A 57671-nucleotide genomic window follows, 5' to 3' on the forward strand; every position below is an offset into this window, starting at 1 on the left:
AGGCATGACCGAAAAACCGGACATTTCTAATTTGCTGCGACCGGACATTTCTAATTTGCCTTTACAGGGTGGGCGCCCCGAGCCCACGCGGTACCTGTCCCATGACCGCGTTCGCCAGAAAACCGTTCTTGAGCATTTAATGATAATGGCTTATCATTACCAAAAGCGCGGAGAGACGACGTCTTCACGCGCAGCCAATTATCGACAAGGACCCTGAACATGCCGCTCCCGACCTGCAAACCGACCCCGCTCGCGCTGGCCCTCCTGTGTGCTTTCGGCGCACCGCTCGCCCATGCCCAATCGGAGGGCGGCCGCCCGCACACCGATCCCGACAGCATCCCGACGGTGGTGATTTCGGCCAGCGCGCTCGGCCTCTTGGGCGACGACATGATCACGCCGGTGACCTCACTCGGCGGCGGCGAACTGGTGCGCGCACGCGAGTCGACGCTGGGCGAGACCCTGAACAACCAGCCCGGCATCACCTCCAGCCATTTCGGCGCCGGCGCCAGCCGCCCGGTAATCCGCGGCATGGATGGCCCGCGCGTGAAAATCCTGTCCGACGGCGCCGAGATCCAGGATGCGTCGACGATCAGCCCCGACCACGCGGTCGCGTTCGAACCCGTGCTGGCCGAGCGCATCGAAGTGCTGCGCGGCCCGTCGGCGCTGGCCTATGGTGGCGGCGCGGTGGGCGGCGTGGTGAATGTCATCGACCGCAAGATCCCGACCGAGATGCCAGGCAAGCCGTTCGAGGGCAGCATGGAACTGCGCGCTAATTCGGCCGCGCGCGAAAAGACCGGCGCCTTCGAAGCGACCGGCGCGCTGGGGAACAACCTCGCGCTTCACGCCGAGGGCGTCAAGCGCGATGCCGACGCCTACCGCGTCGGCGACGGTTGGGATGAGGGTCGCCGCGTCGGCGGCAGTTTTAAAGAATCCGAAACGGGCAGCGTCGGCCTGTCATGGGTGGGTGAGCGCGGCTTCCTCGGCGCTGCCTACACCAAGGAGCGCACCGAATACGGCATCCCTGGGCACAACCACGAATTCGGCAGCTGCCATCCGCATGGCGACCACCTGCATTGCGGCGGCCACGAAGGCCATAATCACGAAGGTGATGAGCACGAAGGTGCAGAGCACGAACACGAGCATGACCACGAAGCCGGTGAAGTCCCGGTCGTGAAACTCGACAGCGACCGCTGGGACGTGCGCGGCGAAATCCGCAATCCGCTCGCCGGCATCACCGCGGCGCGCCTGCGCGCCTCGTTCACCGATTACCGCCACGACGAACTGGAAGAGGGGGCGATTGCCACCAGCTTCTTCAACAAGGGCCGCGACGCCCGCGTCGAACTCGAACACGTGCCGCTGGGCGGCTGGCGCGGCGTAGTCGGCGCCCAGACCTCCTACCGCGATTTCAACACCGCCGGCGAAGAAGCCTACGTCCCGCCAACCGTCACGAAAAAGCACGCCGTTTTCGTCACCGAGGAATACAAGCTGGGCGACTGGCGCTTCGAAGCGGGCGCGCGCCACGAATGGCAAAAGATCGCCGTCGACAGCGCGACCCAGTCCGACAGCAAGGCGCATGGCACCTCGGTCGCGCTGGGCGCAGTGTGGAAATTCCGCCCCGATTATTCGCTGCGCGCGTCGGTCGCGCGCACCCACCGCCTGGCCACCGCCGAAGAGCTGTACGCCGACGGCGCCCACCTGGCCACCAGCACCTGGGAGCTCGGCAACCCGAACCTGGACAAGGAAACCTCGAACAACCTGGATCTCACGCTGCGCAAGTTCGCCGGCGCCACCACCTTCTCGCTGAGCGCCTTCCGCAACAAGATGGGCAACTACATCTACGCCAACACGCTCGACAACCACGAAGGCTTTCAGCTGGTCGAATACGCCCAGCGCGACGCCACCTTCACGGGCCTGGAAGGGGAGCTGCGCCACAAGTTCTCGCCCAGCCTGGATGCGACGCTGTTCGGCGACTACGTCCGCGCCAAGTTTGATGACGGCGGCGCCGGCAGCCGCAACATCCCGCGCATCGCTCCGCACCGCATCGGCGCGCGCGTGAACGCGCACTGGCAGGCCTGGCATGGCATGGTCGAATTGATCCGCACCGGCACCCAGGACTACGTCGCCGCGTTCGAGACGCCGACCGCCGGCTACAACATGCTCAACGTCGGCACCCACTACACCACCCGCATCGGCGGCCTGCCGGCGCAGCTCTACGCGCGCCTCAACAACCTGACCGACGAACTGGCGTTCAGCCACACCTCGTTCATCAAGCGCGCGGCGCCGCTGACCGGGCGTAACCTGACGGCCGGCGTGCGCCTGCTGTTCTGACGATGGCAGTTCCGATGAAAGGGTTGATCAGGTTCGCCGACTACGCCGGCATGGCGGCATCGAGCCTGTGCCTGGTGCACTGCCTGGCGATGCCGCTGCTGCTGGCGGCTTTTCCCCTGCTCGGGCTGGGCGAGGAGCACCACCACCTGCACGACCTGCTGCTGGCCGGCGTGACCGTGCCCGTGCTGCTGGCGCTGGTGCCGGGTTTTATCGCGCACCGCGACCGGCGCCCGCTGCTGCTGGGCGGCGCCGGGCTGGCGCTGTTCCTGCTGGCGGTGCTGGTGGCCGGTCCGCGGCTGGGGCAGGGTGCCGAGACCGCGCTGGCCGTGACCAGCAGCGTGCTGCTGTTGATGGCGCACCGGCGCAACCATGCGTTTTGCCGGCGCTGCCCGACGGGGCATTGAAACCGGTACCGGCAATTCCCGTAGGGTGGGCACTTGTGCCCACGCGGTACGCCGGTTGATCATCGATTGGCATCGTCGGACACGTCTCGATGATCACGCGTGGTACCGCGTGGGCACGAGTGCCCACCCTACGAACCCTTGCACGCGCTGCACAAGCCATACAAGGTCAGCTCGTGCGATTCGAGCACGAAGCCCTCCGGCGTCAGCTTCTGCATGTCGCCGGGACAGGCATGCACTTCATACACGCGGTCGCAGGAGCGGCAGTGGAAATGATGATGGTGGTGGTGGCCTGCGATCTCGTAGCGGTCGCCGCTGCCGGGCAGCGAGACCGTGATGATTTCGCCCGCCTCCAGCATCGACTTGATGTTGCGGTAGACGGTGGCCAGGCCGATGCCCGGCACCACGCCCTGCGCGTGTTCGAGGATTTCCTGCGGGGCCAGCGGCCGTCCGGCATCGAGGATGCATTGGTGGATGGCCGTGCGTTGTTTGGTCGTTCGTTCCATATTGTCTTACTCAATCAGCCCCGGTCGCCACTGGCCGCGCCGGGTCGGCACTCCATTCGCTCCACGAGCCCGGATACAGGGCCGCGCCCGGCATGCCGGCCACTTCCAGCGCCAGCAGGTTGTGGCAGGCCGTCACGCCGGAGCCGCACTGCATGATCGCCTGCTTCGGATCGCCGACGATGGCCCCGAACTCTTCGCGCAGCTGTTCCGGCGCTTTAAAACGTCCGTCGTTGTGCAGGTTGTCCTTGAAGAAGCGGTTCTTCGCGCCCGGGATATGCCCGCCCACCGGATCGATGGTTTCGTTCTCGCCGCGGAAGCGGTCGGCCGCGCGCGCGTCGACCACGGTGCGTCCTGCGCTCTCGATATTGTCCAGTACCTCGGCCACCGTCACCGTCGGCACGAAGGGCGCGCGCACGGCGATGGTGCCGGCGCTGCGCGGGTCGGGCGGATCGGACGACAGCGGCTGGCCCAGCGCCTGCCAGGCCGGCAAGCCGCCGTCGAGCACCGCCGCCGCCTCGTGCCCGAGCCAGCGCAGCAGCCACCACAGGCGCGCCGCGTACATGCCGCCGTGGGCGTCGTAGGCAAGCACTTGCGTGCCGCCGTTCACGCCCCAGCGGCGCAATACCTCGACCAGGGCGTCTTTCGACGGCAGCGGATGGCGGCCACGAAACGTGCCGTCCGCGCCGTGCTTGGCGCCCGACAGCTCGGTCTCCATGTCCGCGAAGACCGCATGCGGCAGGTGGCCGGCCGCATAGGCTTCGCGCCCGTAAGCGAGATTCATCAGGTCGTGGCGGCAGTCGACGATCAGCCAGTTCGGATCGTCGATATGGGCGGCGAGATCATCGGCCGAAATCAGGGTCGTGTACATGGGGCTCCTCACAGTTCGCTTGCGATCGGGTCGGTCTTTTCCAGCGCGGCGCCTTTGGCCGTCTTCCGCGTATTGTAGAACGTCGCCGCGATGCCGGAGGCAAGGATCACGCCGATGCCCAGCCACACGTGCCAGCCGAAGCGGTCGCCCCACAGCGCCAGGCCCCACAGGCTGGAGAAGACGATGCCGGTGTACTGCAGGTTCGCCACCACCAGCACCTTGCCGACGCGGTAGGCGCGCGTCATCGCCATCTGCGCCATCAGGGCGGCCGCGCCGATGCCTACCAGGAGCAGGGCGCCGCCCGGGGTGTGGCCGTGGAAGGGCAAGCCGCTCGACGCACCGTCGCCGGCGAGCACGCCGACCAGGCCGGCCACCGCCGTCGTCAGCGAAAAATAGAACACGACGCGGTATTCGGGTTCGCCCATTTGCCCCAGTTTGCGCACCTGCATGTAGGCAACCGCCGAGATCACCGACGAGGCGATGCCGGCCAGGCCGCCCAGCCACTGGTTGGTCTCGACCGCCGGCTGCAGCACCAGGGTCACGCCGAAGAAGCTGGCGCCCACCGCCAGCACCAGCGGCCACTCGACGGTACTCGTCTTCGACCACCAGCCGGCCAGGAACAGCCCGGCCGCCATCCAGATCGGCGCCATGTAGTTCAAGGTCATGGCGGTGGCCAGCGGCAGTTTGCCGATGGCGAAGAACCACAGCCAGAGCGAGGTCACGCCGACGGCGCTGCGCACCAGGTGTTCCTTCTTGAAAGGGGTGGTGAAGGTGCCGCCCTGGAAGCGCACGATGGCAAACAGGGCCACGAAGCCGAACAGGCCGCGGTAGAACAGGAGTTCGGAGGTGGTGTAGAACTCGGAGGCGAGCTTGACGCCGGCGCCCATGGCGGCAAACGCGAAGCTGGCGAACAGCATCCAAAGTGAAGGCATTACGTTCCTGGGGTATTGAAACTAGGTAGACGATACAACAGACGCCGAAGCCGCGCTTGGCGCAGCTTGCGAGGATGACATTGAAAAGCGGCGCCGGCTTCACCCGATGGCGGGGAAGCCGGCAAGGCGCAGGCCTACAGCTCGATCTTGCTGCGGTACCACTCGTGGAAGTGCTGCATCCCGTCTTCCATCGGCGACTGGTAGGGGCCGACCTCGTTGACGCCGCGCTCGAACAGGATCTTGCGGCCGGCATCCATGCGCTGGGCGATCTCGTCGTCCTCGACGCAAGTCTCCATGTAGGCCGCGCGTTCGGCTTCGACCAGCTCGCGCTCGAACAGGGCGATCTCTTCCGGATAGTAGAACTCGACCACGTTGCGCGTCTTTTGCGGCCCGAGCGGCCACAGGGTCGACACCACCAGCACGTTCGGATACCACTCGACCATGACGTTCGGGTACAGCGTCAGCCAGATCGCGCCTTGTTTCGGGGCCTGGCCGCCGTTGAACTTCAATACCTGCTCCTGCCACTTTTTATAGGTGGCCGAGCCGGCCTTTTGCAGGCCGCGGTTCACGCCCACGGTCTGCACGCTGAAGTCGCGCCCGAATTCCCAGGTCAGGTCTTCGCAGCTGACGAAGTTGCCCAGGCCCGGATGGAAGGGCTCGACGTGGTAATCCTCGAGGTAGACCTCGATGAACGTCTTCCAGTTGTAGTCGATCTCGTGGATCTCGACATGGTCGAACAGGTAGCCGGAGAAGTCGAGGTCCTTCGACACCGACATCGCTTTCAGCTTGTCCATCACGTCGTAGCCGTTCTGCTCGAACAGCAGGCCGTTCCAGCTTTGCAGCGGCGACTTGGCCAGGTTCAGGCAGGGCGTCTCCGCGAAATGCGGGGCGCCGATCAGCTCTCCCTTGAGGTCGTAGGTCCAGCGGTGCAGCGGGCAGACGATGGTATTGGCGTTGCCGCGGCCATTGAACATCAGCGCCTGGCGGTGGCGGCAGACGTTGGACAGCACCTCGATGCCGTTGGCGTTGCGCACGAGCATACGGCCTTCGTTTTCGGAAGGCAGGGTCGCGAAATCGCCAGTTTCCGGCACCATCAGTTCATGGCCGACGTAGCGTGGGCCTTTCTGGAACAGTTGCTGGATCTCGCGCTGCAACAGCGCATTGTCAAAATAAACATTTACCGGAAGCTGAGCGCACGAGCGCGCCAGCTTGGCGTGGGTAGCCAGATCGGACATCCCAACCCCCCTTTATAAAAACAGCACCTCAAAGAAGAGAAAGAATCCAAAGACCAGTATTTTTTAGCAGGAAATACGGTATTTCGGACAGAACCGGAGATTATAGCAAGCAACAAGCTCTACCGTCGCGGTCCGTCGCGTGATTGTGGCGAGGAATGGCACAGAAAGTGCCGGAAAGGCATGGTTTTCATGAAAATGGCGACGGCCGCGCTTTAGACGAAGTTACCTATTCGGTAACCCGGCAATCGCGCAGACCACCCCAAGGGTTAGGATTGTTTTAAAATACGCGATTAGATTCCCGTGCGGCGCACCCAAGGCGCATGACGGGGTCGCCAGCCCAACAGAACAAGACACTATGGCAGAGATTACTAACGCGGGAACGACGGCTGCCCCAGCCTCCTTTGAAGAGGCGATGGCCGAGCTGGCCCAGCTCGTCACCCAGATGGAAGGCGGCCAATTGCCGCTGGAAGCCTCGGTCGCGGCCTATGCGCGCGGCTCGGAGCTGGTCAAGTATTGCGCGGCCCAGCTCGAGAAGGTCGAATCCCAGGTCAAGGTACTGGAGGGCGACATGCTCAAGCCCTTCAGCGCCGACGGCGCCGGCGAGGGCATGCAATGACGGCGGCGCTGCCTGAAGTTTTGCCGTTCTCCGCCTGGATGAGCGGCGTGCAAGCCGAAGTCGAGGATGCCCTGTCCGACTTCCTGCCGGCGGCGCACCTGGTCCCGCTGAAGCTGCACGAAGCGATGCGCTACACGGTACTCGGCGGCGGCAAGCGCGTGCGTCCGCTGCTGGTGTATGCCAGCGGCGCGCTGTTCGGCGCCGATTCGGCCGCATTGGCGCGCGCCGCCTGTGCGATCGAGATGATCCACGCCTATTCGCTGGTGCACGACGACATGCCCTGCATGGACGACGACGACCTGCGCCGCGGCAAACCGACCGTCCACGTCGCCTACGACGAAGCCACCGCGCTGCTGGTCGGCGACGCGCTGCAGGCGCAAGCGTTCGAGGTGCTCGCGTCGAACGAATCGCTGCCGCCAGCCCGCCAGGTCGCCATGCTGCGCCTGCTGGCGCAAGCGGCCGGTTCGGGCGGCATGTGCGGCGGCCAGGCGATCGACCTCGCCAGCGTCGGCCTCGCCCTCAACCTGGAACAGCTCGAACGCATGCACCAGCTGAAAACCGGCGCGCTGCTGCGCGCATCGGTCCTGCTCGGCGCCCTGTGCGGCAAGGAGTTGACGGAGACGGAACTGGCCGCCTTGACGGCGTATTCGAGCGCGGTCGGCCTGGCCTTCCAGGTGGTCGACGACATCCTCGACGCCACCGCCGATTCGGCCACGCTGGGCAAGACCGCCGGTAAGGATGCGGCCGACAACAAGCCGACCTATGTGTCGATCCTCGGCCTGGAAGCGTCACAAGGGTTGGCGCAGCAATTGCGGCGCGACGCGCATGAAGCGCTGGCGCCATTCGGAGAACAAGCACTGCGGCTGCGCGAACTCGCGGACCTGATCGTGCAGCGGAAGGCCTAAATGAAACTGCTAGAAACCATCAACGACCCATCCGACCTGCGCCTGCTCCCACGCACGCAGCTGACGCCGCTGGCCGACGAGCTGCGCCAGTTCCTGCTGCACTCGGTGTCGAAAACCGGCGGCCACCTGTCCTCGAACCTGGGCACGGTCGAACTGACCATCGCGCTGCATTACGTGTTCGAGACGCCGCACGACCGCATCGTCTGGGACGTGGGTCATCAAACCTATTCGCACAAGATCCTCACCGGCCGGCGCGAGCGCATGACCACGCTGCGCCAGCTGAACGGCCTGTCGGGCTTCCCGAAACGCGACGAAAGCGAATACGACACCTTCGGCACCGCGCACTCGTCGACCTCGATTTCGGCGGCGCTTGGCATGGCCGCCGCCGCCAAGCTCAAAGGTGAGCAGCGCCACGCAATCGCCGTGATCGGCGACGGCTCCATGACGGCCGGCATGGCCTTCGAGGCGCTGAACAACGCCGGCGTCGAGGAAGACTGCAACCTGCTGGTGGTCTTGAACGACAACGACATGTCGATCTCGCCGCCGGTGGGCGCCCTCAATCGCTACCTCGCGCGCCTGATGAGCGGCCAGTTCTATGCCGCCGCCAAGAACGTCGGCAAGAGCGTGCTGCCGGGTCCCTTGCGCGAACTGGCCAGCCGCCTGGAAGAACACGCGAAGGGCATGGTGGTCCCGGCCACGATGTTCGAGGAATTCGGTTTCAATTACATCGGCCCGATCGACGGGCACGACCTCGACTCGCTGATCCCGACGCTGGAAAACATCAAGAAGCTCAAGGGCCCGCAATTCCTGCACGTGGTGACGAAAAAGGGGCAGGGCTACAAGCTGGCCGAAGCGGAACCGATCCTGTACCACGGCACCGGCAAATTCAATCCGACCGAGGGCATCATCCCGGCCACCAGCCCGAGCAAGATCACCTACACCGAAGTCTTCGGCAACTGGCTGTGCGACATGGCCGCCGTCGACAGCCGCCTGGTCGGCATCACGCCGGCGATGCGCGAAGGTTCCGGCATGGTGCGCTTCCACGCGCAGTACCCGGAGCGCTATTTCGACGTCGGCATCGCCGAGCAGCACTCGGTGACTTTCGCCGGCGGCCTCGCAACCGAAGGCCTCAAACCAGTCGTCGCGATCTATTCGACCTTCCTGCAGCGCGGCTACGACCAGCTGATCCACGACGTCGCACTGCAAAACCTGGACGTCACCTTCGCCCTCGACCGCGCCGGCCTGGTCGGCGCCGACGGCGCGACCCACGCCGGCAATTACGACTTGCCCTACCTGCGCTGCATCCCGAACATGGTGGTGATGGCGCCGTCGAACGAGAACGAGTGCCGGCAAATGCTCACGACCGCCTACCACTATCCCGGCCCGGCCGCGGTGCGCTATCCGCGCGGCGCCGGCGTCGGCACGCCGATCGTGGAAGAACTGACGGCGATCGAGATCGGCAAGGGCGAGATCAAACGCGAAGGCAAGGACATCGCCATCCTCGCCTTCGGTTCAATGGTCGCGCCAAGCCTGGGCGCCGCCGCCGAGCTGAACGCGACGGTCGCCAACATGCGCTTCGTAAAACCGCTCGACGTCGCGTTGCTGAAACAGCTGGCCGCCGACCATGCCTGCCTGGTGACGGTGGAAGAGGGCGCCACCATGGGCGGCGCCGGCAGCGCCGTGGCCGAAGCGATGGCGGCGGCGGGCATCGTCAAGCCATTGTTGATCCTGGGCTTGCCCGACAAATTCATCGACCAGGGCGATCCTGCGGCCTTGCTGGCTTCCGTCGGCCTGGATGCGAAAGGCATCGCCGCATCGATCCGCGCGCGCTTTGGGGCGGCGGGGGAGCCACGGCTGGTGGTGAACAACACCTGAGTTTGCGGATGTTGAAATGGAAGCGGCGCTCGATGCGCCGCTTTTTTTTTCGCGAATGATGATCAGGGGTGTAGGGTACGCGACTCCGGTTTTGTAGGCTGGGCACTTGTGCCCACGCAGTATCGGGCCAATGCGAACCACGTCATCCGTTCTCACCTGACCGATCAACCGCCCTTACGCGCTTCCTTCGTGTGCTCCAATCCAGAACCGCTACGCGTCAGGGAATAGATGTGTTTTCTCTTTTTAATCTGGTATTCTTGATAAATTGGCATCAATGAGCGCCAGTTCGCGAAAGTATTCAACCCTTTAAAGCAAGGCATCAACCGTGGAAAACAACGCCCCAAGCATGCTCGCCGCCTTTCTGCCCCTGATATTCATGTCATTGCTGATGGCAGTTTCTGCCTACCTGTTGGCGAAAGAGAAAGGGCGAAATGTAGCGCTCTGGACAATTTTGGCATTGATTCCAATCGTAAATTTCGCCTGCATCTGGTTTTTCATCGGTGCGTCGAATTTGAAAATGGAGCGTAAACTCGATGCCTTGATGGAGCAGCTAAACACTAGCGTAAAGAACTAGCGTTCCTGAAATCGATAGCGAAATAAAAGTGCAGTGATCGAAGCCGATCTGAACAGTTGCTTTGGGTCGGAAGCGCTCTTCTTATCGATGGACTGCTTTCGGCTGAAATCGGACGAAATTAACTAGGGTAGGGAAGTGGTGCTTACGTGCGACACCTTGGAAATACCAAGCATGCTTGCCAAGGGGCTGCACCGCTGCAGGATAGGATTTCACCACTTGCAATGTATAAGCTGGCAGCGCGCTGTGGCTGTAGTCAGCGTGCCTTGGAGACGCTTTGATAGCCTGTCGAATATACTTACAAGTAGGACTCGGTTTATTAATGAGAGCATGGTAACTAACTGATTTTATTGAAAGTAGGACAAGTGGCTCAATTCTTGCTATCTATAAGAAAATAAACTGGTAATGTGTTGAGAGTGCTAGAAATACAGACAAATTCATCCAATAACTAGAGAAATCATGAAAAATATTATCATTGCGCTCACTAGCGCTATATGCCTTTTGTGCACGGCAACTGCACAGGCTGGTATCATTTTGCAAGATAAAGAGAACATTTCTTTGCAAGTCAATGCCTTTGAACCACTTGGCCAGTCGTTTATAGCTGAAGATCAGAAAATAAAATTTGCCTTTTATTACAAAGATTTCAATCCAGATACTCCTCTCGAAACGCTTCGAATGCGCTTGCTCAGTGGCGACGGTCCTTCCGGGATAGTCCTAGGGAGTGTAGAGTTCAGCTTGATTGCAGCCTTCGAGGGTTTTTTTGATGTTGATTTTTCTGGTATTACTCTTACTGTTGGCAGCACGTACACTGCGCTACTAGACGTTCCAGGTAATAGCCCTCGTTGGGGAGTAAGTGCCCATAAAGGGGATGTTTACTTAAATGGTAGTAGTTACGAGCTGCTTGGAAACCTTACAGCACAAGACGACATGAGGTTCCGTGTAACCCCAGCCCTCGAAACCGTGCCGGGGGAGGTGCCAGAGCCAGCTAGCATTGCCATCTTCGCCCTTGGCTTGGCTGGCTTGCATATTGGCCGTCGGAAGACCAAATAATTTTCTACATGCTTGGAGAAGGCTTCTTGTAAGAGGTCTTAGGTTATCCTGTATCGAACAGAAGAAGCGGCCCTTCGGGCCGTTTTTCACGCCTGCAGCCTTCGATGATAATTGTTATTATCACCGTCGCTTAATGAAATCTTCTCGATTAGAGCTTTTAGGTCTGCTATTGGCAAGAGCAGTCGTGCGCACATCGGTGACTATGTGTGGCCTTTGGTGTGATAAATTTTGGTAACCTTAATAGATAATAGCCGGAAACGGGCTTTCAATTTGCCGTCTTTCGATTAAATAGATCATTACCTTACCGAGCTCGGCGAACCGCACATCAACCTTGCTGGGTGAAGCTCTGGATACATGGGTATCAGTCCCGCGACTGTAACGACTATTGGGACGGAAATTGGCTGAACGCTACGGCGATCTGTTCTGAAGGTGGCGCTACGGTGCTTGTCCAAGCGTTCTCTATTCGTAACGATGAGCTTTTCAGTTGGCAGCGCGCTGTAGAAAAGCCGTGTGTCCACCTTGCAGGGGAAGCCAACTTGGAATATATGGAACCAGAGCTTGGCGTAACGTTAAAAGCGAAGCCACTCGGCGCGGTTGAGATGGAGGTAAATATCACATCCAACAATTTGACCCAAGAGCACAGCTTTCAATTTTCGATCGACCAGAGCTATCTCAAGCCATTGTCATCGCAGTGCGCGCGCGTGCTGGATGCTTTCCCGATACGAGGTGCTTGAACGTTTGTAATAGGTCGATAGCGGCCTGTGTCATGCCTGTGTCATTACAGCATAATCGTTTGGCCGCAGTCACATTCAACGCCCAATACAGCCTTCTTCACCCGCTCACCGCGCCCGCGTACACAACCACACCGCAGCCCCGGTCGCCACGAACCCCGCCAGCGACAGCGCGTTCAAAGTCTCCCCCAGCACTGCAAACGCCAGCAGCGCCGTCACCCCCGGAATCAGGTAGAACAGGCTGGCCACCTTGCTCGCTTCTCCCTTGCGCATCAGGACGAACAGCAGGCTGGTGGCGCCGATTGAATTCACGATCGACAGCCAGCCGGAGGCGAACACCAGCGTCGGCGTCCAGTGCACGTCAAAACCTTCGAGGCCGAGCGCCAAGGGCAGCGCCACCAGCGTGGCTACGGCCAGCTGCACGAAGCCGCCGGTGCGCAGGTCCATGCCGGCGCAATACTTTTTCTGGTACAGCGTGCCGAGCGTGATGCCGGCCAGGGCCACCGCGGCGCAGGCGTAGGCGCCGATGCCCGCGCTGCTGCCGGCGCCCAGCTTGTGCCACACCACCAGCAGCACGCCCAGCACGCCGCCGGCCATGCCCAGCCACTGTTTTGCACCCGTCCGTTCGCCCAGCATCAGCGCTGCGCCGAGCGCCGTGAATACCGGCATGGTGCCGACGATCAGCGCCGATTCGCCGGCGGAAACGCCCAGCTTCAAGGCCGTGTACAGCCCGGAGAATTGCAGCGCCTGGATAAGCAGGCCGACCACGACCAGGTGCCCGAATGCTTTCCCGCTGGACGGCCAGGGCGCGCGCGTCGCCAGCGCGATCAGCAGGAGGAGCGCAGCGCCGAGGCCGAAGCGCAGCGTCAGCAAAGTAAAGGGCGGGGCGTACGGCACCGCGAGTTTGCCTACCACGTAGCCCGAACTCCACATTGCAATGAACAGCAGGGGCAGGGCCAGGCTGGTCATGTTGCTGTCTGCCGCGGCGGCAAGCCGGATCGTCGTCGTCATTGTCGTCTCCAGGTGAAATGTCAGGCCAGCTTATGCCGCATACTGTGGCGATACAATCCGTCAAAGATGCAACATATTGTTTCCAGGAGCGATACGATGGGCGAGATGCAGCCACGCGATTTTTCCGATGTCTGGGCCTTTGTCCGGGTGGTCGAGACCGGGTCCTTTTCCGAGGCGGCGCGCCAGATGGGCACGACCAAGGCGGCGATCAGCAAGGCGGTGGCGCGCCTGGAAAGGACGCTGCACGCCAAGCTGCTGAACCGCTCGACCCGCAAGCTCGGCCTGACCGAGGCCGGCGCAGCGATCTTCCAACACGCGCTGCGCATGCTGGAAGAAGCGCGCGCTCGAGGCTACCGCCGCCGGCTTGCAGGCGGGGCCGGGCGGCGTGCTGCGCGTGAGCGCTTCGCTCGCTTTTGGCAACACGTTTCTTGCCGGCCTGCTGCCCGCCTTCATGGCGCGCTATCCGGAGATTCGCGTCGTCCTTTCGATGACCGACCGCTATGTCGACCTGGTCGAGGAAAACATCGACGTCGCACTGCGCATGGCCGACCGCATCGACACCCTGAGTGCGGTGGCGCGGCCGATCGCGCCGCTCCATTATGTGCTGGCAGCGGCGCCGGCCTACCTGGAACAGCATGGCACGCCTGGTACGGTCGAGGAGCTGACAACACACCGCTGCCTGGTGTTCGGCGCCGGCGCCCCCGTGACCTGGGAATTCGAACAGGCAGGGACAAAACAGGGTGTAAAACCGAACGGCATCCTGCACGCCAACAGCAGTCCGGCGCTGCGCCTGGCGATGCTGCGCGGCGGCGGGATTGCGCTGCTGCCGGCTTATGTCGTGGGCGAGGACATCCGCTGCGGCGAGGCACGACGGGTGCTGCCGGACTGGGCGCCTGTCGGCGCCTTTGGCGACCAGTTGTATGCCGTCTATCTGCAGAACCGCTTCCTGCCGCCGAAGGTGCGGGTGTTCATCGATTACCTGGTCGAGACGATCGGTGCGCAGCCGGAATGGGATAGCTAAAAACGCATTGCATGATCACGGCTGCGTCGCGGCTCAGTAGAACCTGTATCAGCCATGCAACTTACATCGAGCAGCGTTAGGTAGCGCACACGCCGCCTCATTACACTTCATTACAATTGTCATAATCACACTGTTCACCGCACCCCCGATACGACAAGGCCAGGCCGTCAATGAAAGCGCTTTTCGCAGTCCTCACGCTTCTGAATGGCGCTGTGTTGACATCCTTGCCGGCCCTGGCTTCCGCCGTCCCGGCGCAAAACGTGCTGCAGCCGCTCGGCGTGCAGGCCCTCGCCATCCACGACCTGTGGCGCCTGACGCTGCTGGTCTGCACGCTCGTATTTTCCGCCGTGCTGGCCGCCTTCCTGTACGCGATCTGGCGCGCGCCGCACAGCACTACCCAGCTGGCGCCCGACGTCGCCCTGCTCGACCAGCCCGAGCCGCACCTGCGCCGTCCGGTGGTCATTGGCGTGGCGGTGTCAATCGTGCTGCTGCTGGTGCTGATCGTGGCCGACTTCGTCACCGAACGGCGCCTGGCGCACCTGCCCTTGCGGGACGCGGTGCGCATTGAAGTCACTGGCCACATGTGGTGGTGGGGCGCCCGCTACCTCGACGACGAACCGGGGCGCATGTTCGATACCGCCAACGAGGTGCACGTCCCGGCCGGCAAGCCGGTGATCCTGAAATTGAACAGCGCCGACGTCATTCACAGCTTCTGGGCGCCCAGCCTGCACGGCAAGAAGGATCTGATTCCGGGCCGGACCGCGCTGCTGCAGTTCCGCGCCGACAAGCCCGGCGTCTACCGCGGCCAGTGCGCCGAGTTCTGCGGCTTCGAGCACGCGCTGATGGCCTTCACCATCGTCGCCCATCCGCCGGCGCAGTACGACGCCTGGGTCGCGCGCCAGCGCGTGCCAGCGCCGGCCCCCGTGACGGCGCAGCAAAAGGAAGGCCAGGCCATCTTCATGCGCGGCAGCTGCGCCGGGTGCCACACCATCGCCGGCACCGGCGCCAGGGCTCGCCTCGGGCCCGACCTGACCCACCTGGCCAGCCGCCGCATGATCGCCTCGGGCACGCTGCCGAATACGCGGCAATACCTGGCCGCCTGGATCCTCGACCCGCAACGCTTCAAGAAAGGGGCGAAGATGCCCGCCACGCCCCTGTCCGCCCGTGAATTGAACGCACTGATGGCTTACCTGGAGACGCTCAAATGAGCGCGGGAGCCGATGTGCACGACAAGCTGCTGGACCGCACCTGGAGCGATCCACCCGGTATCCTCGGCTGGCTGTCCGCGATCAACCACAAGACCATCAGCATCCGCTTCATGCTGACCACCTTCGGCTTCTTCGTCGCCGGCGGCGTGCTGGCGCTGATCATCCGCCTGCAACTGGCGCAGCCGGACAACAAGCTGGTGGGACCGGACTTCTACAACCAGCTCTTCACCATGCACGGCACCACGATGATGTTCCTGTTCGCGGTGCCGGTGATGCAGGCGGTGGCCACTTACCTGGTGCCGCTGATGATCGGTGCGCGCGGCATCGCCTTCCCGCGCATGAATGCTTTTGCCTACTGGGTCTTCCTGTTCGGCGGCCTGATGCTGTACGGCGCCTTTATCCTCGACATCGGCCCCGACGCCGGCTGGTTCGCCTATCCGCCGCTGTCCGGTCCCGAATATTCTGTCGGCAAGCGCATGGACTTCTGGGCCCAACTGGTCACGTACACCGAGCTATCGAGCCTGCTCGAAGCGGTGATCCTGGTCACCACCATTTTCAAACTGCGCGCACCCGGCATGACCCTGAACCGCATGCCGCTGTTCGTCTGGACCATGCTGGTAACCTCGTTCATGGTGATGTTCGCCATGCCCTCGGTGATGCTGGCCAGCACCGCCCTGATCACCGACCGCCTGGTCGGCACCCATTTCTACAACCCGGCCGAAGGCGGCGACGTGGTGCTGTGGCAGCACCTGTTCTGGTTCTTCGGCCATCCCGAGGTCTACCTGATCTTCATCCCGCCGCTCGGCTTCATGTCCTCGATCATCGCCACCTTCGCGCGCCGCCCGATCTACGGCTATCCGGTGATGGTGCTCGCCATCATCGCCACCGCCTTCCTTGCCTTCAGCCTGTGGGTGCACCACATGTTCGCCACCAACGTGCCGGAACTGGGTAAAAGCTTTTTCACGGCCGCCAGCGCCATGATCGCGATTCCGACCGCGGCCCAGATGTTCTGCTGGATCGCCACCTTGTGGGCCGGGCGCCTGAACTTCCGCACGCCGATGCTGTTCGCGCTCTCCTTTTTCTTCATCCTGCTGATCGGCGGACTCACCGGCATCATGCTGGCCTCGGTCTCGCTCGACCTGCAAGTGCACGACAGCTTCTTCGTCGTCGCCCACCTGCATTACGTGCTGATCGGCGGCGCCGTGTTCCCGCTGTTCGGCGCCTTTTATTACTGGTTCCCGAAGTTCACCGGGCGGCTGATGGGCGAGCGCCTCGGCAAGTGGAATTTCTGGCTGATGTTCGTGGGCTTCAATGTCGCCTTCTTCCCGATGCACATCGCCGGCCTGCGCGGCATGCCGCGCCGCGTGTACACCTATCCGGCCGAGATGGGGTGGGGAATGCTGAACCTGGTGTCGAGCATCGGCGCCGCGATCCTGGCGGTGGGCATCGTCCTGTTCGTGGTGAACGTCGTGCTGAGCCGGCGCAGCGGGGCGTTCGCCGGCGCCGATCCGTGGGCGGCGGGCACGCTCGAGTGGGCGACGGCCTCGCCACCGAGTCCCGGCAATTTCGCGCAGCCGCCGGTGGTGGCGTCGCGCTTTCCGCTGTGGAGCCGCGGCGGCGTGGCCGGCAGCGTGCGCGGCCTGGCCGATGACCGCCGCGAAGTGCTGGTCACCAGCGTGCTCGACGCCGAGCCCGATCACCGCGCCGTAATGCCCGAGCCGAGCATCTGGCCGTTCATCTCCGCGCTGGCGGTGACGGTGCTGTTCATCGGCTCGATCTTCACGCCCTGGGCCGTGGTCTGGGGCGCGGCGCTGTGCACGCCGCCGCTGGTGCTCTGGTTCTGGCCGAAGCGCGCGGCCACGCGGATGAATATCGAACGCGAGGTCAAGCCATGAGCCAGGCCGAGGTCACCGTTCCCACGCACGACGTCGACGTCGCCCGCCTACCGACCTACGTGTATGGCGCGCGCAGCATGATGTGGTGGGGCACGATGGGACTGATGCTGATCGAAGGCACGGTGTTCGCCATCACCGTGGTCGTCTACTTCTACCTGCGCAGCCATTCCCCCACCTGGCCGGTCAGCCCCGCGCCCGACCTGTTCTGGGGCGGCCTGAATACGCTGATCATGCTGGCCAGCCTGGTGCCGAACCAGCTTGCCAAACGCGCCGCCGAGCGCGAACGCAGGCAGCACGCGCGCTGGTGGCTGCTCGCCTGCCTCGCCTTTGCGCTCGCTTTTCTCGTCGTGCGCGTGTTCGAGTTCGGTGCATTGAACACGCGCTGGGACAGCAACGCCTACGGTTCCGTCGTCTGGATGTTGCTGGCGCTGCATACCACCCACCTGGTCACCGACACCATCGACACGGCGGTGCTGGCCGCGCTGATGTTCAGCGGGCCGCTCGAGGGTAAACGCTTCGTCGACGTCAGCGAGAACGCGATGTACTGGTATTTTGTCGTCGGCAGCTGGCTGCCGATCTATGCCGTCATCTACTGGGGCGCGCGCCTGTAGGCGCGGCGTGAATGATCATGCCGAACTGGCCCGCCTTGCTGCTTGCCCCCGCGATCGCCCTCGCCAATGCGGGCATCGCCTATGCGCTGGTCGCGCCCAGCTGCGCGCGCCAGGACGTGAGCACGCTCCACACGCTGACAATCATCAGCCTGCTGGCCTGCCTGCTCGTCACCGCGGGCGCGGCGCTGAACTGGCAGCGCGAACGGGCACTGGCCACCCCAAGCGAGACGCCGCGGCAGTCGCGCCGGCGTTTCCTGAGCCAGGTGGCGACGCTGTGCGGGCTGCTGTCGACGCTGGTGGTCTTGGCCGAATGGCTGCCGATCTGGATGGTGTCGCCATGCACTTGATTGGTTTCGTGCTGTTGCTGCTGGCCGGCGCCGCCCGTGCGCACGACGTCGCCGCGCCGGTGCCGCCACCGCTCGGCTGGACCTTCGAACCCTGGGTCGTTCTTTGCCTCGGGCTCAGTGCGCTGCTGTATGGCCTCGGCCTGGCGCGCCTGTGGAAAAAATCCGGGGAAGGGCGCGCGCGGCTGCGCCTGCAGGCATGGTCGTTTGGCGCCGGCTGGCTGGCGCTGGCGGCGGCGCTGGTTTCGCCGATCGACGCGATGGGCACCCTGCTGTTCTCGGCCCACATGTTGCAGCACGAAGCGATGATGATCGTGGCCGCGCCGCTGCTGGTGCTGGGGCGTCCGTTCGCGCTGTGGATGTGGGGCTTGCCGCCGCGCTGGCGGCGCCCGGTTGGCGCGGCCGTGCGCGTACGCGCGGTGCACGCCGCCTGGACCCTGCTGACCTGGCCGCTGTTCGCCTGGCTGCTGCACGCGGCGGTGCTGTGGCTGTGGCACGCGCCGCTGTTCTTCGAGGCGGCGCTGCACAGCAACGCCATCCACACGCTGCAGCACGTCAGCTTCCTCGGCTCGGCGCTGCTGTTTTGGTGGGCGGTGCTGGGCATTGGTACTTTCCGCCCGCAGCGTGGCCTGTCGATGCTGTACATCTTCACGACCATGGCGCATACCGGCGCGCTCGGTGCGCTGCTGACCTGGTCGGGCATCGTCTGGTACCCGAGCTACATCGGCGCCGGCGAGGCCTTCGGCATGGATGCGCTCGAAGACCAGCAGCTCGGCGGCCTGATCATGTGGGTGCCGGGCGGGCTCGCTTACCTGATTGCCGGACTGGCGCTGGTGGCGAAGTGGCTGGGGCATACGCCGGCGGCGGGGCCGGACGCGGCGTCTGGACCTGGCCGTATCGTTTGATCTCGCCACGCACAATCAATCGTGTGCCAGCCCAGAAACGCCCGCGAATCGACTAGACTGGAAGTTAACCTTCCGGACTCACGACCATGCACGATTCAGCGAACGCGGCCGGTATGCCGGCCGAGCCGGGCGCCGTCAGGGGCTCGCTCAGCTATCCGATCGTCGGGATCGGCGCTTCCGCCGGTGGCCTGGGAGCACTGCTGCAACTGCTCGAGCAGATGCCGGACGAGCCCGACATGGCCTTCCTGGTCATCCTGCAGGCGGCGCCGGAACATCCGGGTTCTCCTGCCGAGATATTGCAGCGGGCTACCCGCATGCCGGTCGTCGAGGTGACGGCGCGCGTGCAGCTCGCGCCCGGCCACGTGTATGTGATCGGCGCCAACCAACAGATGTCGATGATGGACGGCTTGCTGCTGGTCGACGAGCGCGAGCGCCAGCGCGGCCGCCATACCGCCATCGACCTGTTCTTCCGGACCCTGGCCGACGTGCACCGCGAACGTTCGATCGCCATCGTGCTCTCCGGGAACGGCGCCGATGGCGCGGTCGGCCTGGCGCGGATCAAGGAACAGGGCGGTGTGACGCTGGCGCAGGCGCCCGGCGACGCCGAGCACACGGGAATGCCGATCGCGGCGATCCTGACCGGCGTGGTCGATTTCGTGCTGCCCGTGGTCGAGATGCCGCACAAGCTGATGGAGTTGTGGAGCAACGCCCGCGCCATCGAGTTGCCGCCGGCGGACGACGACGAGCAGCCCGTGGCCCAGGTGGCCGAGCAAGCCGATACCTCCGCCGCCGAGCGCGCGCTGCAAGAGATCATCGTCAATCTGTTAAAACATACCGGCCACGACTTCCGCCACTACAAGCGCGCCACCGTGCTGCGCCGTATCGAACGGCGCCTGCAGGTGCGCCGCGTGCGGACCTTGCCGGCCTACCGCGACCTGCTCGCGACGGACGCCACCGAACACAAGGCCTTGTTGGGCGATATGCTGATCGGCGTGACCAATTTCTTCCGCGACCGCGAAGCCTTCGATGCGCTCAAGCGCGAGATCGTGCCCGAACTGTTCAGCGACAAGGGGCGGGGCGATGAAATACGCGCCTGGGTGGCGGCCTGCGCCACCGGCGAGGAAGCGTATTCGATCGCGATGCTGCTGGCCGATCACGCCGCATTGTCGGACCGTCCGCCGGGCTTCCAGGTGTTCGCCTCGGACATCGACGAGCGCGCGATCGCCAGCGCGCGGGCGGGCAGTTACCCGGCGGCCATCATCGCCGACGTGGCGCCCTCACGCCTGCGCCAGTATTTCAACAAGGAAGACAATCGCTACCGCGTCCGCAAAACGCTGCGCGACCACATCCTGTTTGCCGCGCACAACCTGCTGCGCGATCCGCCGTTCTCGCGCCTGGACCTGATTTCCTGCCGCAACCTGCTGATTTACCTGAACCGCGAGGCCCGGCTGCACGTGCTGAAAACCTTCCATTTCGCGCTCAGGCCAGGCGGCTACCTGTTCCTCGGCTCGTCCGAGTCGGCCGAGTCGGTGGCCGAGTATTTCATTCCGGTCGACAAGAAAAACCGCATCTACCGCGCCCGCGGCGGCATCCGCACGCTGCAATACCAGCCGCCGCACCACGCCCTGGCGGGTCCGCGCCTGGCCGAGACGGCGCGCGACCAGCCGTCCGGCAAGCGCCAGGTCTCGTATGCCGAATTGCACCAGCGCGCACTGGCCCAGTTCGCGCCGCCCTCGGCCATTGTCGACAACGATGGCAACATCGTCCACATGTCGGCCCAGGCCGGGCAATTCCTGCGCATGGGCGTCGGCGAGCCCTCGAACAACGTGCTGAACCTGGTGCTGCCGGAATTGCGCCTGGAGTTGCGCTCGGCGATCTACCAGGCTACCCAGAACGCGGCCAGCGTCGAGTGCCGCCCGATCGCGCTGCTTGAAAAGCAGGAATTCGGCACGGTGGCCATGACGGTGCGCCCGTTCCGCGACGAGGATGCCGAAACCGACTTCCTGCTGTTGCTGTTCAACCGTGTCGAGCAGGCGCCGGCGCGCAGTACGCCCTTGCTGCCCAACGGCAGCCAGGACGTGGTGCTGGCCCAGCTGGAGGCCGAACTGCAGAAAAAGCGCGAGCAGCTGCAGGAAACGATCGAGAATGCGGAAATTTCCACCGAAGAGCTGCGCGCCTCGAACGAGGAACTGCAGGCGATCAACGAGGAACTCCGTTCGGCCACCGAAGAGCTGGAAACCAGCAAGGAAGAGCTGCAGTCGGTGAACGAGGAGCTCATCACCGTCAATTACGAACTGAAGGCCAAGGTCGAGGAAACCGGCAAGGCCAACGACGACCTGAACAACCTGATCGCCTCGACCGACATCGCCACCATCTTTGTCGACAGCGGCCTGCGCATCAAGCGCTTCACGCCGCGTGCGGCCGACCTGTTTTCGATCATCGCATCCGACATCGGCCGCTCGCTGCTCGACCTGACCCACCGCCTCGACTACGACCGGCTGGCCGAAGACGTCGGCGCCACCTTCGACACGCTGCGCCTGGTCGAGCGCGAAGTGCGCAGCAGCGACGACCGTTACTACATCGTGCGCCTGCTGCCTTACCGCACCAACGACGACCGCATCGAAGGCGCGGTGATGACTTTCTTCGACATCACCGCGCGGCGCGGGGCCGAGGAGCAGGCGCGCGCCAGCGAGGCGCGCATGCAGATGGTGGCCGAGAGCGCCGACGACTACGCCATCGTCACGCTTGACGGCGGCGGGCGCGTGACGAGCTGGAACCGCGGCGCCGAGTATCTGTTCGGCTACAAGGCCGCGGACATGCTCGGCCACGCCATCGAACGCCTGTTCGTGCCCGAGGACCGCGCCGCCGGCGTGCCGGCCGGCGAGCTGCGCCGCGCGCGGTCCGATGGCCGCGCCGAGGACGAGCGCTGGCACCTGCGCAAGGATGGCAGCCGCGTCTTCTGCAGCGGCGTGACTACGCCTCTGCACAACGGCAACTGCCACGGCTACGTCAAAATCGCGCGCGACGCCACCAGGCGCGAACGCCAGGGACTCGAGCGCGAGCAGGCCTCGCACGAGCGCGAAGCGACGGCGCGCTCGGATGCGCGCAACGAGGCGGCCTTGAAGGACGAATTCCTGTCGATCATGTCGCACGAGCTGCGCCATCCGCTCAACATGATCAACATCAACGTCGAGCTGCTGGCACGCATGCCTGAGATCCGCACCTCGCCCTTGTTCATGCGGGCGGCCGCCATCATCCGCAACGCCGTGCTGAGCCAGGCAAAGATCATCGACGACCTGATGGACATGTCGCGCGTGCGCACCGGCAAGCTGTCGCTGTCGATGGCGCCGCTGGCGCTGGGTCCCGTGGTTGCCGGCATCGTCGAGGCCGAGCGTGCCGATCCGGCGGCGCGCGAGATCGCCATCGAAGTCGCCGACGAGGCCGGCGGCCTGTACGTGCTGGCCGACGTGGTGCGCATCGAGCAGGTGGTGATGAACCTGCTGAGCAACGCGGTCAAGTTCACGCCCGCCGGCGGCCGCATCGACGTGCGCCTGCGCGGCGAGGACGGGCAAGTGCGGGTCGACGTCTGCGACAGCGGCCAGGGCATCGCGCCCGATTTCCTGCCGCACGTGTTCGACATGTTTGGCCAGAGCATGGCGGTCACGACCCGCACCATGGGCGGGCTCGGCATCGGCCTGGCGCTGGTGCGCGAAATCGTCGCCCTGCAGGGCGGGCGGGTCGAGGCGCACTCGGAAGGCGTGGGCAAGGGCGCACGTTTCACCTTCTGGCTGCCGCAGCTCGACAGCGCGGCGGCGCTGCAGGGCGGCCCTCACACCGACGTCCGCGACAGCATGGCCGGAATACGCATCCTGGTGGTGGACGGCATGGAAGAGATGCTGATGACTTTCAAGGCCTTGCTGGAAACGAGCGGGGCCACCGTGTTCGAGGCCACCAGCGCGCAGCGCGGGCTGGACATCCTCGAGCGCGAAACGGTGGACCTCCTGATCTCGGACATGTCGATGCTTGGGATGGATGGCGACGAATTCCTGCGCCGCATCCGCGCCAACCCGAAGCTGGCCGGCTTGCCGGCCATCGCGGTGACCGGCTTGCAGCGCGAGCACGACATCGCCCGTGCGCGCGCCGCCGGTTTCTCGGCCCAGCTCGGCAAACCGGTGTCGATCGACCACCTGCACGCGATCGTGCACGAACTGCTGCCGCGGCGCCACGAGGCGACCGGCGAGGATTGATGGTCCAGACCTGGCCCGTGCTCATGCGTACGCCGGGAACCAGACGATTTTCATATAATCAGGCATGAAAATCCGGGAGGCAGCATGGACGCGCTTTTGAAAACCGGCCGACGCAACATCGTCGTGATCGGGGCATCTGCCGGGGGCGTGGACACGCTGCGGGCCTTGTTCGCGGCGCTGCCTGCCGACGCCTCCGTGAGTTATTTCGTGGTGCTGCACCTGTCGGCCCAATACGACAGCCAGCTCGACCGCATTCTGCAGGCGGCGACATCGATGTCCGTGACCTTCGCCGCCGACGGCCAGTGCATCATGCCCGATACGGTGTACGTGGCGGGGCCGGACCGCCACCTGATGGTCGAGCGCGAGCGTATCCGCGTCACCCGCGGCCCCAAGGAATCACGCGCACGGCCGGCGATCGACGTGCTGTTTCGCTCGGCCGCGTTGACCTTCGGTCCGCGTGTGGTGGGCGTGGTGCTGTCCGGCAGCCTGGACGACGGCACCGCCGGGCTGTGGCAGGTCAAGGACCGCAAGGGCCTGGCCTTTGTCCAGGATCCCGAGGAGGCCGCGTACCGTTCGATGCCCGATAGCGCAATCGAACATGTCGATGTAGATTATGTCGGAACGATCGCGGGCCTGGCCGCGCGGATCGCGCTGGCAGTCGTTGAGGAGCTGCCCTGCCTTCCCGCCGAGCCGCCCCGGCCTGGACTGAAGCTGGAGAATGCGATTGCCCTCGGGGAGAGCGACATGCATGCCAACGTGATGGACCTGGGAAAAGCATCGAAGTACAGCTGCCCCGAATGTGGCGGCGTGCTGGCGCAGATCGAGGAAGGGCGGGTCATCCGCTTCCGCTGCCATACCGGCCATGCCTATTCGTTCCAGACGCTTCTTGCCGAAGTGAACGTTGCTGTCGACGGCAGCCTGTGGGCGACGATCCGCGCCATCGAGGAACGGATCCTCATCCTGCAGCACATGGCCACCCTGGCCCTGGAGGCGGGCCAGCACGAGGAGGCGGCGCGGCTGCAGGTGAAAGCCGAGCTGGCCGAAGCGAAGTGCAAGCCGCTGCGCGAACTGGTGCTCGACACGGAATTCTTTGCAGCGGATTGACAGGCCCGGCAGCCTGCTCAAGGAGGTTCGGGTTTGACGAGCACCGCCGCGGTGGCGATCAGGTCGCGCAAGGACTGCGAATGGGTCCTGGCCTGCGCCGCCTTGGCCTGGTAATCGGCGGCGGACGCGTGCTGGCCCGCCTCGAGCGCCTTCTCGCGCATTTTTTCGAATAGCCGCTCCTGCTCGTGGAGTGCGCGGATCGCTCCCCACAGCGCATCTTCGACGGCGCTGGTTTGCAGTGATTCCAGCACGCTGGCCGTAAACGCATGGCCGGTATGGCAGCGGTAGCGAACCAGGCCGCCGATATCCATCTCCCACAATGCGCCATTGCATTCGGGGCAAGTCAATGCCGACTTCTTGCCAAGTTGCTCCAGGTCGTCCATATCGCTGTCCCTGCCAATGAGCCGGTTTTCGATATCGATCCAGTCCAGGGCGCCGGCCGTGGTATTGACTCCCTCTGCGCCGTCTTCCTGCGTGCCGGCAGTGACCAGTTCGACCAATGCCCGCGCGATCGCGCCGGTACAGAGCGCGCGGTCGACATCGACGTGTCTGAGCGCGCTGACGGGCATGTCCGGCGCCTCGGCGTCGGCCGGGTCCTGCACGATGGCGATCCCGCCGCGCGCCTTGACTGCCTGCAAACCGACGGTGCCGTCGTCCAGGTAGCCGGTCAGGATAACGCCGATCGTGTCGCTGCCATATGCGGCAGCCGCGGAACGAAACAGCGGATCGATCGCCGGCCGGCAATGGTTTTCCTTCGGACCGTGCACCAGGCGGGCATAGCTGCGCGCGCCGTCGCTGACGACGGTCAGGTGTTCGTCGGACGGCGCCAGCAGCACCCGTCCCGGCACGATCGGCTCGCCGTCGATGGCATGCCGTACCTGCAGCGTCGAACTGCGGCCCAGGATCTCGGGCAGCACGCTGCTGTGCGAGCCGATGTGAGTGACGATCAATATTGCTGCGGGAAAGTCCTCCGGCAAGTCTGCCAGGATGACCTTCAGCGCGTTGAGGGCGCCAAACGATCCGCCGATCACGACGATCTTGGGCATGGGAGACTCACGAGGGGGACGATACCCTCAAGCTAGCGCGAAACGGTAAAGCGTGGCGCGGGGGATGCCAGTGTGGCGAACGCGGGTGGCGGCCTTAGCGCTGTTCCGCTCCGGCCGCTTCCTCCTGCGCTTCTTCGATCACTTTCTCTTCGATGCGCCGGTCCGGAATCAACCACATCACCGCCACGCCGACATACACCAGGAAACCGAGCCAGGCGGTTAGCCAGGAGAGCGCGATCCCGGCCAGGTACAGCACGAGCGAGATCTTCCCCTTGCGGTCGCCGCCAACCGCTTCGGCCAGGGTCGAATTTTTATCGTGGTGAGCAATCAGCCTGCGCACCAGCAGCGAATACGCCGCCGCGCTCATGAACAGCACGATGCCGTAGGCAACGGTCGGCCAGGTCTCGAAATGGTTTTCGCCCATCCAGGCGGTCACGAAGGGAATCAGCGATAGCCAGAACAGCAGATGCAGGTTCGCCCACAGCACGCCGCCGCCCACTTCCTCCACTGCATGCATGAGGTGGTGGTGATTGTTCCAGTAGATGCCGACGTAGATGAAGCTGAGCACGTAGCTCATGAAGACGGGCCATAGCGGCAGCAAGGCGTGGAAGTCCGCCGTATGCGGCACTTTCAGTTCCAGCACCATGATTGTGATGATGATGGCGATGACGCCGTCGCTGAAGGCTTCGAGGCGGTTTTTACCCATCTCTGGACTCCGTTCTCACATTCAATTGCCGCGTGCCGTCCGGACTCGCAGTTCCACAACCCAAGGGTTAGCCGTATCGAAAAGGCAGCTTATGACGGGCCAGCCCGGTGCAGTCTCAATCAGGTGCACCAGCGCCCACGCAAGGCCAAAACAATCGTCGGCCCCCATCACCTGAACGAGCACCGCCGCTTCTTCATCAGTAACTGGTCGAGTTACCTGTCGGTATAACCTCTCGTACTCTTGCAGGTCATCTGCTGAGGCATCCTCTTCTAATGGCAGCTTTCCCAGGGCTACAAGTCTCTGCACCGCTTCACGTACCATCTGCGTTCCTTCCCTCGCAAGTGGATGGGTAACATCTATACTGGAGCTTGTTCCAGTAGATACCAGCATAGATAAAGCTGAGCACATAGCCCATGAAGACGGGCCATGACGGCAGCAAGGCATGGAAGTCCGCGGTGTGCGGGACTTTTAGTTCCAGCACCAAGATCGTGATGATGAGGGCGATGACGCCGTCGCTGAAGGCTTCGAGGCGGTTCTTGCCCATGGGTGATCCAGTTACATTTAGTTTTTAGATAACAACACTATCGAAGGGTGGACTTCGACGTGGTAAATGCTTTTCTGGATCTTTTTACCTCTATCACCAGATATTGGGTGGCTTAGCGGCCTGAACCTAAAATAAGTTTCCAGAGGACCATTATGAAACCCAAAGAACTACACACTACTCACGACATTATCGTTATTGAGTACACAATTACTGCGCTACCCGGCGGTACCGCCCTTTACCGCTTTCGCCCAGCGACTACGGGGACGTGGTACGAGTCGAAGCTAATGCGCTACCTGTTGTCAAAGAAGGAGAACGGTATAACATCGGCTTCACTGTGACGAGCGATGGCAAAAGATAATTGAACGCTCTGCTTTATCCCCTTTAGGCCTTGTTAATCCGATGTTCAGCTACATAGCGGCTCAAGAAATTGCAAAAAGCAATATGAGGGGGAGCGCGAGAAAAATGATCGCCGCGTCTCATACAGCGCTACCGATAACTACTACTGGGGGAAAAAGTATGCTTGGCGGATGTTCGGCGCCTGCATCGCCAAGGAGGCGTTCTTCGCTTATCTGGAAGAGATTGGCCACCCGGCTGTGCCATGCATTACTATAGACCCCGACTACCCCTCATCGAACTCCGAATCGATCGCATACGCTGAGACTGGACTTGAGGACGCGATTAAGAAGCTGATTACTTCCGCTACTAAGGCAGGTGGTACGTATTACAAGTCGCTACTGTACAGCCGCAAGTTTACAATTAAGGGTATTAATTCTATTGCTCACAAGAAATGATAAAAGTTACAAGAGAGCTACTTTGTAAGTAGTCCTTTACTGCTAACCTCAACAGAATTAAGGTGTTGGAATTAATAATTGTAGGTGACATCCATACTGGAGCTTGTTCTAGTAGATCCCGACATAGATAAAGCTAAGAACGTAGCCCATGAAGACGGGCCAGAGCGGCAGTAGCGCCCGAAAATCGCTACCGTGCGTCAGCGCCTCGTCGACGATCTCGACCTTCAGAGGTTCTTGGGCGTGCATCTTCTTCAGGCGCCGATTCTCGTCTTCCAGCTCCTTCATGCGTGCCATAAGCGACGCGTCCATGCTCACTCAAGGTGACACCAGACGGGACGGTAAGCACGCTAGCGGGCGGCGACCCGGGCGTGTTCGTGGCGCCGCCCGACGGCATTGGCATTCTTCAATCTGGACTGTTGAGTTGAATATACCCAGCAATGCTATCAAGAAATGTTTCATCATGGTCTATGATATTTTGAAGCTGAGCTGCGCTCATCACTGACCTCGTTTCGCCAACCGCGTAGGTATGGCCTAGAATATGAGCTTCGTCTTGAATGGACCCTGGCTGATGTATTGACTGCGGAGTTGCTGGCTCCCACTGCAATGCCAAGTTCGGAAATGTCTCGTAAACCGTATTATTTGCTTCGACGACAAACCAAGCGTGGTCAGGGGTTACATGTCCATTATCGGCAACACCTTGAAAAGCACCATAGACTCTGATTGGAATGGTTACTCCATCGACGATCGCCGCCGATAGGGCGTTTCTTGTCGAATAATTTCCAACAGTTGAGCCATGCGATTGCTTGCGCGACTTAGCTGTGGTGCCATATTGCTGTGCTGCCCTTGAAATACCTCTGCACCGAAATCCTCGAAGGCGGAGGCGACAGCTCGAACCTGGTCGTGATCACGTATCCCGGCGAAGCCGAAAACCCAACAGGCAGCTCTATAGAACTGGTACTTTCGCGAGCATTGCAATCGCAGCGTGTTGTTTATAACACTATCAACTGCTTTAGTACGTACTTTGGAAATAGTGCCGCCCATATTATCAGCTCCCGATGTAAGTGAAGCCGACTGACAAGCGCGCTTTGCAGGCCGGCTGATGGATTGTAGCATTTAGATACTAAGAGTTAAATTATTTTTGGAAACTATCAATTGTGGCAACTCCTCCCCAGCTCTGCACTCAGGAGTTGTCACTAAGTACGTGATGGCGCGATTGGCGGCTATGCGCGCGATGAACGTGACCATGCCTTGCCTCGACGCCTTCCGTTTCAGGCGTCCGACGCTCGCTCTTCTGGCCTAAGATCTGCTGCTGAAACTACGTTACCTGGCGGCGCAGGCGGGTAATTTTGAACTCCTTTGCATCGAGCAAAGCGCTCATCTCCGGTGCCGCCAATCTTGCCGTCGGACTGGCGATTTCAGAGCGGTACTTTGGTCATAATGCATGTCAAAATTATAAACTTGTCGCAGGATAAACAGGTTCATTTTGGCTGTCGCCGACAGATTTTTCGTAGCGCCGTCGCTGAGGGCTTCCAAGCGGTTCTTGCCCATATCTTTTCAACCCGAACAAAATGCAGCGCAACCGCTCCGACCGTTGACAACGCGTCCGTCCATTGGACTTTCTCTTGAGGTGCAAACACCGTAATCCAGGAAATTTGCATCGCCATCGATGGGCCTCATCCATATACAGTCCTGACACAGGCCTCGCTTCGGTTCAGCGACCGGGCATCCCCATCTTTTCGCAGTCTCTTCCGCGTGCTCGAATTCCGCCTCTTCTTCATGAGTCAGTCCTGACTGCGCACCTTTCCCGAAAAGCAGAATGCCTTTTTCGGCATTCAGGTATAGGCCTTCCCCCAAACGTACTGACCATTCGGAACCGTTTGGCAGCATCGCGGCAGTGATCAGACGTAGTCCGGTCGAGAATTCGATCGATAATTCGGGCACCTTGCCGTTGATTGCGATGCCCACCACTTTTGATCCATGAAGCGTTCGGACGCCTCGCTCGATAGCCGGTCGGCTACTTGAACTACCAAAAAGTACTGCATTCCCAGCCTCGCACCGCCAGTCCCAACCAATATGGATACAGGCTTCACCTTCCTCATGTGTCCTTCGCTGATGATTGAGTCCTTGCCTCAATTCACCAAGCTCAAGAAATATTGCCGTTCCGTACCCTTTCCAGGGAAACGATACCGGTAGTCCGATCAAGGTCTGGATTTTTTTGTTCGCCTGTTCGGTTGTGAGTTCTTCGTCGGGCATTGTTCTTGTTAAATAAGAGTGAAAAAGCGTGAGGACTGCGTCCGAGTGTATACGGAACCTTATCAACAACATCAATGAATAAAATCTTTTGGATGAATGACCTGGTATGACGTCCGCCGCTCTCCATTACCAAAGGAAACGTGCGGCTCGACCACAAATCACAATGCTAAGCTGGCTTTCCATGCCTGCCGCAGCGCCGGCGTTGCTCCAACAACCAGAGAAAGGACCACGATGAAAGCCGTCGTATTCCACGACATCGGGGATATCCGCCTCGATGACGTCCCCGAACCGAAGATCGAACAGCCCCTCGATGCCATCGTCCGCATCACCACCAGCGCCATCTGCGGCACTGACCTGCACTTCGTGCGCGGTACCTTCAGCGGCATGAAGCAGGGCACCATCCTCGGCCACGAGGCCGTCGGCATCGTCGAAGAAATCGGCAGCAACGTGCGCAACCTGTCAGTCGGCGACCGCGTGGTGATCCCGTCGACCATCGCCTGCGGTTATTGTTCCTACTGCCGTGCCGGCTACTACGCCCAGTGCGACAACGCCAACCCGGGCGGTCCGACCGCCGGTACCGCCTTCTTCGGCGGCCCGGAAGCGGCCGGCGGCTTCAACGGCTTGCAGGCGGAAAAGGCGCGCATTCCCTTCGCCAATGTCAACCTGGTCAAGCTGCCCGACGAAGTGACGGATGACCAGGCGATCCTGATCTCCGATATTTTCCCGACCGGTTATTTTGGCGCCGACATGGCGAATATTAAACACGGCCATACGGTGGCCGTGTTCGGCTGCGGCCCGGTCGGCCAGTTCGCGATCGCTTCCGCCAAGCTGATGGGCGCCGGGCGCGTGCTCGCCGTCGACCACTTGCCGGACCGCCTCGATATGGCGCGCCGCCAGGGCGCCGAGGTCATCAACTTCGACGAGGAAGACCCGGTCAAGACGATCATGGAACTTACGGGCGGCGTCGGCGTGGACTGCGCGATCGATGCGGTCGGCGTCGATGCGCAATGTCCGCACCATGGCCCCGCGGCGAAAGAGGCTGCCGAGAAAAAGGAGCAATTCCAGCAGGAAGTCGAGAAGATCGCCCCGGTGCAGCATCCCGACGGCGACAACTGGGTACCGGGCGACGCGCCGTCGCAGGCCCTGCAATGGGCGGTGCAGGCGCTGGCCAAGGCCGGCACGTTGTCGATCATCGGCGTCTATCCGCCGGCCGACGACAGCTTCCCGATCGGCGCCGCGATGAACAAGAACCTGACCATCCGCATGGGTAACTGCAACCACCGCAAGTACGTGCCCGACCTGGTCGAACTGGTGCGCACCGGCGCCATCGACCCGACCGTCATCATCACCCAACGCGAAGGCATGGATTCGGTGATCGACGCCTACAAGGAATTCGACCTGCGCCGCCCTGGCTGGCTGAAGGTCGAACTGATCGAATCGCGCGAAGGCCGCGTCGACTGAGGAGGCCATCATGGCGGAACAAGAAGACAAGCAAACGGTTGGCGAATTCATGCTCGAGCGCCTCGGCGCATGGGGCGTGCAGCGCATCTTCGGCTATCCGGGCGATGCCATCAACGGCATCCTGGCGGCGTTGCACAAGCAGGACGAGATCGCCTTCGTGCAGGCGCGCCATGAGGAGATGGCCGCCTTCATGGCCTGCGCCCACGCAAAGTTCACCGGCGAGGTCGGGGTCTGCCTGGCGACTTCCGGCCCCGGCGCCATTCACCTGCTCAACGGCCTGTACGACGCCAGGCTCGACCACCAGCCGGTGGTTGCCATCGTCGGCCAGCAAAAGCGCGCCTCGCTTGGCGGCGACTACCAGCAGGAAGTCGACCTGGTCTCGCTGTTCAAGGACGTGGCCGGCGCCTACGTGCAGATGGCATCCAGCCCGGAACAGATACGCCACCTGATCGACCGCGCTTTCCACATCGCCAAGACCGAACGCCGCCCCACCTGCGTGATCGTGCCAAGCGACCTGCAGACCCTGGACGCGGTCCCGGTGCCGCCGCGCGAGCACGGCAGCGTCATGTCGGGTATGGGCATGGTCGGGCGCAGCATGGTGCCGCAGCCGGACGCGCTGCAGGCCGCGGCCGGCATCCTGAATGCCGGCGGCAAGGTGGCGATCCTGGCCGGCGCCGGTGCCCATGGCGCAGCGGACGAATTGATACAGGTGGCCGAGCTGCTCGGCGCCGGCGTTGCCAAGGCGCTGCTGGGCAAGATGGTGCTGCCGGACGACCTGCCTTTCGTCACCGGCTCGATCGGCGTGATCGGCACCCAAGCCACCTTCCAGATGATGAACGAGTGCGATACCTTGCTGATGGTCGGCTCCAGTTTTCCTTATTCGGAATTCCTGCCGCCGGAAGGGCAGGCGCGCGGCGTGCAGATCGACATCGACGGCAAGATGGTGAGCCTGCGCTATCCGATGGAATGCAGCCTGGTCGGCGACAGCAAGGCGACGCTGCAAGCCCTGATCCCACTGTTGAAGCGCAAGGAGGACCGCAGCTGGCGTGGGCGGATTGAGAAGGCCGTGAAGGAAAGCTGGGCGCTGCTCGAACGCAAGGCCATGAACCCGGAAGCGCCGCCGGTCAATCCGCAGCGTGTGTTCTGGGAATTGTCCGAGCGCCTGCCCGACGATGCCGTTCTCACCGTCGATTCCGGCTCGGTGGCTTCCTGGTACGCGCTCGACATCAAGGCCAAACCCGGCATGATGGGCTCGCTGTCCGGCGGCCTCGCCACCATGGGCTCGGCCGTGCCCTACGCCTACGCGGCCAAGCTGGCCCATCCGGGCCGCCTGGTGGTCGCGCTGGCCGGCGACGGCGCCATGCAGATGAACGGCATGAACGGCCTGATCACCATGGCGCGCGACTATACAACCTGGGCCGACCCGCGCATCGTCGTCATCGTGCTGAACAACCGCGACCTCAGTTTCGTGAGCTGGGAGCAGCGCGGCATGGCAGGCGAGCCGAAGGTCGACGAATCGCAGCCGCTGCCCGACGTCGCCTACGCCGACTACGCCAAGCTGCTGGGCCTGGACGGCATGCGCGTCGAACAGCCCGACCAGATCGCCACCGCGCTCGACGCCGCCTTGCGCGCCGACCGCCCGTTCGTGATCGACGTCATGAGCGACCCGAACATGCCGCCACTGCCGCCGCATATCACGCGTTCGCAGGCGGAGCAGTATTTCAAGGCGATCGAGGCGGGGGATTCGGATGCGGAGGCGGTGCGCAGGGCGCTGGAGGTGCAGGGCGAGGAGTAATGGCCGCCTGACCTTAGCCGTTGCCGTTCACCTGCGCAAACAGTTCCTGGTAGCCGGCTTGTCCGCGTTCGGCCGCAAAGCGCTGGGCATGCACCCGCTGTACCAATACTTCCGCCGCGTCCGGCTGCGTCGTCATAATGTCGATGACCTCATCGATGAACGCGGTCAGCGGCATGGCGCGCGGATCGGCCGCCTGGTGCGCGCCCATCAATTCCGTCTGCACGTACGGCGGCGCGATCTCGATGACGTCGACGTTCGTGCCCTGCAACTGGTGGCGCAGTGATTCGCTGAACGAGTGGATCGCGGCCTTGGTGGCGCTGTAGGTCGGCGTGATGGCTAGGGGCAGGAAGGCGAGGCCTGACGACACGGTGACGACGGTCGCGCGCTCCTGCTTGCGCAGCAAGGGCAGCAGTTTGGCCGTGAGCAGGATCGGCGCCAGCAGGTTGGTGGCAATGGTCGCTCCTGCGGTCGACGTATCGATCGCTTCCGCGCGCCAGTCCTCGGGGCGCATGATGCCGGCATTGTTGATGATGACGTTAAGCGCCGGATAATCGCGCGCCACCTGCTGCGCGAAGCGCTCGATGTCCTGTGCATCGGCAAGATCCACCACGGCCGTCATGATGCCCGGGTTGGCGTTGGCGACCTCGTCGAGCAGCGCCTGACGCCTGCCGGTGACGATCACCTGGTTGCCGCGCCGGTGGAATGCTTCGGCCAGGGCGCGTCCGATGCCGGAACCGCCGCCAGTGATGAGAATGGTATTTCCAGTCATGTTCATGTTCGAACTCCATAAAGTGAGACTGCGTTCAAGGTCGATCCGCAGCGAAGACGTGTGCGGATTCGTGCTAGCCTAGCGCCAATACTCTCATTCAGGAAGTAGGCACTTGTTTGTGCCGTACGAACAAAACGGTAAGCAATCCTATGACAAATATGAAGAAGACCGGGAAACGACAGGTCGTATTCCAGCCGCTACAGCACGGCGATGCTGCCCCGCAGGCGCGCCCTGAACTCGACGTCCTGGTGCTGGACGTGCTCGATCGCGTCGCCGACAAATGGACGATGTGCGTGCTGGAAGTACTGCATCAGCACGGCGTGCAACGCTTCACGCGTGTCGGCGAACTGGTCGGCACGATCAGCCAGCGCATGCTGACGAAAACGCTGCGCCAGCTGGAGGCTGACGGGCTGGTACTGCGCACCGTGTACCCGGAAGTGCCGCCGCGGGTGGAATACCAGTTGACCGAGATCGGGACCAGCCTGTGCGCGGCGTTTTGCAGCTTATGGGTGTGGGCGGAAGAGCATGAGTCCACGCTGCGTGCATTGCGCGCGAAACAAGTTAAAAAAAGCTGAGGGTGTTGCCGCAGACGCTACCCGTTGGCTGCCCATCTCGACGCCGATGTCGCCTGAATGTGCACGACCTAACAAACACCACCGAACTATTCTGCGACAGTCAGGTGAGTGGCGAAGGCAGCCGGCGTCCTGCACGGACGCTGGCTGCGGCGCCAATCCCAACCTACGATTGACGGAGAAGATCATGGCGACAACTGCAAACGAACACCTGAACGACTGGCTGCGCGACGCGCATGCAATGGAGCAGCAGGCCGAAACGATGCTCACGGCCCAGGCCGAGCGTCTCGAGCACTATCCTGAACTGCGCGCGCGCATCGTGCAGCACATCGAAGAAACCCGTGGCCAGCAAAGCATCCTCGCCGGCATCCTGAGCCGCCGCGGGATCGAGAACTCGGTGCTGAAGGACCTGGGCGGCAAGCTCGCTGCCTTCGGCCAGGGCGTGGGCGGCATGATGACCAGTGACGAAGTGGTCAAGGGCGCAATGGCCGGCTACGTGTTCGAGAACCTCGAAATCGCCAGCTACACGTCGCTGATCGGCGCGGCCAAAGCCGTGGGCGACACCGCGACCGCAACGGCCTGCGAACAGATCCTGGTGCAGGAAAAGGCGATGGCTGCCTGGCTGCTGGAACACCTGCCGCAGATCACGGCGGCGTTCCTGGTGCGTTCAGAGACGCCTGGCCTCGACGCCAAGGTCTGATCGGAGCTGCATCGGGACATGGCCCTGCGGGGCCTCATGCCGTTCAATTAAGCCTGAGCGAACTCTCTGCCAGCGGTGAGCTAGGCCAAACAGGCTGAGTTTCGATAATCGTAGGGTGGACTCGGTCCACGGCCGTTTCTTTGCACTCCTGCATGCCAGGGAAAACTTGTACGTGCGCGCTTCTGGTTACGTAGCGCATCGCGATATGCATGAGAAGGGCCCGTGGACGAAGCGGGTCGCCGCCCGGTCCACCCTACGAGGATGTGAAAAATCGCCATGGCTGCGTTGCCTCGTCTCGCCGTACACTCGTACTGTCTTCGACTCGGCGCCGGGCGGCCGTATCCCTTGCCCTGACGTTTTTTTCACACCCTCTACGTATCGCGCCACGCGCATTTTCGCGACCGAGGTCGGTCCTGGCTGAAATGCGGCGCAAGCCGATTAACTGAACGGCATTGCCCTGCGGGGCCATTTTTTTTGTCCGGCAGAGCCAGCAAAACCAAACAAACAAAAAAAATGCCCGCTGGAGGGCGGGCAATAATCTATTTTCTTGGAGGAAAGTAGAGGAGACAGAAGCATGATGCCGCAACGCATCATATAAATCCAATCGCATTTTATGATGTCAGATATCTGCCAAAAGCATGCCTGTCAAAAATAGCCTTATTCGGCGAGTTGCAATCCGTTCTCTGTGCACCACTGCTGTAAGGCAGTCCGGGTAGCATCCTCGTGAAATTGTTCCCAGGCTTCGCCTGCGCTGCGCTCTTCGAGCAGGCGGGCGAAGCCTTCGGTATTGCGGTCGCGGAAGAGGTCGCGCACAGTCTCCTGGTCGCCGGCCATGTGGGTCGCGGCGAAACGGAGAATGAGTCCGTCGCCGATGCCAAGCGTGCCCGCGGCCGGCACCGGCACATAGTCCCCGTTGGCGCCGGAGGCCGACGGCACCGGTGCTTCCTCGTCCGCGTACTCGTCGTTCAAGAAATGGATCATGCCTGTTGCGCGCGATACCATGGCGGTGACCGTGCCGCCGCCGTCCTCGACCATCATGGCCGCCCCTTCGAGTTCATCCAGTTTGACGATTGACATGGCTGATCCTGTACGAGTAGTCGGAGGCAACAGTATGGAACGCTGCGCGCGTCGGGTGCGCACGGTTGGCCGTTACGCCTGCGGCGCCGCCCAGACCAGGTTCCACAGGTGCCCATCGAGGTCCTCGAATCCCTGGTCGTACATGAAGCCGTGGTCTTCGGGCGGATGCGGCGTGCGCCCGCCCGCGGCGACGGCTTTGGCGATCAGGCTGTCGACTTCTTCCCGGCTTTCGCAGCTCAGGCAGATGATGACCTCGTTGGCTTCCCTGGCCTGCACCACGGGCTTGTCGATGAGGGAGGCAAAAAAGGGCTCGGTCATCAGCATGGCGTGAATGGTGTCGTCGACGACGATCATCCAGGCTGCGCTGTCGTTGCTCATCTGCGGATTGAAGCGGAAGCCGAGGGCGGAAAAGAATGCCCTGGATTTTTCCAGGTCCCTGACCGGGAGGTTGAAGATGACTTGTTTGTTCATGGTGGCCTCGTATAGGAAATGAATGAAGGGGATGCATTCCGACGACGAATGGCCACGCATGAAATCGACAGGCGCGTGAAAAAATACTGATCTATTGGCGCGCCTTGTCCGCTTCGGGAATCAGCCAGAGCAGCGCCAGCACCACCTGGGCCGCGGCGCCCAGCGGCGCGTACCAGAGCGACAGTCCGATCGCCAGCGCATACAGCACGATCGAGACGCGGTTCTTGCGGCTGCCCCAGGACACCGCATGCGCCACATGGCCCTCGCATTCCAGGCGCCACGACAGCAGCATGAACGAGATCGAACACAGCAGCAGCACCACGCCGTACAGCGCCCCCGGCACCGAATCCAGTGGATGTTCGCCGGCCCAGGCCGTCACATACGGGATCAGCGACATCCAGAACAGCAGGTGCAGGTTGGCCCACAATACCGCGCCGTCGACTTTCGTCACCCGCGCCAGCAGCGCGTGGTGGTTGACCCAGTAGATCCCGACGTACACGAAGCTGAGCGCGTAGCGCAGCCAGCCGGGCAGCACGCCGGCCAGGTCGGCCACTTCCGTACCCTGCGGCGGCTTCAGTTCCAGCACCATGATCGTGATGATGATCGCGATGACGCCGTCGCTGAAGGCTTCGAGCCGGCCCTTGCCCATCACGATGTTCACTTCGCCGCCTCCGGTTCGGACAGCCACAGGTGCCAGACCAGGATCGCGTTCGGCACCGCCAGCGCGACGAAGCCGAATGCGCGGTAGGCAAAGGCGGCGGCCGCGCAGCCGAGTGCGAACGCCAGCACGGGCCAGAAGAACTTGGCGCAGCGGGCGCGGGTGGCGGCGTCGGCGGCGCCGCGCAGGCGGTCGACGGTGTCGATCACGAGCTGGGTCACGTTCCCGGTCATCATCGAGGTCGGCGCCAGGTTGGTCAGCAGCAGTTTGCTGGCGGCGCTGTGCGCACCCATGGCGGCGGCGCCCAGCAAGCCGGCGGTGAAGGCGAGCGGTCCGACGTTGCGGCCGACCGGCTCACCGAGCATGCCGAACACCATGAAGCCGAGCAGCAGCACCAGTTGCAGCAGGTAGACCGGCTTCGTTGCCGGCGCGCCGCGCCGTTCGCAGCCGGCCACCAGCAGCCGCGCTGCGGCCACGCCCAGGATAAAGGCGGGGAAGGCGAGCAGTTTCAACAGGGACGGCGTCTGCGCCGGATCGGCCAGCGCCGCCGCGATCAGCACGAAGTTGCCGGTGACGTGGGCCGTGAACAAACCGAACAGGGCGATGAAGCCGAGGGTGTCGACATAGCCGGCCATGAAGCCCATGCCCACGCCTTGCAGGCGCTGGAATTGTGGAGTCGTCATCTGCGTCCCCGCTCAGAAGGCGAAGCAGCTGCAGCCGAGGGCGCCCCAGAAGCCGCCGTGGTTTGATACCGGCACGCTCGATTTACGGGCGCGGTCGTGGCTGTGGGCGTGTACGCCGCACGGGCCGCTGCATTGATGGGGCAGGGCGATCTGAGCTTGCGGCGCGGCCTTGCGCCAGTGCCCCGGCACCTTGCTGACCGGCGACCATTCCGGCAGCACCGGAATCGGCGGTGGCCCCAGACTGGTAAACTCGGCGGCGCCGTAGACCACATTCCCGCCGACCACCGTCAGCACCGATTCGATCGATTTGATGGCTTCTTCGTCGACCGTGAAAAAGTCCTGCGACAGTACCGCCAGGTCGGCCAGCATGCCTTCCGCGATCCGGCCCTTGCGGCCCTGTTCGTTCGAGAACCAGGCGCTGCCCGCGGTCCACAGTTCCAGCGCGGTGGTGCGCGGCAGCAAACCCTTGTCGCCGTACAGCGCCAGGCCGCCGACGGTGCGTCCGGACACCAGCCAGTACAGCGCGGTCCACGGGTTGTAGCTGGCCACGCGGGTGGCGTCGGTGCCGGCGCCGACCGGCACGCCGCTTTCCAGCATCCGTTTTACGGGCGGCGTGGCGCTGGCGGCCCCCTTGCCGTAGCGGTCGACGAAATACTCGCCCTGGAAAGCCATGCGGTGCTGGATGGCGATGCCGCCGCCCAGCGCTTTTACGCGCTCGATATTGCGCTCGCTGATGGTCTCGCAGTGGTCGAACATCCAGTGCAGGCCATTGAAGGGGATGTCGCGGTTGACCTTCTCGAACACGTCGAGCATACGCGTGATCGATTCGTCGTAGGTGGCGTGCAGGCGGAACGGCCAGCGGTTTTCCACCAGGTGGCGCACGACTTTTTCCAGCTCGTCTTCCATGCCGGCCGCCAGCTCCGGGCGCGGCTCCAGGAAGTCTTCGAAGTCGGCCGCCGAGAACACCAGCATTTCGCCGGCGCCGTTGTGGCGATAGTAATCGCTGCCTTCGCCTGGTTTCACCATGCCGGTCCAGCGCTGGAAGTCTTCCAGCTCCTGGCCCTTGTTCTGGGTGAACAGGTTGTAGGCGACGCGGATCGTCAGCTGCTTGTTACGGTCGAGTTCTTCGATGACGGCGTAATCGTCCGGGTAGTTCTGGAACCCGCCGCCGGCGTCGATGGCGCTGGTGAGACCCAGGCGGTTCAGTTCGCGCATGAACTGGCGGGTCGAGTTCACTTGCAGATCGTAGGGCAGCGTCGGACCCTTGGCCAGGGTGGCGTACAGGATCATCGCATTCGGGCGGGCGATCAGCATGCCGGTCGGGTTGCCGGCGCCGTCGCGCTGGATTTCGCCGCCGGGCGGATTCGGCGTGTCCTTGGTGTAGCCGACGGCGCGCAGGGCGGCGCGGTTCAGCAGGGCGCGATCGTACAGGTGCAGGATGAAGACCGGGGTGTCGGGTGCGGCGGCATTGATCTCTTCCAGCGTCTGCATGCGTTTTTCGGCGAACTGGAATTCGTTCCAGCCGCCGACCACGCGCACCCACTGCGGATGCGGGGTGCGGTCGGCCTGGTCTTTCAGCATGCGTAGCGCGTCGGCCAGCGACGGTACGCCTTCCCAGCGCAGCTCGAGGTTGTAGTTCAAGCCGCCGCGGATCAGGTGGATGTGCGAATCGTTCAGGCCCGGGATCACGGTGCGGCCGTTCAGGTCGATGACCTCGGTCGCGGCATCGCGGTGGCGCATCACGTGCTCGGCGTCGCCGACGGCGAGGAAGCGGCCGTCGCGGATGGCGACGGCGCTGGCCTGCGGCTGCGCGCGGTCGAGGGTGGCGAAGTTGCCGTTGGTGAGGATGAGCGTCGCGCTCGAATTGACCTGTGCCTGCATGGTGTGCTCCCTTGGTTATTCTGATTCGCTTCGTGGTCCGGCGTGGACGGTGGAGGCGGTCCGCTGTTGCTGCGGACCGGATGGCTGTCTTAGCGGATTGGCGCAGATACTGGAGCAGAAACGGGCGCCAGCACTTCGTTCTGTCCCTGGTTACGGGCCGCCGTCTTGTGCACCATCGTGTAGGCGTAGTCGACGCCCATGCCGTAGGCGCCCGAGTGCTCGGTGACGATCTTCATCACGGCGTCGTAGGTCTCGCGGTTCTTCCAGTCGCGCTGCCATTCCAGCAGCACCTGCTGCCAGGTCACCGGCACCACGCCGGCCTGCACCATGCGCTGCATCGCGAAATCGTGGGCATCCTTCGAGGTGCCGCCGGAGGCGTCGGCCACCATGTAGATCTCGTACTCGCCTTCCAGCATGGCGCACAGGGCAAAGGTGGTGTTGCAGACTTCGGTCCAGAGGCCGGCGACGATGATCTTCTTGCGGCCATTGGCGGCCAGTGCGTCGCGCACTTTCTGGTCGTCCCAGGAGTTCATCGAGGTGCGCTCGAGGATCGGGTGGTCCGGGAACACGTCCAGGAGCTCGGGGTAGGTCTTGCCCGAGAAGGAATCGGTTTCGACGGTGGTGATGATGGTCGGGATATCGAAGGCTTTCGCTGCCTTGGCCAGGCCCACGACGTTGTTCTTGAGGGTCTGGCGGTCGATCGACTGCACGCCGAAGGCCATTTGCGGCTGATGGTCGATGATGATCAGCTGCGAGTTGTGTGGGGTCAGGACTTCGAGTTTGGCGTTGTGCATGGTGTTCTCCTCAGGTTGGGCCGCATCACGTGCGGCGATTGGACATCGGTTCAGTTCGGATCATCGAATGCGTCGAAGGTTCATTGCTGACTTCGCTTTGGCGTTGCCTGCGTTGTTTCGATGCGATGGGGCCATTATGCGTGGCTGCTTTCGATATGAAAAACGGAATATTTGCGGATATATAATCGAAATTTTCGAATGTATATTTTGGGCGAGTAAGGCTGGGAAGAGGGGGAGTGGCCTAAAGCAAGTCAGTCAGGCCACGCTTCGTTTTGAGAACGATGCACAGACCTGTAAGGTGGGCGGCTTCACCTTTTCAGTTGGCACACCCGCGCGTTTGCGGCCGCCCACGCGTTCAACCAGCCGGTGATCCGTCGCGAAGTTTCGGAGTGTGGTTGAACGCGTGGGCGGCATCGAAGCAGCGGACGATCACAGGCTCAGGTGTAGCCGCCCACCTTACGGGTCCAGACCTTCTTTCCTGACCCCAGCCTTACTTTTGCTGGAAATGCTCGACAAGAAAATCGATGAAGGCGCGTGCGCGGATGGTCTGGTTGCGCCGGCTCGGGTAGTAGACGAACAGGTCGGCGGCCGGCAGCGTGAATTCGGGCAGCACGATGCGCAAGCGGCCGCTGTCGAGGTAGCGGGCCAGGTCCCATTCCGAACGGATCAGGATGCCGTGGCCGTCCAGCGCCCAGCCCAGCACGATGTCGCCATCGTTACTCGACAACATGCCATGCACCTTGACCACTTCCGTATGCTCCCGGTGCAGGAAGCGCCAGGTGCCGTGGGCATCGTCGTTCTGGCGGTGGATGATGCAGCGGTGCCGGGCGAGCTCGGTGAGATTGGCCGGCGCGCCGTGGCGCTCGAGGTAGGCAGGCGAGGCGCACAGGAAGCGCCGGTTCGACAGGATGCGGCGCGCGTTCAGGCGCTTATCCGGCAATTCGCCGAAGCGGATCGCCAGGTCGAAGCCGCTTTCGACCAGGTCGACGGGACGGTCGGTCACTTCCATCTGCAATTCCACTTCCGGATAGCGCGCGGCGAAGGCTGACACCAGCGGGGCGATCGTCGTGCGCCCGAAACCCAGGGTCGCATTCACCCGCAACAGGCCGCGCGGCGTGGCGCATCCTTGGGTGACCGCGTCTTCCATTTCCCGTATCTCGCCCAGGATGCGCGTCGCATGCTCGAGATAAGTTGCGCCTTCGCTCGTCAGGCTGAGGCTGCGCGTGGTGCGGTTCACCAGGCGCACGCCGAGCCGGGCCTCGAGTGCGGCCAGCCGTTTGGTGGCCGCCGGCGGCGTCAGGCCGAGGGCGCGCGCGGCTGCCGCGAGGCTGCCGTGTTTGGCCACCAATGCGAAGAACTGCATATCGGAGGCAGATTCATTCTTCATTTTTATTTAATTGATTATTAAATCGGAGTGAATTATAGGACCGGCGCCGCAGCGTAATCTAGCGCTGTTCCGATACCCGCAGACTTACCAGGAGACTCCCATGAAAATCGTAGAAATCCGTGAACAAACCCTCCCGATCAGCTCGCCAATCCGCAATGCCTACATCGACTTCAGCAAGATGACCCTGAGCCTGGTGGCGGTCGTCACCGACGTGATCCGCGACGGCAAGCCGGTGATCGGCTACGGCTTCAATTCGAACGGACGCTACGGCCAGGGCAAGCTGATGCGCGAACGGTTCATTCCGCGCATCCTGGAAGCCGATCCCGGTTCGCTGGTCGACGACGCCGGCACCAACCTCGACCCGCATAAAATCTGGAACTGTATGTTCACCAACGAAAAGCCGGGCGGCCACGGCGAGCGTTCGGTGGCGATCGGCACCATCGACATGGCGGTGTGGGACGCGGTGGCGAAAATCGAAGGCAAACCGCTGTTCCAGCTGCTGGCCGACCGCTACGGCAATGGCCAGCCCGAGCGCAAGGTGTTCGTGTACGCCGCCGGCGGTTACTACTATCCGGGCCAGGACCACGGCAAGCTCAAGGACGAGATGCGCAGTTATATCGACCGCGGCTACACGGTGGTGAAAAAGAAGATCGGCGGCGCTTCGCTCGACGAAGACCTGCGGCGCATCGACAGCATCCTGTCGGTGCTGCAGGATGGCCAGAAGCTGGCGGTGGACGCCAACGGCCGCTTCGACCTCGACACCGCCATCGCCTATGCGAAAGCGCTGTCGCAGTACGACCTGTTCTGGTACGAAGAAGCGGGCGACCCGCTCGACTACGAGCTGCAGGCGACGCTGCGCAATTACTATAAAAACCCGATGGCGACCGGAGAAAATCTGTTCTCGATGCAGGATGCGCGCAACCTGATCCGCTATGGCGGCATGCGCGCCGACCGCGACTGGCTGCAATTCGACTGCGCGCTGTCGTACGGCCTGGTCGAATACCTGCGCACGCTCGACATGCTGCGCGAGCACGGCTGGTCGCCGGCGCGCTGCATCCCCCACGGCGGCCACCAGATGTCGCTGAACATCGCGGCCGGCCTGGGCCTGGGCGGAAACGAGTCGTATCCGGATTTGTTCCAGCCTTTCGGCGGCTTCCCTGATGGGGTAAAAGTTGATCACGGCCACATCATGATGCCGGATTTGCCGGGCATCGGTTTCGAAGGCAAGGCCGACCTGTTCGCGCAGATGCGGAAGCTGTCGGCTTGAGCCGACACCATCAGCAATCGGACAGTGCCGCCGGGTGAAGTCTAGTATGGGATGGATGCGGCCAGCACCTGCGAGCTTATGCACCATGACTACATAAAGGCAATAAAACAAGTTAACCAGTTGTCGACAATCTTTACATTTTTATAACTGCTGAGCGAGCAGGATGTGATAACTGGTTGATTTTCAAGGTCGTCAACAAGTTGGTATGACAGTTGCTTGAGGGGGAGCTGCTGTGCTCACCCTTATCAACCACGCGTTGGGGAAAACGACCATGAAATTTTTGAAAAAGCTAGTATGCGCTGCTGCTGTCGCAATGTCTGTCGCCGGTGGCGCCAACGCCGCCACCATCATGAACAACTGGATATTCAACCCCACCGGCGGTGGCGCCGCGGGCGGGCAGCAAATCAACGAATACCTGGATGTGAACGGAAATGCCTTCATCCAGCTCACCTCGACCGGCGGTAACAGCTTCTCGTTCACGGAACACGCTGTATTCAACATCGCGCAGGCGGACAGCAACGGCCGGTATTTCCCGGTCAACTACCCAGGCGGCAACATCACCGCCATCTTCGAAGCGACTGGAACCGGTAATTTCGGCGGCGCCTTCTCGTTCAGCAGCGGCACCATCCGCATGTACCAGAACCCGACCGGCGGACAGTACGCCACGACAGAGGGAATCTACGGCGCCAACCTGGGCAACCTGATTGCCGACTTCGACGTGATGGCCGGCGGCGGCGGTGTCGTCGATTCGAGCGGTTCGCCCACCAGCAACGGACGCGTGACCGTGATGGCCAGGGCCGATGCCGGAGATGTCGCCGCGGGCTACTTCTTCCGTGAAAACGGCCAGGATCTGGCAAGAGAGGGGATCATGGCGTTCGCCTTTACCAATGCGAACACCGTCGGCGATCCGACCGCCACGCTGGTGGACGAAGTGGCGTGCCAGTTCGCAGGCTTTACCGGCGCGGGCTGCAACGGCACGGCGTATGCCAACGCGCCCGGCCAGTACATCTTCCTTAGCAACAACGGCCAGATCAAGCTGGCCGACGTACCGGAACCGGGTACGCTGGCCTTGTTCGGCATCGCCATGCTGGGCGCGGGTGCGGTGACACGCAGGCGCGCCGGCAAGGCGTGATGGCGTTGGACGTATTGGGAAAAGTGGAAAAGAGCGGCTGGTCCGCTCTTTTTCCTATTTGGCCTGCGCCTGTTCCGGCAAATGAATCGAGCGTGCCAATAACAGCCCCGCCAGCCAGCCGCCGACCAGGCCGCCGATGTGCGCCGCATTGTCCGTGTGCGGATAGACGAAGCCCATCCACAGGCTGAACAACAGGAAGGGCACCAGCGAGGAACGCAGCTCGGTGACGACCGTCGGCGGCACCCCGGTATTCGCGCGGCTGAGAAAAGCGAGCAGGCCGCCGATGATGCCGAAGATCGCGCCCGAGGCGCCGACACTGTTCACGTGCGGATTCCACAGCACGCTGGCGATGCTGCCCGAGACGCCGGCGATGAAATACAGCGCGAGGAAGCGGGTGCTGCCGAAGATGCGTTCGGTGAGTTTACCGACCTGCCACAGCGCGATCATGTTGAACACCAGGTGCAGCAGGCTCCCGTGCAGGAACATCGAACTGACCAGGCGCCACCATTGTCCGCCGCGCGTCAGGCGGCCGACGTTCGATCCCCATTCGACCAGCTGCTGCGCATGCAGCAGCGCCGCGGCATTCGGCTGGCGCTCGAAGACCTGGCGCAGCGGGCCGATCAGCTCCGACTGGAAGTGTTTGATGGCGAGCCACATCAGCGCAAAGATGCCGATGTTCGCCGCCAGCAGGCCCCAGATGACGGGCGTCGACGGACTCCAGTAATCGATGCGGTCGTGGAAGACGGCGTTTTCCTCGTGCTCGCGTTGAAAGGACTCGGTCTGGCGCGTGGGCAGCAGGGCGACGATCCGCGCCGCCGTCTCGCGGTCGGCGGCGCTGAAGCCGACGGTGATGTTTTCCTTCACGCCGATCACGTCGAACCAGACGTCCTGGCCGCTCGCATAGGCGTTGACGATGTCGACGCGGCGCAGGCGGTGCTCCTCGTGCTTCGGCAGGCCGAAGGTGCGCCCGATGGCGCCGCGCACGAACACGAAATCGGTCTCGATTGCGAGCTGGCCCTGGCCGCGAAAGCGGAACGGATTGGTCGGCCACTTGACCCCGGCCGTGTAGAAACGGACGTCGAACAGCGTACTGCCTGCCATACCGCTCCTCAGCCGCGCTGGCGTTCGTGGTTCCAGAGCACGTCGCCACCGCCGGCGAAGCGGTTCAGCACGCGCGCCAGCACGAACATCAGGTCCGACAGGCGGTTCACGTACTGGCGCGGCTGCGGGTTGAGCGTGTCTGTCTTGGACAAAGCGACGATGGCGCGCTCGGCGCGGCGGCAGACGGTGCGGCACACGTGCGCGGTGGAGGCCGCGCGCGAGCCGGCCGGCAGGATGAATTCCTTCAGGACCGGCAGGTCGGCATTGTATTTCTCCAGCAGGCCATCGAGACGCGCCACGTGTTCGTCCTTGATCATCTGGTAGCCGGGGATGCACAGCTCGCCGCCAAGGTCGAACAGGTCGTGCTGGATCGAGATCAGTTCCTCGCGCAGGCTTGGGGGCATGTCCTCGCACAGCAGCAGGCCGACGAAGGAATTGAGTTCGTCGACCTCGCCCAGCGCGTGGATGCGCGCGCTGTCCTTGCCGGTACGGCTGCCGTCGCCGAGGCCCGTGCTGCCGTCGTCTCCGGTGCGTGTGGCGATTTTGGAAAGTCGATTACCCATGATTATGTCCAGACCCTAAAAAAGATAGCCCGAGGATACGACAAATCGATGTGATTGTGGCTACAATCGACGCCATGTCCGCCCCTCTCCACGTCTCCCCAGAGCGCCGCCAGCAAGTCGCGGCAGCCTTGCGTGCCCGGCTCCCGACGGGCGCCGTCCTGTCCGACCCCGAAGACACCCGTCCCTACGAATGCGACGGCCTGGCCGCCTACCGGCAGCTGCCGATGATCGTCACCTTGCCGGCCGACGAGGAGCAGGTGCTGGCGGTGCTGGCCGTCTGCCGCGAACTGCAGGTGCCGATCGTGCCGCGCGGCGCCGGCACCGGCCTCTCGGGCGGGGCGCTGCCGATCATTGACGGCGTGGTGCTGTCCACTGCGCGTTTGAACCGCATTGTGCGCGTCGACGACTACGCGCGCACGGCGGTCGTGCAGCCGGGCGTGCGCAACCTCGCCATCTCGGAGGCGGCGGCGCAGTACGGCCTGTACTACGCGCCCGACCCGTCCTCGCAGATCGCCTGCACCATCGGCGGCAACGTGGCCGAGAACTCGGGCGGCGTGCACTGCCTGAAATACGGCCTCACCGTGCACAACGTGCTGCGCGTGCGCGTCGCCACCATCGACGGCGAGATCATCGAACTCGGCAGCGAAGCGCTGGACGCGCCGGGCCTGGATTTGCTGGCCGTGTTCATCGGCTCGGAAGGCATGCTCGGCATCGTGCTCGAGGTGACCGTCAAACTGGTGCCGAAGCCGGCGGCGGCGCAGGTGATCATGGCCAGTTTCGATGACGTCGTCACCGGGGGCAACGCGGTGGCCAGCGTGATCGCGGCCGGCATCATCCCGGCCGGCCTGGAAATGATGGACCGCACCTCGGCGCGCATGGTCGAGCCTTTTGTCCACGCCGGCTACGACACCGACGCCGCCGCGATTTTGCTGTGCGAGGCCGACGGCACGCCGCTCGAAGTGGCCGAAGAAATCGAGCGCATGACGCAGGTGCTGCAAGGGGCCGGCGCCAGTGCGATCGCGGTCTCGCAGAACGAAGCGGAGCGGGCAAAATTCTGGTCCGGGCGCAAGAACGCGTTTCCGGCGGCGGGACGCATCTCGCCCGATTACTACTGCATGGACGGCACCATCCCGCGCAAGCAGCTGGCCCATGTCCTGTCCAGCATCGAGGCGATGGAAACCACCTACGGACTGCGCTGCGCCAACGTGTTCCACGCGGGCGACGGCAACATGCATCCCTTGATCCTGTTCGATGCCAACCAGCCCGGCGAATTCGAACGCGCCGAAGCCTTTGGCGCCGCCATCCTGGCGCTGTGCGTCGAAGTGGGCGGCACCATCACCGGCGAGCATGGCGTGGGCATGGAGAAGATCAATTCGATGTGCGTGCAGTTCGCACGTGCCGAACTCGATGCCTTCTTCGCCGTGAAGCGGGCCTTCGACGTGCCGATGCTGCTCAATCCGGACAAGGCGATCCCGACCCCGCACCGCTGCGCCGAATTCGGCAAGCTGCACGTGCATGGTGGCGCCGTGCCGTTCCCGGACCTTCCGCGTTTTTAAAACATGATCGAACAATTCAAAGAACAGATACGCGCGGCGGCAGCTCGGCAAACACCGCTGCGCATCCGCGGCGGCGGCACCAAGGACTGGTACGGCGGCGCCCTGCAAGGCGAGCTCCTCGACACGCGCGGCCACGCCGGCATCGTCGATTACGAGCCGACCGAACTGGTGATCACGGCACGCTGCGGCACGCCGCTGGCCGAGATCGAAGCGGTGCTGGCCGCGCAAAACCAGATGCTCGCCTTCGAGCCGCCGCACTTCGGCGACGGTGCGACATTTGGCGGCGCGATTGCTGCGGGATTGTCCGGCCCGCGCCGCGCCAACAGCGGCGCCGTGCGTGATTTCGTGCTGGGCGCAAAGCTCATGGACGGCAAGGGCGAAGTGCTGAACTTCGGCGGCCAGGTCATGAAGAACGTGGCCGGCTACGACGTCTCGCGCCTGCTGGCCGGCTCGCTGGGCACGCTCGGGCTGATGCTCGAGCTATCGGTCAAAGTCCTGCCGCGCACGGTCGCCGAGACGACGCTGGTCTTCGAGACGGGCGAGATCGCCGCGATCCGCATGCTCAATACCTGGGGCGGCCAGCCGCTGCCGATCTCGGCCAGCTGCTGGCACCGCGGCGTGCTGGCCTTGCGCCTGTCCGGCGCGCGGGCAGCGGTCGATGCCGCGGTGCGTTCGCTGGGCGGGCAGGTGATGCCGGACTGTTCACAGTTCTGGGCCGGCCTGCGCGAACAGCGCCACGCCTGGTTCGAGGGCGACATGCCGCTGTGGCGGCTGTCGGTGCCATCCACCACCGGCGCGATCGTCCTCGATGGCGAACAGCTGGTCGAATGGGGCGGCGCCCAGCGCTGGCTGCGTGCACCCTCTAGCGACGCCGCCGTCATCCGCCGCAGCGCCGGCGCGGTGGGCGGCCACGCGACCCTGTTCCGCGGCGGCGACAAGAGCGCCGGCGTGTTCCAGCCACTGGCGCCGGCCGTGGCGCGCATCCACGAACGCCTGAAGACGGCCTTCGATCCTGCCCACATTTTCAATCCCGGACGACTGTTCTAGCATGCAAACCAACCTGGCCGACTTCATCAAGGGCACCGCCGACGGCAACGAGGCCGAAGCGATCCTGCGCGCCTGCGTGCACTGCGGCTTTTGTACCGCCACCTGCCCGACCTATCAACTGCTGGGCGACGAACTCGATGGCCCGCGCGGACGCATCTACCTGATCAAGCAGGTGCTGGAAGGGGCCGAGCCGACGCGCAAGACGCAACTGCACCTGGACCGCTGCCTGACCTGCCGCAACTGCGAATCGACCTGTCCATCGGGCGTGAAGTACGGGCGCCTGGTCGACATCGGCCGCCGCGTGGTCGAGGAGCGCGTGCCGCGTCCGGCGGCCGACCGCATCAAGCGCACCATGCTCAAGGAATTCCTGCCGCGGACGAACCTGTTCAAGCCGGCGTATGGGGTCGGCACCGCCTTGCGCCCGCTCCTGTCGAAAGAGATGCAGGACAAGGTGCAGCGTCCGCGCGGCGCCGGCCACTGGCCGACGCGCACGCATGCGCGCAAGATGCTGGTGCTGGACGGCTGCGTGCAGCCGGCGATGGCGCCGAACGTCAATGCGGCCACCGCGCGCGTGCTCGATGCGCTCGGCGTGCAGCTGGTGGTGGCGCCGCGCGCCGGCTGCTGCGGCGCGGTGCGCTACCACCTGAACGACCAGGCGGCCGGGCTGGACGACATGCGCCGCAACGTCGACGCCTGGTGGCCGCTGGTCGAACGCGAGGAAGTCGAGGCGATCGTGATGACGGCCTCGGGTTGCGGCGTCACGGTCAAGGAATACGGCCACCTGCTGGCGCACGATCCGGCTTACGCGGCCAAGGCGGGGCGCATCGCGATGCTGACGCGCGACCTGTCGGAAATCATGCCGGCCTTCGAAGAACAGCTGGCGCAGCGCCTGCGCGGCAAGATTGCAGAGCGCGTCGCCTTCCACCCGCCATGCACGCTGCAGCACGGCCAGCAAATCCGCGGCAAGGTCGAAGGCGTATTGCGCGCGGCCGGTGTCGACGTCGTGCTGTGCGCCGACAGCCACCTGTGCTGCGGCTCGGCCGGCACCTATTCGGTGCTGCACCCGCAGATCGCCCACGAACTGCGCGACCGCAAGCTGGCCAGCCTGGAAGCAACCGGCGCCAAGGAGATCGTCTCGGCCAATATCGGCTGCATGACGCACCTGCAGTCGGGGACCGGCACGCCGGTGAGCCACTGGATCGAACTGGTCGACCGGGCGCTGTCCGCGGCCTGAGCGAACGGCCGGCAGTTCAATACAACGCCGGCAGGCGGCGGTGCGCCATGCACCGTCTCCCGTCGCCGTTTATCTCGTCCTTGGCCCGTCCACATCCGGAGCGGGCGGCGACGGCGCATTCTCCTTTTCTGCAAGATTCCACATATTTATCCGCGCGCTCGATGTACTGTCGCCATGTCCCCACTTCAGCAATTATTGAGACATAGAAACTGTCTATCGTGAATTTTGTTCAGCTCCAGTAGAGCAAAGTAACGGTATGTATCAAATAAGAGACGGATGTAACACTATTTAACGATCTTGTAGAAAATCCGTGCTAATGACTTTGCTGTGGATCAATGTTTGTGTAACAGTATTTATAAGCGGCATCGTCAAGGTGAACCAGGTTCTCCAATCGAAGTCAGCGCGTAGCTAAAACAAATTTACCATCCGGGAGTCGTAGTGAAGCACAAGAGTACTTTGAACAAAAACGCCATCGCCCTCGCAGTCATGCTGGCCTATCCGGCCTTCGCACTGGCGCAACAGCCGATCGATCCGGCTGTTCCAATGCAGCGCGTGGAAGTCACGGGCAGTAACATCAAGCGCACCGAAGCGGAAGCCGCCGGTTCGGTCCAGGTCCTGACCCGCGACGACATCGAACGTACCGGCCAGACGACGGCCCTCGGCATCCTGACCTCGGCCGCTTCGGTCGACACCTCCCTGAATTCGGCCACCGCCAGCAGCGGCGGCTTCGCCACCGGCGCTTCGGGCGTGAGCATGCGCGGCCTGCAAAAGGTCTCGACCCTGATTCTGGTGAACGGCCGCCGCATCGCCCAGTACGGCCTGTCGGACAACGCCCAGGAAAACTTCACCAACCTCGACGCCATCGCCAGCGACGCGATCGAACGCATCGAAATCCTGAAGGACGGCGCTTCGGCGATCTACGGCTCCGACGCCATTGCCGGCGTGATCAACATCATCCTGCGCAAGGATTACCAGGGCGCGCAAATCCGCGTCAACCACCGCGAATCGCAGCATTTCCACGACGACCGCAGCCGCAGCATCTCGGCCATCGCCGGCTTCGGCGATATCGAAGAGCAGGGTTTCAATACCTATGTCAGCGCCGAGTTCTACAAGCGCGACGGCTACAGCGTGGGCGACCTGAAAGACTATTACCCTGAATGGCACCGCAAGACCCCGGGCCGTTCGACCTGGGATGCCAAGAGCACCCTGTCGCCGACCGGTAACTACTTCCGCAGCAGCACCAACATCGTCGCCGCGCCGGGCTGCCCGGCCGACGCGCTCGATCCGAAGGATGGGCTGTGCAAATGGGACGTCCTGCCGTACACCGGCCTGACCACCAACAACAAGCGCCACGCCATCGCCAGCATTACGCACTTCAAGATTGGCAAGGACATCAACGCCAACTTCGAAATCACCACTGCCGGCGCGACCAGCGACTACATCGTGGCGCCGTTCAGCGTCAGCAATGGCAGCACGACCACCGCGACCAGCATCTGGTACAACGTCAACGCCGGCAAGATGGTCGGTCCGTTCTCGTATCCGAAACTGCCGGTTGGCCACCCGATGAACCCGTACAACGTCGCCACCGAATACCGTGCGCGCATGATGGACACCGGCAATGGCTTCAACTTCAACCGTACCGAATCCGACCAGTCGCGCGTGATGCTGGCGCTCGACGGCACGATCGGCAGCTTCGACTGGCGCTCGGCCGCCGGCTGGATGAAGTCGTCCGCGACCAAGGCCACGCGCGCCGTCAGCGCCACCGCCTACCCGGCCGCGATCAACAACGCCACCTATAAATTCGGCCAGCAGAACGATCCGGCGCTGCTCGAGGCGATGTTCCCGGTCCGTACCACCGACGGTGAAGCCGACATCAAGTTCTTCGACGCCACCATCTCGGGCGCGGTCATGCAATTGCCGGCCGGTCCGCTGAGCGTCGCCGTCGGCACCGACATCCGCAGCAATGGCTACTGGATGAAGAGCTCGGACAACGTCCTGAATGGCGACCTGGTCGGCATCTTCGGCCTGCAAGTGGCCGACCGCGTCAACCAGTACGCCGTGTTCACCGAAGCCACGGTGCCTGTGCTGAAGAACCTGGAACTGAGCGCTGCCGTGCGTGCCGACAAGACCGCCGGTTTCGATGCGCACATGTCGCCGAAGCTGGGCCTGCGCTATACGGTCAGCGACAAGCTGCTGCTGCGCGCAACGGCATCGGGCGGCTTCCGCGCGCCGAACATCGTCGAATCGGGTGACGGCCGCGGCCGCAGCTCGGTCGCGACCAGCGTCGTCGATCCACGCCGCTGCCCGACCGCCAACGCACTGAACGCACTGGTGCAAGGCGCGGCCAACGCCACCACCGCCGACAAGGCACAGGCGAACACGTTCCGCTCGCAGGAATGCGTCGCCGGCCTGCCAAGCTTCGTGTCGTCGAACCCGAACCTGGAACCGGAAACCTCGCGTTCGCTGACCGCCGGTTTCGTCTTCCAGCCGATCAGGAACTGGTCGGCCGCGATGGACTATTATCACATCGAGCGCAAGAACGAGATCGGTACCCGCTCGACGGTCGACATCCTGAAAGATGAAGCCAACCTGCCGGATGGCCAGCTGGTCCGTATCGACAGCAGCGCCGCCGACAACCAGTTCATCGCACTGGCGAAGAAGTACGCGCCAAACACGACCCTCAACTACGGCGGCGTTGGCCAGCTGGGCCTGCTGTACAACCCGTACGTCAACAGCGGCAAGACGCGCGTCTCGGGCCTCGACTTCGACGCATCGGGCCGCTTCAAGCTGCTGGGTACGGACGTGCGCCTGAAACTGGACGGCACCTATGTGCTGAAGTACCAGACCTTCGAGGTGGGCGAGGGCGCCTACAGCCGCAACCAGGTCGGTACCTACGACTTCGGTTCGCGCATGACGATCATCGCCCGCGCCAATGTGAAGAAAGGTAACTTCGACAACGGCCTGGTCTGGAACTACGCCAGCGGCTACACCAGCGATACCATCGACTCGCCGACCTGGTGCGTGACGCAGAACGTCGCCGCTGCCGACATGGCCGACTGCAAGCGTGTCGACCACAACACCACGCTGGACTACAACCTGACCTACACGGGCATCCCGCACGTGCGCCTGAACGCGTATGTCTACAACGTCCTCGGCGAAGACCGTCCGATCCAGTACCGCAACGGCTGGAACACGACCTCGCCGCAGTTCCGCGCCTTTGGCGTGGCGGCGACCTACACGTTCTGATTTTCCGAGCGTGTAAGTAATACGAAAGACCAGGCTTCGGCCTGGTCTTTTTTTTCGCGCCTGCGCGCCGCGGGCAGCCGTGCTAGCATGCCGTCCCATCCAACGATCTGCAAAGCACGCCATGAGTTCAGTCTTTCGCCTCGTGCGCGACGAGGGAGGCGCTTCTCCCGTCGTCGTCTTCGAGGATTCCACCACACCCGGTTTCGTCCCCTTGTGGGAAGAGGTTGGTGTCTACGACGCCCTGTACAACAGCGACGGCAAACTGGCGCGCGAAGTCTCGCGCGCGCTGGCCTATGGGCTGGACCGCATCGCCAGCGAACCGGGGCTGAACCGCCTGGTCCCGTCCTCGGCCTCGATCGGCGAAGCGCTGCGCTTCCTGGAAAACGTCAACCGCGGCTGCGTCATCCACGGCTCGGCGCAGGTGGAAAGCCACTGATGGCAAAGGGCACCGTCACCATCAGCGGCGAAACGCTCGACCGTGACCGCGTCGAACAACTGCTCGCGCAGGACGCCATGCTGGTCTTCGAAAATTGCGATTTTTCCGGCGCCGACCTCGCGCGCCTGAACCTGCAGGAGAGCGGCTTTCGCAATTGCGTGCTGCTCGAGACCTCGTTCTACGCCGCCAACCTGTCGCGCACGCGCTGGCAGCGCTGCCGCGCCGGCCATGCCGATTTCGAATCCGCCGACCTGGTCGACGCCCACTTCGCCTCCTCCGACCTGAACAACACCAGCTGGCGCCGCGCCAAGCTGGCGTCGGCTGCCTACCGCAGCTGCAAGCTGACCGGGGCCGCGTTCGAGGAAGTGAGCTACCTCGGCCTGTCGTTCGAGGATTCGCTGCTGATCGGCGCCGACCTGCGCCGCATGTCGTTTCGCAAGCTGACCCTGGTCGGCATCGATTTCGCCGACGCCGATTTGTCCGGCTGCGATTTCCGCGACGCCGTCTTCGCCGGCGGCAGCCTGCGCGACGCCCACATCAAGGACACCCGTTTCGACGGCGCCGACCTGCGCGAGGCCGACCTTGGCGGCGTCAAGCTGGTCAACGCCAAGCTGTTCGCGGGTGCGACGATTTCGCCGCGCCAGGCGGCCGAGATCGTGCGCTCCATGGGATTGAACGTCGCGTAGGGTGGACGACTACACCCGGGTATCTGCTTGTCCGCGAACGTGAATGCCGTCCACGCGTTTGACCGCCATCTGAAACCTCGCGACTTAGCATCGGTGGTTGAACGCGTAGGCGGCGCAGATGTCGCGGGTGCACAAACTGAAGAAGTACAGCCGCCCACCCTACGCGTCTGTGCATCGTTCTCTAAGGCGTTTCACTCGGCGGTGATCTTCGCATCCTTGACGAACTTGCCCCAGTACTGCAGCTGCTTGCTCGTATGCTCCGCCAGCTGCTGCGGGTTCATGTACACCGCATACGCACCCTGCGCTTCGGCCTTGCTCTTGAATTCGGCCGTCTGCATGATCTTCCTGATCTCGTTCGTCAACCGGTCGACGATCGGCTTCGGTGTGCCGGCGGGCGCATACACGGCGAACCACGAGCTGACGTCGAGCTTGTCGAAACCCTGGATGGTCGCGGTGGTCGGCACGTTCGGCAGGCTTGGCAAGGCGACGTTGCCGGTGACGGCCAGCGGGCGCAGTTTGCCGGTCTTGATGTGGCCGAGCAGCGGCGGCGCCGTGGTGAAGGTGAGGTCGACCGTGCCCGCCAGCATATCGGTCACGGCCGGCCCGGTTCCCTTGTAGGGCACGTGGGTGAGCTTGATGCCGGCGATCCCGTTGAGCATCTCGCCGGTCACGTGCTGCAGCGAGCCGTTGCCCGACGACGCGTAGCTGAGTTTCCCCGGCTGCGCCTTGGCGTAAGCGACCAGTTCGGGCAAGGTCTTGATCGGCAGGCCGGGACGCACGACCATGACCTGCGGTGCGACGATGAGGTTGGCGACCGGCGCGAAGTCCTTGACCGGGTCGAACGGCGCCTTCATGACGTGCGGCGTAATCACGTGGAAGCCGGAGTACTGCACCAGTAAAGTGTGGCCATCCGGCTTGGCCCGCTTGACCGCCGCCGCGGCGATCACGCCGGCGCCGCCGGGGCGGTTGTCGACCACCACCGCCTTGCCCAGCGCTTTCGACAGCGGATCGGAAATCATGCGCGCGGCCAGGTCGGTGGTGCCGCCGGGCGCCGCCGATACCAGCAGCGTCACCGTTTGCGTGGGGTAGTCCTGCGCCTGCGCGCCGGTGGCGGCGAAGGCCGTAGCGAGGGCGAGTGCGCAGGTACGCGCTTTCAGAAAATGCATCGACTTCATGGTGTCTCCTTGTGCATCGCGAACGATGGTTGTTGTTTTACCGTGCATGGGCGCGCTCCCGGATCGCCTCGAGATCCTGCGGCGGCTGGTGCAGGTCGAGGCGGCGCCCGGCCTTGACGATCTGGCTTGGCGTCTCGTGGCCGATCAACTCCGGCAGCCGTTTCGAGGCGGCCAGCAGCCGCTCCAGGTCGACGCCGGTGTCGTAACCCATCAGCCCCAGCGCATGCACCACTTCCTCGGTGCAGACATTGCCCGACGCGCCAGGCGCATACGGGCAGCCGCCGATGCCGCCGAGCGAGGCGTCGAAACGGTCGGCGCCGGCGTCGATCCCGGCCAGCACGTTCGCCAGTCCCATGCCGCGCGTGTTATGAAAATGCAGGCTGAGTTCAATATCCGGCCAGGCAGCACGGAAGCGCCGCGTCAGCGCCGCCACCTGGGTCGGATACGCCATGCCGGTGGTATCGCACAGGGTGATCCCGCCGGCGCCGGCTTCGCCGATGAAGCGCGCGCACCATGCCAGCACGGTGTCTTCGGCCACGTTGCCTTCCATCGGGCAGCCGAAGGAGCAGGACAGCGAGATGTTCACCGCACACGCCGCCTGGCGGGCCAGCCCCGCCACCTCGCACAGGGCGGCGAACGATTGCGCGCGCGTCATGCGCAGGTTCGACAGGTTGTGGGTTTCGCTGGCCGACATCACGAGATTGAGCTCATCGACCCCGCTTTCGATGGCGCGTTCGGCGCCGCGCACGTTGGGCACCAGGGCGCTGTAGACCACGCCGGGAACGCGCTCGATGCCGCGCATGACGTCCTGGGCATCGGCCAGGGCCGGGATCGCTTTCGGTGAGACGAACGCCGTCACCTCGATCTTGGCCATGCCGGCGCGCGCCAGGCTGTCGACCAGGGCGATTTTCTCGCACGTCGGGACGAACGCGGATTCGGCCTGCAAGCCGTCGCGCGTGCCTACTTCCTGCATGTGGATGCGGCGGCCGCCGCCTTCCCAGGCGTTCATGCCACCACTCCCTTGCTGCGCAGGGCAGCGACGTCGTCCTCGCTCAAGCCGAGTTCGCGCAGGACGCCGTCGGTGTCGTCGCCCAGTCCCGGCGCCGACGAGCGCACGCTGCCCGGCGTGCCCATCAGCTTGGGCACCACGCCCGGCACCTCGATGTCATAGCCGTCGCGCGTGGTCTGGGAGAGGATCATGTCGCGCGCGCGGTAGTGCGGGTCTTCGGCGATGTCCTGCGCGGTATAGACCTTGCCGGCCGGGACCCGGGACTGGCCAAGGATCTCGAGCACCTCGGCGGACGCCCGGGTGGCGGTCCAGACGCCGATGGCGGCGTCGAGTTCGGCGGCGCGCGCGGCGCGGCCGGCGTTGTTGGCCAGGCTTGGGTCCGTCGCCAGGTCGTCGCGGCCGATCACCGCCATCAGGCGCTTGAAGATGCTGTCGCCATTGCCGGCGATGAGCACGTAGCCGTCGTTGCAGCGGTAGGCGTTCGACGGCGCGATGCCCGGCAAGGCGCTGCCGGCCGCTTCGCGCACGGCGCCAAAGGCGCTGTATTCCGGGATCAGGCTTTCCATGACGTTGAACACCGCCTCGTGCAGTGCGACGTCGATGACTTGCCCCTTGCCGCCGTTGACCTTGCGGTGGTACAGGGCGGTGAGGATGCCGATGGTGCCGTGCAGGGCGGCCAGGGTGTCGCCGATCGAGACGCCGCAGCGCACCGGCACCCGGTCCGGCTCGCCGGTCAGGTGGCGCAGTCCGCCCATGGCTTCGCCGATGGCGCCGAAGCCGGGCAGGTCGCGGTAAGGGCCGGTCTGGCCGTAGCCCGAGATGCGCAGCATGACCAGGCCGGGATTGAGCGCGGACAGGGCTGCGTAATCCATGCCCCAGGCTTCCAGGGTACCGGGGCGGAAATTCTCGATCAGCACGTCCGCTTCGGCGATCAGCTTGCGCGCGATGTCCTGGCCCTCGGGGCTGCGCAGGTCGAGCGCGATCGAGCGCTTGTTGCGCGACTGGACCTGCCACCAGACCGAGGTGCCTTCCTTGATCATGCGCCAGTTGCGCAGCGGGTCGCCGCTGCCGGGCGCCTCGATCTTGATGACGTCGGCGCCGAATTCGCCCAGCGTCTTGCCGGCGAACGGCCCGGCGATGAGCTGCCCCATTTCGATGACGCGCACGCCGCGCAGCGCGCCTTCGGGGATGACTTGACCTGTACTCACAATGCACCTCGCTCCGATTGCTAACGTCAAGGCATTGTGAGCCGCCGCCGGCGATGACA

50 protein-coding genes and 3 pseudogenes are annotated in these 57671 nt (G+C 63.5%); 30 read left to right on the forward strand and 23 right to left on the reverse strand.

Translation table 11 applies throughout. The features are described from left to right. The 3 genes from IFT60_RS26370 to IFT60_RS24065 form a co-directional block, all read left to right on the forward strand. A partial coding sequence (locus IFT60_RS26370; RefSeq protein WP_206759235.1) for a hypothetical protein occupies positions 1-217 on the forward strand: 217 nt, incomplete at its 5' end. Positions 218-219: 2 nt separating this feature from the next. Beyond that, positions 220-2328 (forward strand): TonB-dependent receptor domain-containing protein, encoded by a 2109-nt coding sequence (locus tag IFT60_RS24060; RefSeq protein WP_192056582.1) that lies wholly within the window; start codon positions 220-222, stop codon positions 2326-2328. Positions 2329-2342: 14 nt separating this feature from the next. Next, positions 2343-2732, forward strand: a complete 390-nt coding sequence (locus IFT60_RS24065; protein ID WP_229511150.1) for a MerC family mercury resistance protein — start codon at positions 2343-2345, stop codon at positions 2730-2732. 128 nt (positions 2733-2860) lie between these two features. Here the strand turns inward: IFT60_RS24065 and IFT60_RS24070 are convergent, their stop codons facing one another. From IFT60_RS24070 to put2H, 4 genes are all read right to left on the reverse strand, one after another. After that, positions 2861-3235, reverse strand: coding sequence for a Fur family transcriptional regulator (locus tag IFT60_RS24070; protein ID WP_192056587.1), 375 nt, complete (start codon positions 3233-3235; stop codon positions 2861-2863). Between the two features lie 10 nt (positions 3236-3245). Further along, positions 3246-4103, reverse strand: a complete 858-nt coding sequence (locus tag IFT60_RS24075) for a sulfurtransferase (RefSeq protein ID WP_192056589.1) — start codon at positions 4101-4103, stop codon at positions 3246-3248. Between the two features lie 8 nt (positions 4104-4111). Then, positions 4112-5035 (reverse strand): DMT family transporter, encoded by a 924-nt coding sequence (locus tag IFT60_RS24080; RefSeq protein ID WP_192056591.1) that lies wholly within the window; start codon positions 5033-5035, stop codon positions 4112-4114. 134 nt (positions 5036-5169) lie between these two features. Beyond that, positions 5170-6270, reverse strand: coding sequence for a putrescine 2-hydroxylase Put2H (put2H, locus tag IFT60_RS24085; protein ID WP_192056615.1), 1101 nt, complete (start codon positions 6268-6270; stop codon positions 5170-5172). A 355-nt stretch (positions 6271-6625) separates the two neighbouring features. Between put2H and IFT60_RS24090 the strand changes: the two genes are divergently transcribed. The 6 genes from IFT60_RS24090 to IFT60_RS24115 all read left to right on the forward strand — a co-directional run bounded on the left by IFT60_RS24090 (position 6626) and on the right by IFT60_RS24115 (position 12021). Next, entirely contained in the window at positions 6626-6886 is a 261-nt protein-coding gene (locus IFT60_RS24090) for an exodeoxyribonuclease VII small subunit (protein WP_197986453.1), read from the forward strand. Beyond that, positions 6883-7791 carry a polyprenyl synthetase family protein gene (locus tag IFT60_RS24095; protein WP_192056618.1) on the forward strand — a complete coding sequence of 303 codons (909 nt, stop codon included), beginning with the start codon at positions 6883-6885 and terminating at the stop codon, positions 7789-7791. The genes IFT60_RS24090 and IFT60_RS24095 overlap by 4 nt, the downstream gene beginning before the upstream one ends. After that, entirely contained in the window at positions 7792-9666 is a 1875-nt protein-coding gene (gene dxs, locus IFT60_RS24100; protein ID WP_192056621.1) for a 1-deoxy-D-xylulose-5-phosphate synthase, read from the forward strand. 325 nt (positions 9667-9991) lie between these two features. Continuing rightward, on the forward strand, positions 9992-10240 hold the full coding sequence (locus IFT60_RS24105) for a hypothetical protein (protein WP_192056623.1): 249 nt from the start codon (positions 9992-9994) through the stop codon (positions 10238-10240). 456 nt (positions 10241-10696) lie between these two features. After that, positions 10697-11287, forward strand: a complete 591-nt coding sequence (locus tag IFT60_RS24110; protein WP_192056625.1) for a PEP-CTERM sorting domain-containing protein — start codon at positions 10697-10699, stop codon at positions 11285-11287. Positions 11288-11625: 338 nt separating this feature from the next. Further along, positions 11626-12021: a WapI family immunity protein gene (locus IFT60_RS24115; protein WP_192056628.1), complete on the forward strand. Its 396-nt coding sequence runs from the start codon at positions 11626-11628 to the stop codon at positions 12019-12021. A gap of 105 nt (positions 12022-12126) precedes the next feature. Here IFT60_RS24115 and IFT60_RS24120 read toward each other — a convergent pair whose 3' ends face one another. Further along, on the reverse strand, positions 12127-13029 hold the full coding sequence (locus tag IFT60_RS24120; RefSeq protein ID WP_192056630.1) for a DMT family transporter: 903 nt from the start codon (positions 13027-13029) through the stop codon (positions 12127-12129). Positions 13030-13215: 186 nt separating this feature from the next. On the opposite strand from IFT60_RS24120, the pseudogene IFT60_RS27130 reads away from it, so the two are divergent. The 9 genes and pseudogenes from IFT60_RS27130 to IFT60_RS24165 all read left to right on the forward strand — a co-directional run. Beyond that, a pseudogene (locus IFT60_RS27130) lies at positions 13216-13266 on the forward strand (hypothetical protein); the annotation flags it as partial. Between the two features lie 157 nt (positions 13267-13423). Continuing rightward, complete coding sequence (locus IFT60_RS24130) at positions 13424-14050, forward strand: substrate binding domain-containing protein (protein ID WP_192056633.1); 627 nt, start codon at positions 13424-13426, stop codon at positions 14048-14050. A 212-nt stretch (positions 14051-14262) separates the two neighbouring features. Further along, positions 14263-15258: a cytochrome c oxidase subunit II gene (gene coxB, locus IFT60_RS24135; protein ID WP_374000971.1), complete on the forward strand. Its 996-nt coding sequence runs from the start codon at positions 14263-14265 to the stop codon at positions 15256-15258. Continuing rightward, on the forward strand, positions 15255-17153 hold the full coding sequence (gene ctaD / locus IFT60_RS24140) for a cytochrome c oxidase subunit I (protein ID WP_192056637.1): 1899 nt from the start codon (positions 15255-15257) through the stop codon (positions 17151-17153). The genes coxB and ctaD overlap by 4 nt, the downstream gene beginning before the upstream one ends. Further along, positions 17150-17764, forward strand: a complete 615-nt coding sequence (locus IFT60_RS24145) for a cytochrome c oxidase subunit 3 (protein ID WP_192056640.1) — start codon at positions 17150-17152, stop codon at positions 17762-17764. The genes ctaD and IFT60_RS24145 overlap by 4 nt, the downstream gene beginning before the upstream one ends. Before the next feature lie 11 nt (positions 17765-17775). Beyond that, positions 17776-18111: a hypothetical protein gene (locus tag IFT60_RS24150; protein ID WP_192056642.1), complete on the forward strand. Its 336-nt coding sequence runs from the start codon at positions 17776-17778 to the stop codon at positions 18109-18111. After that, positions 18102-19013, forward strand: coding sequence for a cytochrome c oxidase assembly protein (locus tag IFT60_RS24155; RefSeq protein ID WP_192056645.1), 912 nt, complete (start codon positions 18102-18104; stop codon positions 19011-19013). The genes IFT60_RS24150 and IFT60_RS24155 overlap by 10 nt, the downstream gene beginning before the upstream one ends. Positions 19014-19099: 86 nt before the next feature. After that, positions 19100-23260 carry a CheR family methyltransferase gene (locus IFT60_RS24160; RefSeq protein WP_192056647.1) on the forward strand — a complete coding sequence of 1387 codons (4161 nt, stop codon included), beginning with the start codon at positions 19100-19102 and terminating at the stop codon, positions 23258-23260. A gap of 84 nt (positions 23261-23344) precedes the next feature. Then, positions 23345-24364, forward strand: a complete 1020-nt coding sequence (locus tag IFT60_RS24165; protein WP_192056649.1) for a chemotaxis protein CheB — start codon at positions 23345-23347, stop codon at positions 24362-24364. A 17-nt stretch (positions 24365-24381) separates the two neighbouring features. On the opposite strand, the gene IFT60_RS24170 is transcribed toward IFT60_RS24165, so the two are convergent. The 5 genes and pseudogenes from IFT60_RS24170 to IFT60_RS24190 all read right to left on the reverse strand — a co-directional run bounded on the left by IFT60_RS24170 (position 24382) and on the right by IFT60_RS24190 (position 29704). Further along, on the reverse strand, positions 24382-25410 hold the full coding sequence (locus tag IFT60_RS24170) for a chemotaxis protein CheB (RefSeq protein ID WP_192056652.1): 1029 nt from the start codon (positions 25408-25410) through the stop codon (positions 24382-24384). Between the two features lie 94 nt (positions 25411-25504). Further along, entirely contained in the window at positions 25505-26116 is a 612-nt protein-coding gene (locus IFT60_RS24175) for a TMEM175 family protein (RefSeq protein ID WP_192056654.1), read from the reverse strand. Between the two features lie 370 nt (positions 26117-26486). After that, positions 26487-26660: pseudogene (locus IFT60_RS24180) on the reverse strand (TMEM175 family protein); the annotation flags it as partial. A gap of 989 nt (positions 26661-27649) precedes the next feature. Next, positions 27650-27760: pseudogene (locus IFT60_RS24185) on the reverse strand (IS3 family transposase); the annotation flags it as partial. Positions 27761-29005: 1245 nt separating this feature from the next. Further along, a complete protein-coding gene (locus tag IFT60_RS24190; protein ID WP_192056659.1) occupies positions 29006-29704 on the reverse strand; it encodes a DUF3027 domain-containing protein in 699 nt (232 codons plus the stop codon). Between the two features lie 231 nt (positions 29705-29935). On the opposite strand from IFT60_RS24190, the gene IFT60_RS24195 reads away from it, so the two are divergent. Together IFT60_RS24195 and IFT60_RS24200 are read left to right on the forward strand one after the other, a co-directional pair. Further along, positions 29936-31165, forward strand: coding sequence for a zinc-dependent alcohol dehydrogenase (locus tag IFT60_RS24195; protein ID WP_192056661.1), 1230 nt, complete (start codon positions 29936-29938; stop codon positions 31163-31165). Positions 31166-31175: 10 nt separating this feature from the next. Continuing rightward, positions 31176-32960, forward strand: coding sequence for a thiamine pyrophosphate-requiring protein (locus tag IFT60_RS24200; RefSeq protein ID WP_192056664.1), 1785 nt, complete (start codon positions 31176-31178; stop codon positions 32958-32960). 13 nt (positions 32961-32973) lie between these two features. Here the strand turns inward: IFT60_RS24200 and IFT60_RS24205 are convergent, their stop codons facing one another. Further along, positions 32974-33735: an SDR family oxidoreductase gene (locus IFT60_RS24205; protein ID WP_192056666.1), complete on the reverse strand. Its 762-nt coding sequence runs from the start codon at positions 33733-33735 to the stop codon at positions 32974-32976. Positions 33736-33878: 143 nt separating this feature from the next. Between IFT60_RS24205 and IFT60_RS24210 the strand changes: the two genes are divergently transcribed. Further along, entirely contained in the window at positions 33879-34304 is a 426-nt protein-coding gene (locus tag IFT60_RS24210; protein WP_307729711.1) for a winged helix-turn-helix transcriptional regulator, read from the forward strand. A gap of 184 nt (positions 34305-34488) precedes the next feature. Continuing rightward, positions 34489-35001 (forward strand): ferritin-like domain-containing protein, encoded by a 513-nt coding sequence (locus tag IFT60_RS24215; protein WP_192056670.1) that lies wholly within the window; start codon positions 34489-34491, stop codon positions 34999-35001. Positions 35002-35658: 657 nt separating this feature from the next. Here IFT60_RS24215 and IFT60_RS24220 read toward each other — a convergent pair. The 7 genes from IFT60_RS24220 to IFT60_RS24250 all read right to left on the reverse strand — a co-directional run bounded on the left by IFT60_RS24220 (position 35659) and on the right by IFT60_RS24250 (position 41952). Beyond that, entirely contained in the window at positions 35659-36078 is a 420-nt protein-coding gene (locus IFT60_RS24220; protein ID WP_192056671.1) for a hypothetical protein, read from the reverse strand. A gap of 72 nt (positions 36079-36150) precedes the next feature. Further along, complete coding sequence (locus tag IFT60_RS24225) at positions 36151-36549, reverse strand: VOC family protein (protein WP_192056672.1); 399 nt, start codon at positions 36547-36549, stop codon at positions 36151-36153. Between the two features lie 91 nt (positions 36550-36640). Further along, on the reverse strand, positions 36641-37210 hold the full coding sequence (locus tag IFT60_RS24230; RefSeq protein WP_374000976.1) for a TMEM175 family protein: 570 nt from the start codon (positions 37208-37210) through the stop codon (positions 36641-36643). Continuing rightward, the gene (locus IFT60_RS24235; protein ID WP_229511154.1) at positions 37207-37890 is read right to left on the reverse strand and encodes a YoaK family protein; all 684 of its coding nucleotides are present in this window, start codon (positions 37888-37890) and stop codon (positions 37207-37209) included. The genes IFT60_RS24230 and IFT60_RS24235 overlap by 4 nt, the downstream gene beginning before the upstream one ends. A gap of 12 nt (positions 37891-37902) precedes the next feature. Beyond that, positions 37903-39771 carry an amidohydrolase gene (locus IFT60_RS24240; RefSeq protein ID WP_192056673.1) on the reverse strand — a complete coding sequence of 623 codons (1869 nt, stop codon included), beginning with the start codon at positions 39769-39771 and terminating at the stop codon, positions 37903-37905. Between the two features lie 89 nt (positions 39772-39860). Beyond that, positions 39861-40565 carry a hydrolase gene (locus tag IFT60_RS24245; RefSeq protein ID WP_192056674.1) on the reverse strand — a complete coding sequence of 235 codons (705 nt, stop codon included), beginning with the start codon at positions 40563-40565 and terminating at the stop codon, positions 39861-39863. A gap of 490 nt (positions 40566-41055) precedes the next feature. Continuing rightward, positions 41056-41952: a LysR family transcriptional regulator gene (locus IFT60_RS24250; protein WP_192056675.1), complete on the reverse strand. Its 897-nt coding sequence runs from the start codon at positions 41950-41952 to the stop codon at positions 41056-41058. A 100-nt stretch (positions 41953-42052) separates the two neighbouring features. Here IFT60_RS24250 and IFT60_RS24255 point away from each other — a divergent pair, with 100 nt between their 5' ends. After that, entirely contained in the window at positions 42053-43219 is a 1167-nt protein-coding gene (locus IFT60_RS24255; protein ID WP_192056676.1) for a mandelate racemase/muconate lactonizing enzyme family protein, read from the forward strand. A 271-nt stretch (positions 43220-43490) separates the two neighbouring features. Continuing rightward, a complete protein-coding gene (pepA, locus tag IFT60_RS24260; protein WP_267874605.1) occupies positions 43491-44351 on the forward strand; it encodes a flocculation-associated PEP-CTERM protein PepA in 861 nt (286 codons plus the stop codon). A 54-nt stretch (positions 44352-44405) separates the two neighbouring features. On the opposite strand, the gene IFT60_RS24265 is transcribed toward pepA, so the two are convergent. Together IFT60_RS24265 and IFT60_RS24270 are read right to left on the reverse strand one after the other, a co-directional pair. Next, entirely contained in the window at positions 44406-45452 is a 1047-nt protein-coding gene (locus IFT60_RS24265; protein WP_192056678.1) for a rhomboid family intramembrane serine protease, read from the reverse strand. Positions 45453-45460: 8 nt separating this feature from the next. Then, on the reverse strand, positions 45461-46015 hold the full coding sequence (locus IFT60_RS24270; protein ID WP_192056679.1) for a cob(I)yrinic acid a,c-diamide adenosyltransferase: 555 nt from the start codon (positions 46013-46015) through the stop codon (positions 45461-45463). A 74-nt stretch (positions 46016-46089) separates the two neighbouring features. Between IFT60_RS24270 and IFT60_RS24275 the strand changes: the two genes are divergently transcribed. The 6 genes from IFT60_RS24275 to IFT60_RS24300 all read left to right on the forward strand — a co-directional run bounded on the left by IFT60_RS24275 (position 46090) and on the right by IFT60_RS24300 (position 54220). Then, on the forward strand, positions 46090-47571 hold the full coding sequence (locus IFT60_RS24275; protein ID WP_192056680.1) for an FAD-linked oxidase C-terminal domain-containing protein: 1482 nt from the start codon (positions 46090-46092) through the stop codon (positions 47569-47571). A 3-nt stretch (positions 47572-47574) separates the two neighbouring features. Continuing rightward, complete coding sequence (gene glcE, locus IFT60_RS24280; protein ID WP_192056681.1) at positions 47575-48618, forward strand: glycolate oxidase subunit GlcE; 1044 nt, start codon at positions 47575-47577, stop codon at positions 48616-48618. Position 48619: 1 nt separating this feature from the next. After that, positions 48620-49852: a glycolate oxidase subunit GlcF gene (gene glcF, locus IFT60_RS24285; RefSeq protein WP_192056682.1), complete on the forward strand. Its 1233-nt coding sequence runs from the start codon at positions 48620-48622 to the stop codon at positions 49850-49852. 456 nt (positions 49853-50308) lie between these two features. Further along, entirely contained in the window at positions 50309-53098 is a 2790-nt protein-coding gene (locus IFT60_RS24290; protein WP_229511157.1) for a TonB-dependent receptor plug domain-containing protein, read from the forward strand. A gap of 121 nt (positions 53099-53219) precedes the next feature. Next, positions 53220-53534, forward strand: a complete 315-nt coding sequence (locus IFT60_RS24295; protein WP_192056683.1) for a hypothetical protein — start codon at positions 53220-53222, stop codon at positions 53532-53534. After that, positions 53534-54220, forward strand: coding sequence for a pentapeptide repeat-containing protein (locus IFT60_RS24300; RefSeq protein WP_192056684.1), 687 nt, complete (start codon positions 53534-53536; stop codon positions 54218-54220). Before IFT60_RS24295 ends, IFT60_RS24300 begins: the two co-directional genes overlap by 1 nt. 191 nt (positions 54221-54411) lie before the next feature. On the opposite strand, the gene IFT60_RS24305 is transcribed toward IFT60_RS24300, so the two are convergent. The 3 genes from IFT60_RS24305 to IFT60_RS24315 are packed head-to-tail and all read right to left on the reverse strand — an operon-like array spanning position 54412 to position 57612. Continuing rightward, the gene (locus tag IFT60_RS24305; RefSeq protein WP_192056691.1) at positions 54412-55386 is read right to left on the reverse strand and encodes a Bug family tripartite tricarboxylate transporter substrate binding protein; all 975 of its coding nucleotides are present in this window, start codon (positions 55384-55386) and stop codon (positions 54412-54414) included. 46 nt (positions 55387-55432) lie between these two features. Continuing rightward, entirely contained in the window at positions 55433-56404 is a 972-nt protein-coding gene (locus tag IFT60_RS24310) for a hydroxymethylglutaryl-CoA lyase (RefSeq protein ID WP_192056685.1), read from the reverse strand. Next, positions 56401-57612, reverse strand: coding sequence for a CaiB/BaiF CoA transferase family protein (locus IFT60_RS24315; protein WP_192056686.1), 1212 nt, complete (start codon positions 57610-57612; stop codon positions 56401-56403). Before IFT60_RS24315 ends, IFT60_RS24310 begins: the two co-directional genes overlap by 4 nt. Between the last annotated feature and the right edge of the window lie 59 nt (positions 57613-57671).

Origin of the sequence: Massilia sp. CFBP 13721, from assembly GCF_014842025.1 — a bacterium.
Lineage (GTDB): Bacteria > Pseudomonadota > Gammaproteobacteria > Burkholderiales > Burkholderiaceae_D > Telluria.

Coding starts and splice junctions, on each gene's coding strand:
- IFT60_RS24070 (WP_192056587.1), bottom strand. CDS start 3,235: ATGGAACGAACGACCAAACAACGCACGGCCATCCACCAATGCATCCTC.
- IFT60_RS24250 (WP_192056675.1), bottom strand. CDS start 41,952: ATGAAGAATGAATCTGCCTCCGATATGCAGTTCTTCGCATTGGTGGCC.
- IFT60_RS24160 (WP_192056647.1), top strand. CDS start 19,100: ATGCACGATTCAGCGAACGCGGCCGGTATGCCGGCCGAGCCGGGCGCC.
- IFT60_RS24065 (WP_229511150.1), top strand. CDS start 2,343: ATGAAAGGGTTGATCAGGTTCGCCGACTACGCCGGCATGGCGGCATCG.
- IFT60_RS24305 (WP_192056691.1), bottom strand. CDS start 55,386: ATGCATTTTCTGAAAGCGCGTACCTGCGCACTCGCCCTCGCTACGGCC.
- IFT60_RS24220 (WP_192056671.1), bottom strand. CDS start 36,078: ATGTCAATCGTCAAACTGGATGAACTCGAAGGGGCGGCCATGATGGTC.
- IFT60_RS24310 (WP_192056685.1), bottom strand. CDS start 56,404: ATGAACGCCTGGGAAGGCGGCGGCCGCCGCATCCACATGCAGGAAGTA.
- IFT60_RS24245 (WP_192056674.1), bottom strand. CDS start 40,565: ATGCACAACGCCAAACTCGAAGTCCTGACCCCACACAACTCGCAGCTG.
- ctaD (WP_192056637.1), top strand. CDS start 15,255: ATGAGCGCGGGAGCCGATGTGCACGACAAGCTGCTGGACCGCACCTGG.
- IFT60_RS24270 (WP_192056679.1), bottom strand. CDS start 46,015: ATGGGTAATCGACTTTCCAAAATCGCCACACGCACCGGAGACGACGGC.
- IFT60_RS24145 (WP_192056640.1), top strand. CDS start 17,150: ATGAGCCAGGCCGAGGTCACCGTTCCCACGCACGACGTCGACGTCGCC.
- IFT60_RS24235 (WP_229511154.1), bottom strand. CDS start 37,890: ATGACGACTCCACAATTCCAGCGCCTGCAAGGCGTGGGCATGGGCTTC.
- IFT60_RS24175 (WP_192056654.1), bottom strand. CDS start 26,116: ATGGGTAAAAACCGCCTCGAAGCCTTCAGCGACGGCGTCATCGCCATC.
- IFT60_RS24265 (WP_192056678.1), bottom strand. CDS start 45,452: ATGGCAGGCAGTACGCTGTTCGACGTCCGTTTCTACACGGCCGGGGTC.
- IFT60_RS24110 (WP_192056625.1), top strand. CDS start 10,697: ATGAAAAATATTATCATTGCGCTCACTAGCGCTATATGCCTTTTGTGC.
- IFT60_RS24215 (WP_192056670.1), top strand. CDS start 34,489: ATGGCGACAACTGCAAACGAACACCTGAACGACTGGCTGCGCGACGCG.
- IFT60_RS24095 (WP_192056618.1), top strand. CDS start 6,883: ATGACGGCGGCGCTGCCTGAAGTTTTGCCGTTCTCCGCCTGGATGAGC.
- put2H (WP_192056615.1), bottom strand. CDS start 6,270: ATGTCCGATCTGGCTACCCACGCCAAGCTGGCGCGCTCGTGCGCTCAG.
- IFT60_RS24200 (WP_192056664.1), top strand. CDS start 31,176: ATGGCGGAACAAGAAGACAAGCAAACGGTTGGCGAATTCATGCTCGAG.
- IFT60_RS24210 (WP_307729711.1), top strand. CDS start 33,879: ATGACAAATATGAAGAAGACCGGGAAACGACAGGTCGTATTCCAGCCG.
- IFT60_RS24120 (WP_192056630.1), bottom strand. CDS start 13,029: ATGACGACGACGATCCGGCTTGCCGCCGCGGCAGACAGCAACATGACC.
- IFT60_RS24075 (WP_192056589.1), bottom strand. CDS start 4,103: ATGTACACGACCCTGATTTCGGCCGATGATCTCGCCGCCCATATCGAC.
- IFT60_RS24300 (WP_192056684.1), top strand. CDS start 53,534: ATGGCAAAGGGCACCGTCACCATCAGCGGCGAAACGCTCGACCGTGAC.
- glcE (WP_192056681.1), top strand. CDS start 47,575: ATGATCGAACAATTCAAAGAACAGATACGCGCGGCGGCAGCTCGGCAA.
- IFT60_RS24190 (WP_192056659.1), bottom strand. CDS start 29,704: ATGCCCGACGAAGAACTCACAACCGAACAGGCGAACAAAAAAATCCAG.
- IFT60_RS24150 (WP_192056642.1), top strand. CDS start 17,776: ATGATCATGCCGAACTGGCCCGCCTTGCTGCTTGCCCCCGCGATCGCC.
- IFT60_RS24205 (WP_192056666.1), bottom strand. CDS start 33,735: ATGAACATGACTGGAAATACCATTCTCATCACTGGCGGCGGTTCCGGC.
- IFT60_RS24195 (WP_192056661.1), top strand. CDS start 29,936: ATGAAAGCCGTCGTATTCCACGACATCGGGGATATCCGCCTCGATGAC.
- IFT60_RS24255 (WP_192056676.1), top strand. CDS start 42,053: ATGAAAATCGTAGAAATCCGTGAACAAACCCTCCCGATCAGCTCGCCA.
- pepA (WP_267874605.1), top strand. CDS start 43,491: ATGAAATTTTTGAAAAAGCTAGTATGCGCTGCTGCTGTCGCAATGTCT.
- IFT60_RS24080 (WP_192056591.1), bottom strand. CDS start 5,035: ATGCCTTCACTTTGGATGCTGTTCGCCAGCTTCGCGTTTGCCGCCATG.
- IFT60_RS24240 (WP_192056673.1), bottom strand. CDS start 39,771: ATGCAGGCACAGGTCAATTCGAGCGCGACGCTCATCCTCACCAACGGC.
- IFT60_RS24225 (WP_192056672.1), bottom strand. CDS start 36,549: ATGAACAAACAAGTCATCTTCAACCTCCCGGTCAGGGACCTGGAAAAA.
- IFT60_RS24090 (WP_197986453.1), top strand. CDS start 6,626: ATGGCAGAGATTACTAACGCGGGAACGACGGCTGCCCCAGCCTCCTTT.
- IFT60_RS24170 (WP_192056652.1), bottom strand. CDS start 25,410: ATGCCCAAGATCGTCGTGATCGGCGGATCGTTTGGCGCCCTCAACGCG.
- IFT60_RS24155 (WP_192056645.1), top strand. CDS start 18,102: ATGCACTTGATTGGTTTCGTGCTGTTGCTGCTGGCCGGCGCCGCCCGT.
- IFT60_RS24165 (WP_192056649.1), top strand. CDS start 23,345: ATGGACGCGCTTTTGAAAACCGGCCGACGCAACATCGTCGTGATCGGG.
- dxs (WP_192056621.1), top strand. CDS start 7,792: ATGAAACTGCTAGAAACCATCAACGACCCATCCGACCTGCGCCTGCTC.
- IFT60_RS24275 (WP_192056680.1), top strand. CDS start 46,090: ATGTCCGCCCCTCTCCACGTCTCCCCAGAGCGCCGCCAGCAAGTCGCG.
- IFT60_RS24295 (WP_192056683.1), top strand. CDS start 53,220: ATGAGTTCAGTCTTTCGCCTCGTGCGCGACGAGGGAGGCGCTTCTCCC.
- glcF (WP_192056682.1), top strand. CDS start 48,620: ATGCAAACCAACCTGGCCGACTTCATCAAGGGCACCGCCGACGGCAAC.
- IFT60_RS24060 (WP_192056582.1), top strand. CDS start 220: ATGCCGCTCCCGACCTGCAAACCGACCCCGCTCGCGCTGGCCCTCCTG.